This window comes from Rhodococcus sp. 05-340-2 (assembly GCF_002258915.1).
Taxonomy (GTDB): Bacteria; Actinomycetota; Actinomycetes; order Mycobacteriales; family Mycobacteriaceae; genus Rhodococcoides.
Genome location: NZ_NOYU01000032.1, coordinates 54,937 through 111,658 on the forward strand (window position 1 = coordinate 54,937; position 56,722 = coordinate 111,658).

The 56,722-nt window shown below is 61.3% G+C and carries 56 protein-coding genes and 3 pseudogenes (1 of these 59 cut by a window edge); 36 read left to right on the plus strand and 23 right to left on the minus strand.

The genetic code is table 11. The features are described from left to right. A protein-coding gene (locus tag CH271_RS19900; protein WP_032393585.1) for a LysR family transcriptional regulator crosses the window boundary here: on the plus strand, positions 1–12 show its final stretch. It extends 930 nt beyond the left edge of the window; 12 of the gene's 942 nt are visible here — the last part of the coding sequence; its start codon lies beyond the left edge, outside the window; the stop codon is at positions 10–12. Positions 13–190: 178 nt separating this feature from the next. Here CH271_RS19900 and CH271_RS19905 read toward each other — a convergent pair whose 3' ends face one another. Continuing rightward, positions 191–1,645 carry an MFS transporter gene (locus CH271_RS19905; protein ID WP_306437412.1) on the minus strand — a complete coding sequence of 485 codons (1,455 nt, stop codon included), beginning with the start codon at positions 1,643–1,645 and terminating at the stop codon, positions 191–193. A 186-nt stretch (positions 1,646–1,831) separates the two neighbouring features. On the opposite strand from CH271_RS19905, the gene CH271_RS19910 reads away from it, so the two are divergent. From CH271_RS19910 to CH271_RS19950, 9 genes and pseudogenes are all read left to right on the plus strand, one after another. After that, positions 1,832–2,983, plus strand: coding sequence for a hypothetical protein (locus CH271_RS19910; RefSeq protein WP_052049186.1), 1,152 nt, complete (start codon positions 1,832–1,834; stop codon positions 2,981–2,983). A gap of 46 nt (positions 2,984–3,029) precedes the next feature. Continuing rightward, a complete protein-coding gene (locus CH271_RS19915; RefSeq protein ID WP_032393586.1) occupies positions 3,030–4,052 on the plus strand; it encodes an amidohydrolase family protein in 1,023 nt (340 codons plus the stop codon). A gap of 38 nt (positions 4,053–4,090) precedes the next feature. After that, positions 4,091–5,323 carry a cytochrome P450 gene (locus CH271_RS19920; protein WP_032393587.1) on the plus strand — a complete coding sequence of 411 codons (1,233 nt, stop codon included), beginning with the start codon at positions 4,091–4,093 and terminating at the stop codon, positions 5,321–5,323. Beyond that, complete coding sequence (locus tag CH271_RS19925) at positions 5,320–6,255, plus strand: PDR/VanB family oxidoreductase (protein WP_094618274.1); 936 nt, start codon at positions 5,320–5,322, stop codon at positions 6,253–6,255. The genes CH271_RS19920 and CH271_RS19925 overlap by 4 nt, the downstream gene beginning before the upstream one ends. Positions 6,256–6,329: 74 nt before the next feature. Continuing rightward, positions 6,330–7,781: an NAD-dependent succinate-semialdehyde dehydrogenase gene (locus tag CH271_RS19930; protein ID WP_032393589.1), complete on the plus strand. Its 1,452-nt coding sequence runs from the start codon at positions 6,330–6,332 to the stop codon at positions 7,779–7,781. 63 nt (positions 7,782–7,844) lie between these two features. After that, positions 7,845–8,465, plus strand: coding sequence for an FAD-dependent oxidoreductase (locus CH271_RS29510; RefSeq protein WP_052049187.1), 621 nt, complete (start codon positions 7,845–7,847; stop codon positions 8,463–8,465). 237 nt (positions 8,466–8,702) lie between these two features. Beyond that, positions 8,703–9,264: pseudogene (locus CH271_RS19940) on the plus strand (SDR family NAD(P)-dependent oxidoreductase); the annotation flags it as partial. Continuing rightward, the gene (locus CH271_RS19945) at positions 9,216–10,172 is read left to right on the plus strand and encodes an SDR family oxidoreductase (RefSeq protein ID WP_032393590.1); all 957 of its coding nucleotides are present in this window, start codon (positions 9,216–9,218) and stop codon (positions 10,170–10,172) included. The pseudogene CH271_RS19940 and the gene CH271_RS19945, both read left to right, overlap by 49 nt. 14 nt (positions 10,173–10,186) lie before the next feature. Then, positions 10,187–10,381: an SDR family NAD(P)-dependent oxidoreductase gene (locus tag CH271_RS19950; RefSeq protein ID WP_032393591.1), complete on the plus strand. Its 195-nt coding sequence runs from the start codon at positions 10,187–10,189 to the stop codon at positions 10,379–10,381. 557 nt (positions 10,382–10,938) lie between these two features. Here the strand turns inward: CH271_RS19950 and CH271_RS28470 are convergent. After that, a complete protein-coding gene (locus tag CH271_RS28470; RefSeq protein ID WP_143546083.1) occupies positions 10,939–11,151 on the minus strand; it encodes a hypothetical protein in 213 nt (70 codons plus the stop codon). Positions 11,152–12,093: 942 nt separating this feature from the next. On the opposite strand from CH271_RS28470, the gene CH271_RS19960 reads away from it, so the two are divergent. Beyond that, positions 12,094–12,582: a hypothetical protein gene (locus CH271_RS19960; protein WP_094618275.1), complete on the plus strand. Its 489-nt coding sequence runs from the start codon at positions 12,094–12,096 to the stop codon at positions 12,580–12,582. Between the two features lie 118 nt (positions 12,583–12,700). Here the strand turns inward: CH271_RS19960 and CH271_RS19965 are convergent, their stop codons facing one another. Then, the gene (locus CH271_RS19965) at positions 12,701–13,381 is read right to left on the minus strand and encodes a TetR/AcrR family transcriptional regulator C-terminal domain-containing protein (RefSeq protein WP_032393699.1); all 681 of its coding nucleotides are present in this window, start codon (positions 13,379–13,381) and stop codon (positions 12,701–12,703) included. A gap of 500 nt (positions 13,382–13,881) precedes the next feature. Between CH271_RS19965 and CH271_RS19970 the strand changes: the two are divergent. Then, positions 13,882–14,429: pseudogene (locus CH271_RS19970) on the plus strand (ice-binding family protein); the annotation flags it as partial. A gap of 57 nt (positions 14,430–14,486) precedes the next feature. On the opposite strand, the pseudogene CH271_RS19975 reads toward CH271_RS19970, so the two are convergent. Further along, positions 14,487–14,708, minus strand: a pseudogene (locus CH271_RS19975) (AMP-binding protein); the annotation flags it as partial. Positions 14,709–15,498: 790 nt separating this feature from the next. On the opposite strand from CH271_RS19975, the gene CH271_RS19980 reads away from it, so the two are divergent. From CH271_RS19980 to CH271_RS20030, 11 genes are all read left to right on the plus strand, one after another. Further along, positions 15,499–16,293 carry a LamB/YcsF family protein gene (locus CH271_RS19980; protein WP_032393594.1) on the plus strand — a complete coding sequence of 265 codons (795 nt, stop codon included), beginning with the start codon at positions 15,499–15,501 and terminating at the stop codon, positions 16,291–16,293. A gap of 36 nt (positions 16,294–16,329) precedes the next feature. Then, positions 16,330–17,061, plus strand: coding sequence for a 5-oxoprolinase subunit B family protein (locus CH271_RS29120; protein ID WP_052049191.1), 732 nt, complete (start codon positions 16,330–16,332; stop codon positions 17,059–17,061). Continuing rightward, entirely contained in the window at positions 17,058–18,056 is a 999-nt protein-coding gene (locus CH271_RS19990) for a biotin-dependent carboxyltransferase family protein (protein ID WP_032393595.1), read from the plus strand. Before CH271_RS29120 ends, CH271_RS19990 begins: the two co-directional genes overlap by 4 nt. Positions 18,057–18,237: 181 nt before the next feature. After that, positions 18,238–18,879, plus strand: coding sequence for an RraA family protein (locus tag CH271_RS19995; protein WP_032393596.1), 642 nt, complete (start codon positions 18,238–18,240; stop codon positions 18,877–18,879). Positions 18,880–18,987: 108 nt separating this feature from the next. Next, complete coding sequence (locus CH271_RS20000; RefSeq protein ID WP_032393597.1) at positions 18,988–20,301, plus strand: MFS transporter; 1,314 nt, start codon at positions 18,988–18,990, stop codon at positions 20,299–20,301. Positions 20,302–20,335: 34 nt separating this feature from the next. Beyond that, the gene (locus tag CH271_RS20005) at positions 20,336–21,133 is read left to right on the plus strand and encodes an SDR family oxidoreductase (protein ID WP_032393598.1); all 798 of its coding nucleotides are present in this window, start codon (positions 20,336–20,338) and stop codon (positions 21,131–21,133) included. Between the two features lie 91 nt (positions 21,134–21,224). Then, the gene (locus CH271_RS20010; RefSeq protein WP_032393599.1) at positions 21,225–22,370 is read left to right on the plus strand and encodes a pyridoxal phosphate-dependent aminotransferase; all 1,146 of its coding nucleotides are present in this window, start codon (positions 21,225–21,227) and stop codon (positions 22,368–22,370) included. A 72-nt stretch (positions 22,371–22,442) separates the two neighbouring features. After that, positions 22,443–23,081: a TetR/AcrR family transcriptional regulator gene (locus CH271_RS20015; RefSeq protein WP_032393600.1), complete on the plus strand. Its 639-nt coding sequence runs from the start codon at positions 22,443–22,445 to the stop codon at positions 23,079–23,081. Beyond that, positions 23,078–23,851, plus strand: a complete 774-nt coding sequence (locus tag CH271_RS20020) for an SDR family oxidoreductase (protein ID WP_032393601.1) — start codon at positions 23,078–23,080, stop codon at positions 23,849–23,851. Before CH271_RS20015 ends, CH271_RS20020 begins: the two co-directional genes overlap by 4 nt. A 66-nt stretch (positions 23,852–23,917) precedes the next feature. Next, positions 23,918–24,886 carry an L-idonate 5-dehydrogenase gene (locus tag CH271_RS20025; protein WP_230596591.1) on the plus strand — a complete coding sequence of 323 codons (969 nt, stop codon included), beginning with the start codon at positions 23,918–23,920 and terminating at the stop codon, positions 24,884–24,886. A 41-nt stretch (positions 24,887–24,927) separates the two neighbouring features. Next, positions 24,928–25,854 (plus strand): D-isomer specific 2-hydroxyacid dehydrogenase family protein, encoded by a 927-nt coding sequence (locus CH271_RS20030; RefSeq protein WP_032393603.1) that lies wholly within the window; start codon positions 24,928–24,930, stop codon positions 25,852–25,854. A 280-nt stretch (positions 25,855–26,134) separates the two neighbouring features. Here the strand turns inward: CH271_RS20030 and CH271_RS20035 are convergent, their stop codons facing one another. The 4 genes from CH271_RS20035 to CH271_RS20050 all read right to left on the minus strand — a co-directional run bounded on the left by CH271_RS20035 (position 26,135) and on the right by CH271_RS20050 (position 30,450). After that, positions 26,135–26,437: a hypothetical protein gene (locus CH271_RS20035; RefSeq protein WP_141216004.1), complete on the minus strand. Its 303-nt coding sequence runs from the start codon at positions 26,435–26,437 to the stop codon at positions 26,135–26,137. A 519-nt stretch (positions 26,438–26,956) separates the two neighbouring features. Beyond that, positions 26,957–27,853 carry an alpha/beta fold hydrolase gene (locus tag CH271_RS20040; RefSeq protein ID WP_052049193.1) on the minus strand — a complete coding sequence of 299 codons (897 nt, stop codon included), beginning with the start codon at positions 27,851–27,853 and terminating at the stop codon, positions 26,957–26,959. A 471-nt stretch (positions 27,854–28,324) separates the two neighbouring features. Beyond that, on the minus strand, positions 28,325–29,050 hold the full coding sequence (locus CH271_RS20045) for a TetR/AcrR family transcriptional regulator (RefSeq protein ID WP_143546084.1): 726 nt from the start codon (positions 29,048–29,050) through the stop codon (positions 28,325–28,327). Positions 29,051–29,109: 59 nt separating this feature from the next. After that, positions 29,110–30,450 carry an oxidoreductase gene (locus CH271_RS20050; protein WP_230596592.1) on the minus strand — a complete coding sequence of 447 codons (1,341 nt, stop codon included), beginning with the start codon at positions 30,448–30,450 and terminating at the stop codon, positions 29,110–29,112. 85 nt (positions 30,451–30,535) lie between these two features. Between CH271_RS20050 and CH271_RS20055 the strand changes: the two genes are divergently transcribed. Beyond that, a complete protein-coding gene (locus CH271_RS20055) occupies positions 30,536–30,802 on the plus strand; it encodes a hypothetical protein (protein WP_032393607.1) in 267 nt (88 codons plus the stop codon). A gap of 176 nt (positions 30,803–30,978) precedes the next feature. Here CH271_RS20055 and CH271_RS20060 read toward each other — a convergent pair whose 3' ends face one another. After that, on the minus strand, positions 30,979–32,586 hold the full coding sequence (locus tag CH271_RS20060; RefSeq protein ID WP_032393702.1) for an MFS transporter: 1,608 nt from the start codon (positions 32,584–32,586) through the stop codon (positions 30,979–30,981). Between the two features lie 73 nt (positions 32,587–32,659). Here CH271_RS20060 and CH271_RS20065 point away from each other — a divergent pair, with 73 nt between their 5' ends. Further along, a complete protein-coding gene (locus CH271_RS20065) occupies positions 32,660–33,289 on the plus strand; it encodes a TetR/AcrR family transcriptional regulator (protein WP_052049194.1) in 630 nt (209 codons plus the stop codon). Here the strand turns inward: CH271_RS20065 and CH271_RS20070 are convergent, their stop codons facing one another. From CH271_RS20070 to CH271_RS20080, 3 genes are read right to left on the minus strand one after another with little or no spacing between them, the layout of a single operon-like run. Beyond that, entirely contained in the window at positions 33,290–33,697 is a 408-nt protein-coding gene (locus tag CH271_RS20070; protein WP_032393704.1) for a nuclear transport factor 2 family protein, read from the minus strand. A gap of 38 nt (positions 33,698–33,735) precedes the next feature. Further along, a complete protein-coding gene (locus CH271_RS20075; protein ID WP_032393608.1) occupies positions 33,736–35,337 on the minus strand; it encodes a phytoene desaturase family protein in 1,602 nt (533 codons plus the stop codon). 49 nt (positions 35,338–35,386) lie between these two features. Further along, complete coding sequence (locus CH271_RS20080) at positions 35,387–36,238, minus strand: alpha/beta fold hydrolase (protein ID WP_094618277.1); 852 nt, start codon at positions 36,236–36,238, stop codon at positions 35,387–35,389. A gap of 127 nt (positions 36,239–36,365) precedes the next feature. Between CH271_RS20080 and CH271_RS20085 the strand changes: the two genes are divergently transcribed. Both CH271_RS20085 and CH271_RS28930 read left to right on the plus strand, forming a co-directional pair. Continuing rightward, the gene (locus CH271_RS20085; RefSeq protein ID WP_176457419.1) at positions 36,366–37,031 is read left to right on the plus strand and encodes a TetR/AcrR family transcriptional regulator; all 666 of its coding nucleotides are present in this window, start codon (positions 36,366–36,368) and stop codon (positions 37,029–37,031) included. Between the two features lie 79 nt (positions 37,032–37,110). Next, positions 37,111–37,467 carry a DUF2834 domain-containing protein gene (locus CH271_RS28930; RefSeq protein ID WP_052049195.1) on the plus strand — a complete coding sequence of 119 codons (357 nt, stop codon included), beginning with the start codon at positions 37,111–37,113 and terminating at the stop codon, positions 37,465–37,467. A 10-nt stretch (positions 37,468–37,477) separates the two neighbouring features. Here CH271_RS28930 and CH271_RS20095 read toward each other — a convergent pair whose 3' ends face one another. The 3 genes from CH271_RS20095 to CH271_RS20105 form a co-directional block, all read right to left on the minus strand. Further along, a complete protein-coding gene (locus tag CH271_RS20095; RefSeq protein WP_141216006.1) occupies positions 37,478–37,984 on the minus strand; it encodes a YceI family protein in 507 nt (168 codons plus the stop codon). Further along, the gene (locus CH271_RS20100) at positions 37,981–38,958 is read right to left on the minus strand and encodes an SDR family oxidoreductase (RefSeq protein WP_032393610.1); all 978 of its coding nucleotides are present in this window, start codon (positions 38,956–38,958) and stop codon (positions 37,981–37,983) included. Before CH271_RS20100 ends, CH271_RS20095 begins: the two co-directional genes overlap by 4 nt. A gap of 528 nt (positions 38,959–39,486) precedes the next feature. Then, positions 39,487–40,689, minus strand: a complete 1,203-nt coding sequence (locus tag CH271_RS20105; RefSeq protein WP_094618279.1) for an MFS transporter — start codon at positions 40,687–40,689, stop codon at positions 39,487–39,489. 123 nt (positions 40,690–40,812) lie between these two features. On the opposite strand from CH271_RS20105, the gene CH271_RS20110 reads away from it, so the two are divergent. From CH271_RS20110 to CH271_RS20125, 4 genes are read left to right on the plus strand one after another with little or no spacing between them, the layout of a single operon-like run. Then, a complete protein-coding gene (locus CH271_RS20110) occupies positions 40,813–42,180 on the plus strand; it encodes a cytochrome P450 (RefSeq protein WP_094618280.1) in 1,368 nt (455 codons plus the stop codon). After that, a complete protein-coding gene (locus CH271_RS20115) occupies positions 42,177–43,100 on the plus strand; it encodes an alpha/beta fold hydrolase (RefSeq protein WP_230596593.1) in 924 nt (307 codons plus the stop codon). The genes CH271_RS20110 and CH271_RS20115 overlap by 4 nt, the downstream gene beginning before the upstream one ends. 19 nt (positions 43,101–43,119) lie before the next feature. Beyond that, complete coding sequence (locus tag CH271_RS20120) at positions 43,120–43,920, plus strand: SDR family NAD(P)-dependent oxidoreductase (protein ID WP_082322336.1); 801 nt, start codon at positions 43,120–43,122, stop codon at positions 43,918–43,920. 47 nt (positions 43,921–43,967) lie between these two features. Further along, entirely contained in the window at positions 43,968–44,678 is a 711-nt protein-coding gene (locus tag CH271_RS20125; RefSeq protein ID WP_082322337.1) for a TetR/AcrR family transcriptional regulator, read from the plus strand. Here the strand turns inward: CH271_RS20125 and CH271_RS20130 are convergent. Next, the gene (locus CH271_RS20130; RefSeq protein ID WP_441347153.1) at positions 44,632–44,910 is read right to left on the minus strand and encodes a DMT family transporter; all 279 of its coding nucleotides are present in this window, start codon (positions 44,908–44,910) and stop codon (positions 44,632–44,634) included. The two genes, CH271_RS20125 and CH271_RS20130, sit on opposite strands and share 47 nt — an antisense overlap. Before the next feature lie 38 nt (positions 44,911–44,948). Next, positions 44,949–45,296: a DMT family transporter gene (locus tag CH271_RS20135; protein WP_032393615.1), complete on the minus strand. Its 348-nt coding sequence runs from the start codon at positions 45,294–45,296 to the stop codon at positions 44,949–44,951. Positions 45,297–45,532: 236 nt separating this feature from the next. Here CH271_RS20135 and CH271_RS20140 point away from each other — a divergent pair, with 236 nt between their 5' ends. From CH271_RS20140 to CH271_RS20150, 3 genes are read left to right on the plus strand one after another with little or no spacing between them, the layout of a single operon-like run. After that, positions 45,533–47,023: a flavin-containing monooxygenase gene (locus tag CH271_RS20140; protein ID WP_032393710.1), complete on the plus strand. Its 1,491-nt coding sequence runs from the start codon at positions 45,533–45,535 to the stop codon at positions 47,021–47,023. Then, positions 47,014–47,208 carry a ferredoxin gene (locus CH271_RS20145; RefSeq protein ID WP_032393616.1) on the plus strand — a complete coding sequence of 65 codons (195 nt, stop codon included), beginning with the start codon at positions 47,014–47,016 and terminating at the stop codon, positions 47,206–47,208. Before CH271_RS20140 ends, CH271_RS20145 begins: the two co-directional genes overlap by 10 nt. Continuing rightward, positions 47,205–48,569 carry an FAD-dependent oxidoreductase gene (locus CH271_RS20150; RefSeq protein ID WP_032393617.1) on the plus strand — a complete coding sequence of 455 codons (1,365 nt, stop codon included), beginning with the start codon at positions 47,205–47,207 and terminating at the stop codon, positions 48,567–48,569. The genes CH271_RS20145 and CH271_RS20150 overlap by 4 nt, the downstream gene beginning before the upstream one ends. Before the next feature lie 195 nt (positions 48,570–48,764). Here CH271_RS20150 and CH271_RS20155 read toward each other — a convergent pair whose 3' ends face one another. The 6 genes from CH271_RS20155 to CH271_RS20180 form a co-directional block, all read right to left on the minus strand. Next, positions 48,765–50,108, minus strand: a complete 1,344-nt coding sequence (locus CH271_RS20155) for an NAD(P)/FAD-dependent oxidoreductase (RefSeq protein WP_032393618.1) — start codon at positions 50,106–50,108, stop codon at positions 48,765–48,767. Next, positions 50,105–50,425 carry a 2Fe-2S iron-sulfur cluster-binding protein gene (locus tag CH271_RS20160; RefSeq protein ID WP_032393619.1) on the minus strand — a complete coding sequence of 107 codons (321 nt, stop codon included), beginning with the start codon at positions 50,423–50,425 and terminating at the stop codon, positions 50,105–50,107. Before CH271_RS20160 ends, CH271_RS20155 begins: the two co-directional genes overlap by 4 nt. 10 nt (positions 50,426–50,435) lie before the next feature. Further along, on the minus strand, positions 50,436–51,668 hold the full coding sequence (locus tag CH271_RS20165) for a cytochrome P450 (RefSeq protein WP_032393620.1): 1,233 nt from the start codon (positions 51,666–51,668) through the stop codon (positions 50,436–50,438). Between the two features lie 37 nt (positions 51,669–51,705). Continuing rightward, entirely contained in the window at positions 51,706–52,611 is a 906-nt protein-coding gene (locus CH271_RS20170; RefSeq protein ID WP_032393621.1) for an SDR family NAD(P)-dependent oxidoreductase, read from the minus strand. A gap of 48 nt (positions 52,612–52,659) precedes the next feature. After that, a complete protein-coding gene (locus tag CH271_RS20175) occupies positions 52,660–53,595 on the minus strand; it encodes an SMP-30/gluconolactonase/LRE family protein (protein ID WP_032393622.1) in 936 nt (311 codons plus the stop codon). Between the two features lie 518 nt (positions 53,596–54,113). Next, positions 54,114–54,581: a MaoC family dehydratase gene (locus CH271_RS20180; RefSeq protein ID WP_032393623.1), complete on the minus strand. Its 468-nt coding sequence runs from the start codon at positions 54,579–54,581 to the stop codon at positions 54,114–54,116. A gap of 156 nt (positions 54,582–54,737) precedes the next feature. Between CH271_RS20180 and CH271_RS20185 the strand changes: the two genes are divergently transcribed. Together CH271_RS20185 and CH271_RS20190 are read left to right on the plus strand one after the other, a co-directional pair. After that, positions 54,738–55,532 carry an enoyl-CoA hydratase-related protein gene (locus CH271_RS20185; RefSeq protein WP_032393624.1) on the plus strand — a complete coding sequence of 265 codons (795 nt, stop codon included), beginning with the start codon at positions 54,738–54,740 and terminating at the stop codon, positions 55,530–55,532. Beyond that, positions 55,529–56,689: a CaiB/BaiF CoA transferase family protein gene (locus tag CH271_RS20190; RefSeq protein WP_052049198.1), complete on the plus strand. Its 1,161-nt coding sequence runs from the start codon at positions 55,529–55,531 to the stop codon at positions 56,687–56,689. Before CH271_RS20185 ends, CH271_RS20190 begins: the two co-directional genes overlap by 4 nt. Positions 56,690–56,722 lie beyond the last annotated feature (33 nt).

Sequence of the window (56,722 nt, forward strand, 5' to 3'; positions counted from 1 at the left end):
TACCAGGAATAGTCTCTGATGGCGGGGACCATACGCCTCCCTCCCTCAGAATGGCCAGAACCGGACCGGACGATTCCAGTTCGCTCGGACTGTTGTTCATTTCCGGCCTGGAGCGGGTCGCCTCGTCGGAGTACAGGAAGTTAGTCTTTCCAGAAGGGAAGAAGTACCCGAAACTCGGCTAAGGGGGGCGCTATCTTGCCGTTTCATACCGGCTCCCCCTGCGTTCGTATGTGAGTGAAATTCCTTTCGTTTCGGGAGTGAAATACATGACCAGCGCGCCGAGGACAGCGGCAACGGAGAGGTAGACCGAGAACGTGTTTGGATGATCATTCTCGGCCAGCCATTGCTGCAGATACGGTGTCGTCCCGGCGAAGACGACCGCTGACAGGGCGTACGGGAGCGCAATGCCCGTCGCGCGTACCTCGGTCGGGAAGAGCTCGGACAATAGCGCCGGCAGGATGGATCCGGCCAACGTGAACAAGCAAAGCATCACTGTCATCGCGACCATGAAGCCGAGGGTCCCCTGGCGAGCAAGGTGATCCATCGGATAGGCAAGTATTCCGACTCCGATACCGAACAGGAAAAAGTTGCCACGGCGTCCGATTCGGTCGGACAGAGCTCCTGCACACGGAAACACGAACATGCTCACCGTCAAGGCGGCGACGCCCGCCCACAACGCCTCGGTAGGACTGAGACCGACCACATTGATTGCCCATGTCGTACTCGCTACGCCCCACGCGTAATAGAGGGCGGACAGCGACGCCATGATCAGGAATACACGGACGCCCGAGGCTCGGTATTTCCACAGAGCCGAAACAATGTTTTGACGCTGCACGGGCTGTTCTTCGAGCAATTGCGTAAATGCCCGCGACTCGGGCATGCGAGCCCGCATCACCAGCGTGAGAATGCCCAGTGCGAACCCGACCACGAACGGAATCCTCCAACCCCAGGTCGTCATCGCGTTAGAAGGCAGCGCGCTGTTCAGCAGCGCGCCCATCAGCGTTGCAGCGATGATAGCGATGGTGAACGACACATAGATGGCCGAAGACCACATGCCCCGGCGTGGAGCGGGCGCAACCTCAGCTACGTAGGTATAGGCGGAGGCGACCTCACCAGTGTGGGCCAGGCCCTGCAGCAATCGCGCGAGCAGCAATATGGCACCTGCCCCGAGGCCAGCCACTTCGTACGTGGGTACAGCGGCAATCAACAACATTCCGGCCGTTGCGCAACCAATCGCCAATAGCAGCGAAGACTTTCGCCCCAACCGATCAGCCAACCATCCGAAGAGGACACCTCCGAACGGTCTGATCAGAAAACCAGCGCCAAAGACGACGAAAGTCGACAGCAAGGCTGACGCCGGGTCGGACGGGTCGAATACCTGGGTGGCAAAAAGGGAGCGAACACGGCATACACCGCCCAGTCGTAACCTTCCAGACCGTTGCCCAGGGAGACACCGATCAACGTTCGGATTGGCGCGGAGGACGAAGGACCCTTCGGCCCGGTGTGCGCCGTAGTCGGCACAGGTTCGGGAAGTGCCTGATGCATGGAGGGGTATCTCGATTCGGTTGTGGAGTCCAGGTCGACGGGAACCAAGAGCGCCCGACTCAAACCCTGTGGTGCAGGTCACGGTAGCTGTTGACGCCACAAGGTGCCCAATACGAATTCCAACATCGAATCATCAACGAATACGTATAAGACGGTATCCAGCACGGATTAAGGAATCTCTTATGCGTCGATGCCTGAATATGTCTTCGACGTTTGTCGGGACGACGCCTAACGTCCATGAAGAAGCGTGCGAATGAGACGCACGCCACCATAGGAGGATCGATCGATGACGGTCACAGACTCAAACGACCGCAGCACTATCTTGAATTCAGGTGTTCGGCTCACCGATGTCAGCGGAACAGACTTGGATCTCCCCACCCCGTGGACGCCGATCAAGGTATCGCGCAACGAGATCGAGGCAGTGGTCGACCAGCTCGCGGCCGGCCCGCAGCCCGCCAATGGACGGCGAGCTGCGCTCATCGTCCATCCAGAATCGACACGCCGCGGGTTCGCACCCGGCATCGATGTAACGGTCGAGGTTCTACTTCCAGGTGAACGGACACTGCGTATTCGCCGAAACTCGACCCAGGTGCACATCGGCATTCGCAGCAACGGCAGCGTGACCGCCGATGGTGTCACCTTCCGGTTCGATGAACTGGATGTGTGCACGATCCCGTCGATGAAGCCGTTCCAATTTCACAACGACGGTGACGACCTCTGGGTGCGGTTGTCTTACTCGAATGCGCCTTTGCTCGCCCAACTGGGTACGCATTACTTTGAGCCGGTCGGAAGCGGCTGGACGGCCACTGCTCCCGTCGAAGGACCAATCGACATGGACGAACCCGTCGCGGTGGCGACCGGAGCGGCCCCCGATCATGTTGTCTCACCGGAGGGCGCCCGACTACGCGGGTACGAATTCCTCGTCGATATCGAACCAATCCCCGACAAACCCCTGCACTGGCCGTACGCCAAGACCTCGAACCTCATGTCCCAGCGACCCGGCGACGGCGAGCGGACGATCATGGCGCTTTACAACCCGTCGACTGAGCGCAAACAAGGTGCCACGAGCAGCTTCTTCGTAACGCTCTCGCAGATCCCAGCCGGCCATAAGCCCCATCCCGAAGGACGAGGACACCGACATAGTTCGGTTGCGATCAACTATCACTTCAAAGGTTCGGGATATTCCATCGTGGACGGGCAACGCATCGATTGGGAACCTGGTGACCTGTTGCTATCCGCGCCGTCATGGCGTGAACACGCCCACTACCCAAGTGAGACTGGCGTCAGTGCCTACACCGTACAGGACCACCCGTTGCATATCGGAATGGAATCTCTTGTCTGGCAGGAGGACCTGAACGGACCGATACTCGCCTTGGGGACCGAAGCAGGGCAGACAGGCTACCTCGCGCCACGGAATTGGGACGACGACAACACGTAGTCGACAGCGGCAACCGCCCCACCGCCCACCGTAGGACAGGAACGTCATGACCTTCGAACCCGAAACGCCCATCGACCCCGACATTGCTATCATCGACGCTCACCATCATCTCTTCGACCGGCCGAATGCCATCGTGGAGATGGTGATGCGGCGCAAACGTTTTCTCATCGAGGACTACGTCGACTACGTCTCCGACGGACACAACGTCGTCGCCTCCGTCGTCGTCGAGTCCCAGTCGATGTACCGCATGGACGGGCCTGACAAATTCCGAACTGTCGGACAGACCGAATTCCACAACGGCCAAGCAGCTATGGGCGCAAGCGGCGCCTACCGTGGGATACGCGTAGCGGATGGCATCGTCGGAACGATCGACCTACGACGGTCGACCGCACGCGAGACGCTGGCAGCGCATACCGAAGCAGCACCCACCAGATTCAAAGGAATCAGACAAGAGGCGCTCTGGGACGAGGACCCATCCATACTTGCTGGCGTCTTCGACCTCGGACCAGGGCTGTATCGCGACGAAGACTTCAGGCGCGGTTTCGCGTATTTGGCACCGATGGGATTGACGTTCGACGCATTCGTTCTCGCCCCCCAGCTCTCCGACGTAGCGGATCTCGCTCGCGCTTTCCCCGAGACGTCCATCGTCCTCGACCACATGGGACATCCGCTCGGCATCGGACGCCACGCAGGGCGCATGGAACAGGAACGTCCACAGTGGGAGAGAGATATGCGCGCGATTTCAGAGTGTGAGAACGTGACCGTCAAGATGGGCGGCCTCGGGTCGTTCATGTCAGGGTCCCCTACCTTCTTGGCCGACCCACCCGCAAACTCGGAAACACTTGCTGCCGAGTGGCGTCCGTACGTCGAGACCACAGTGGATTTATTCGGACCCGACCGCACCATGTTCGAGAGCAACGTCCCCACCGACGGGTCCGGCCCCTTCGCGAACGTATGCAATGCGTACCAACGGTTGACGGCTCAGTACTCGAAACCGGAGCGCGAATCGATCTTCGCCGGCACTGCCGCGCGCATCTACCAGTTGACCAATGTTCTTTCCCCTGCGTGACACGCCCCGACCACAGACTCGCCTCCGGAGGTACCCCGATGAGCACCAATTCACCAGCCTTCCCAATCGACTTCCGCGATGAAAGTTTCCTCGCGGGCGATAGGGCGCAGGCTTACGCGAAGCTCCGGGAACTCGGCACAGTTCCGTGGCCCAACATGAAGTCGACCTGGATAGTCAGTCGCCACCAAGATATTCGCGACATCACACGGTCTACGACCACGCGGGTTCAGCCAGCAGGAACAACCGCGCCTGCGTGGCTCGATGACAGCCCCGCTCGTGACCGCCTCCGGGCTAACCTTGTACAGATCGACGAGCCAGATCACAGCAGGCTACGCAACGTAGTCGGCCCATTGTTTATTCCGCGGCGGGTAGCGCAGTTTAGAGACTTCGCCACCGAATCTGTCGCCAGCGCGCTGTCGCAAATAACGGACGGTGAGACAATCGATGCCGTCCGGCAGATTGCTGTCGACATCCCTCGCGGTGTCATCTGCCGATTTCTCGGTATACCCGAGGAGGATTGGGGTTGTCTGACGGAAAGCCAACACGACTTTCTGATGATCTTCTCTCCGGTTCCGCTCGACGAACTGCAAACGACTGCGTTGAACGCGATTACTACCTTTTACCTCGACTACTTCGAAGACTTTCTGAGTACTCGAACCGCCGACGAGCACAGCCCGTACGTACGACTTCTACTTGAGGCCGAAGCGCGTGGCGAGCTCTCCCACATCGAGGTCCTGTCACTCATCCACACGGTTCTCGATGCAGGGTATGAGACCACCCGGACGTCCATCTCCAACATTTTCGAGATCTTCGCGCTACATCCCGAGATTTTCGCCGAGCTGAAGTCAAACCCAGCGCTCGTGGAGACGGCGACGGAGGAGCTGCTTCGGTTTCGTTCACCGCTGCATGTTCGCGAGCGTTACCTGGTCGAGCCGTTCGCCGCCTCCGATGGCACCGTCCTTCCGGCCGGTGCACACGTAATCCTGATGCTTGCAGCAGCCAACCGTGACGACACGGTGTTCGATAACCCGAATTCCATCGATTTCCGCCGGAGCAATGCCAATCAACACCTGGCGTTCGGCGGCGGACTCCACCACTGCCTCGGCGCGCCCATAGCGCGCCTTCAAATCCAGGAGACCCTCAAAGGATTGATAACCGGCTTTGATCGTATCGAACCCGCCGGAGCAGGATCAAGATTTCCTGACCTGATCTTTCCTGCCTTGACCTCACTTCCGGTCGCAATGCGCACCTCGGACGTGGTCCGACCGTGACTGCGGATCTGACACTCACCGTCACAGGTAAGACCGCGTTAACTGAAGACGTAGTTCAGCTCGAGCTGTCCTCAACAGAGCGCAAACTGCCCACATGGGACGCCGGGGCACACATCGATCTACAGTGCGGTTCGCATCTGCGAACCTATTCGTTGTGCGGCGACCCAGACGACCACAAGCACTACCGAATTGCGGTACTGCGCGAACCATCAGGACGTGGTGGATCGGCCCACGTTCACGACGTGCTCGCGATCGGCGACACAGTTGATGTATCGCTGCCGCGCAATCACTTTCGGTTAGCCGACGCACAAGAGTACGTCTTCATCGCAGGCGGCATCGGCATCACCCCTATCATCCCAATGATCGCTGCTGCACGCTCCCGTGGAATACCATGGTCGCTGTACTACGGTGGTAGATCCAGAGCCGCAATGGCTTACGTCGACGAGCTCAGCGCCCTCGGTGAGATGGTCGAACTGTTCCCGCAAGACGAATGCGGACCGTTGCCTCTGTCGGCAATACTGGGGGCAGTCGTTCACGATGCCAAAATATTCTGCTGCGGACCACCTGCCCTTCTCGACGCGGCGACCAAAGCGAGCAGTCATTGGCCCACGAACTCCCTTCACATCGAGAGGTTCATACCCAAGGATATCGAAGAGGCGACCGACTACCCCTTCGATGTGCACCTGGCTCGGCGCGGAACAACACACCATGTTCCAGCCGACCGCAGCATCCTCGATGTGCTCAACGACGCCGGTGTCAATGTACCTACATCGTGTGGTGTCGGCACATGCGGTACCTGTGAGCTCGCGGTCGTCGCCGGAACACCCGAACACCGCGACTCGGTCCTGACATTGGACGAACAGGCGGAGGGACAATACATGATGCCATGCGTCTCTCGTTCAGCAACAACGACTCTCACTCTGGACCTGTGACAGTCAGGACTTAATGAATCCTCGAACCTACGAGATGCGTACGTTCACCGACACACACGACCAGAGGATTAGTTTTGACAGCACCGCGCAATACCGTCGCGCAGTTACACACAGACCTATGGATTGGCGGCTACCAGACTGAATCCTCCTCCGGAGCGCGATTCAGCGTCATAAACCCTGCCACCGGAGCCGTCATCGCCGCGGTTGCCGACGCGACAGCCGCCGACGGACTGTCCGCGTTGGAGATCGCCGATTCAGTCCAAACGGATTGGGCTACAACAGCACCGAGTGACCGAGCCGGTGTGTTGCGTCGCGCCTATGAACTCCTTCACACGCGGGCGGAGGAGTTCGCGTCGTTGATCACGCTCGAAATGGGAAAACCATTGTCGGAGAGTCGAAACGAGGTAATCTATGGCGCGGAGTTCCTACGGTGGTTCAGCGAAGAAGCGGTGCGTATAGCGGGCCGATATGCTGCGGCTCCAACTGGAACGGGTCGTATCTTGGTGACCAAGAGTCCCGTTGGGCCCGTGCTGGCCATCACCCCCTGGAACTTTCCGCTCGCGATGGGCACACGCAAGATCGGCCCCGCGCTGGCCGCAGGATGCACGGTGATCGTAAAACCGGCTGAGGACACCCCCCTCACCATGCTTCTACTAGCGCAAATATTCAATGATGCAGGACTACCTCGAGGTGTACTGTCAGTGTTGCCGACATCCGACGCTGCGGGTGTCTCTGGGCCGATGATGGCCGATTCGCGACTACGCAAGATCACCTTCACCGGTTCGACTGCAACCGGGAAGCTGTTGATCCGCAGCTCGGCGGATCGTGTGCTCCGAACGTCTATGGAACTTGGAGGTAACTCCCCGTTTATTGTATTTGCCGACGCCGATGTCGACGCGGCAGTGGACGGAGCGATCCTCGCCAAGATGCGCAACGGTGGGGAGGCCTGCACAGCAGCAAACAGGCTCTTTGTGGCCAACTCAATACGTGAGGAATTCACAGACAAGCTGGTTGCGCGCGTGACCGCTCTGACGGTCGGCGCTGGTGACCAGCCGGGCACCGAAATCGGGCCCATGGTAAACCTGAAGCAACAGATTGCTGTGGGATCGCTTGTCGAGGACGCCGTCGCCAAAGGTGCGCGCGTGCGAACGGGGGGCTCCGCACCTGACTGCGACGGCTTTTACTTCACCCCAACCGTTCTGGATAATATTCCAACCGATGCACGGTTACTTGAGGAAGAGATATTCGGGCCGGTGGCTGCCGTGATCGGATTCGATACCGACGACGAGGCACTCACGGCGGCCAACGCGACCGCGTACGGATTGGCTGCATATCTGTTCACCACAAATCTCGATCGCGCGATCAACGTGTCAGCTGCCTTGGACGTTGGTATGGTTGGAATCAACAGGGGCGTAATTTCCGACGCCGCTGCACCATTCGGTGGCGTGAAGGAGTCGGGATTCGGTCGAGAAGGCGGCTCCGAGGGGATAGGCGAGTATCTCGAGACAAAGTACATTGCTCTCTAAAATATGCACGACACGCACCTCTGACGACAAGGGCAAGAGTTCGCCTAGGAATAGGGCGATACCGTGCAAAATTTGCGGGAGTATGCAGACTCGTTTCGTAACAGCGACAAGACCGGCGAACCGCAGGGGTTTTTCGCCTTACGCGCCATTGGAGACAACCTGAACGTGATGGCTCGACGTAACGGCGACGGAAGTATTCGCGTCTCTGTCTCGATCCGCGGCGACGAGAACTGGTTTGTCCAAAACCGTATCGATGCGGCGGATCCCGTCGGATCAAAAGCGCGCCTTCGGCAACTTTTTTCAGCCTGGGACCCGTCTTTGATCGCGATGCTTGATGCCACTGACGACCGGGTTGTTCCCCGCCCGATTCTGGCTACCCCACTGGATGTCCGTTGGAAGACACAACCAGACGTGACGCTACTGGGGGATGCTGCACATCTGATGGCACCTACTGGTGACGGCGCAAATCAAGCGATGCTGGACGGCGCAATCCTCGGAACCTCGATCGCCGAGACCCTGGAGGCGCGCAAGCCGCTCAGTGAGGCAGTCTGCGCATACGAGGCAGAGATGTTTCCTCGAGCCTCCGCGATCGCGGCAGAGTCCCGAAGGATGGAAGAACTAGGGATAGCGTCTGACGCAGCAAGGAATCTGGTAGCGATGCTCGCTTCTGTGGATTCACCCTGATGACACGGGCGCGCGGTTGTTTTCGAATGACCTGTGGTAGGTCCTTTTCTGTGACCATACCTGGGTCATGGCCGCTAACCGAGCAGTCAACCACCTCGCAGACTTTGCTAGAATTCGAGGCCAATCGTGTTGTGACAGAGACTGAAACACCGATGGTGCAAAATTGCGTCATTGATCGGAGCAGTTCCGATCGATGCGCCCTTGCCCTCAGGTCTTCTTGTCGAAGCGCGAGGCGCGGCCGGAGTGATGAAGATCGAGGACTGGCACAGCACAGAGGGCTTTCTCGCATCGGCCGAATCAACGGTATCCACCAACCTGCTCGGCCCGATCCGGCTGATCGCCGCATTCATCGATCATTTTCAGTTGCAACCAGATTCGATGATCCTCACCGTGTCGTCCGGTGTGGCGTTCACTCCCCTGTCGTTGACGCCCTCCTACAACGCCTCCAAGGCCGCGATCCACCTGCTCAGCGAATCCATGCGCCTGCAGCTGGTCGACACGAGCGTCAAAGTGCTCGAGCTGGTGCCGCCGTCGGTGCGCACCGCGCTCGTTCCCGCAGCAGAACAACCCGCACGCGGTTCCGCTCGATGAATTCATCGCCCAGGTCATGCAGATCATCGAGTCGCAGCCCGAAACGACCGAAATTCACGTCGACGCAGTCAAGCCCCTCCGCTTCGCCGAAGCAGCTGGCCAGTACCCCCCAAGCCGTCGCGCTCCTCAACAGCCTCAACTAAGCAAAGGACCACACTCATGCCCACCCTTGTTTCCATCCCCAACCTCGCTGGAAAACTGGCGCTGATAACCGGTGCAAGTGACGGCATCGGCCTTGAAATCGCATCCCGTCTGGCAAGTGCAGGCGCGGAACTGATTTTGCCGGTTCGCAATACGAGGAAAGGTGAGGCCGCGGCCGACCGCCTCCGCAGAGAATTCCCCGGCGCGCAGATCTCCGTCCGTGCCCTCGACCTCTCGTCCCTGAGCTCCATCGCGAAGCTCGCCGACCATTTGCTGCGCGACGGCAGACCGATCAATCTGTTGATCAATAACGCCGGAGTAATGACCCCGCCGTCGCGGCAGACCACCCAAGACGGTTTCGAGCTCCAACTCGGCACCAACCACCTCGGGCACTTCGCGCTTGTCGCGCAGATCCTCCCGCTGCTGACGGCCGGCAAGGCCCGCGTGACCAGCCAGATCAGTTTCGCAGCGAACTATCACGCGGTCAACTGGGAGGACCCGAACTGGGAACACAGCTACAACGGATCCAAAGCGTACAGCAGCTCGAAGATTGTGCAAGGCCTGTTCGCAATCGAGCTTCAACGTCGCAGCGATACCGCAGGCTGGGGAATCCGCAGCACATTTTCACACCCCGGAATTTCCCCGACCAACCTCCTTGCGGCCCAGCCGACAATGGGTCGAACGAAGGACACCATGACGGTGAAGATGGTGCGCACTTTCTCCCGTCTCGGCATCATCGTCGGCACGCGGGAATCGGCGGCTCAGCCGGCCCTTCTCGCAGCGACCGACCCGCAGGCGGCCGGCGGTTCGTTCTACGGACCTAAGGGCTTCATGCACCTCGGGGGCGCCGCAGCGACTCAGCCCATCTACAGCCGGCTGACCAGCGAAGTCGACGCTTGCCGTGCTTGGGACCTCTCAGAACGTCTGACTCGCATGAGCTTTCCCGTCACTTCCTCTCCCGCAGAATGGCACTAAGGAGCATCACGATTATGACTGACCTGAGCAACAAAACCGCTCTGATCACCGGGTCCGCTCGGGGTATCGGCAAGGCAATTGCCCTGCGGTACGCAACCCTTGGCGCGAACGTCGTCGTCAACTACTCGGGCGATGTCGCGAACGCCGAGCAGACCGTCGCCGAACTCGAAGCCCTCGGTGCGAAGACGATCGCCCATGAATCGCTTTGATTGCCTTCTGACTGAACGTACGTTCAGTCAAGGGTGTCAATCGCAAAACCAGGCTAGACGGCCACAAAGAGTAGACACGGGGTCGAACTTCGCCTGCTCGGTGGGGGCTCGCTGGCTTTGTTGCTCGGCCGCGCTTCATCCGCGGGGCATTCAAGGTCCCGAAGTCGTTCCGACCCTCAAGTGAGGGTCGACAGTCGGTCGGTCCTCTGCCCAGCAATGCGGTTTCGCGTAGCGCCCACCGCCATGATTTAGCCATGTCTATCCACGGCGATGACCTTGCCGTGGATCGCCATGCACTCGTCTCGTCGCCGAGTGATCGAGGATGCGCTACAGCAGTGCTTCGATTCGGTCCTCGACCTCGTTGACCATGCCTGGGCCGGAGTTCCGGCCATTGGCGGCGATGTCGGTGGGTCTGGTATGTCGTGATAGCGCCCTGTGTGCACCTCGGTGCGCACGTTCGCGATCTCGTTTTCCTGTTGATGGGTCCTGACCCACGAAAGGCATCCTTGATCGGCTGCGAAACACTGTGCCGCGGTTCATGCGCTGCTCGAAACGAATTAGGTGGTCTTCTCCGGTGTATCGGCGTCGAGGTAGCCCCACCAGTCGACACCGTTCTTGTCCTGCCGGAGGTTGTTCGCGACGGTCCCCAACGGCTCCCCGATATCGAAGTCGGCCACTTCTCGGCCGAAGCGCCCAGCGTCTGCCGTATCCGCAACAGGAGGCGGCCCCGATTGTGTCATCCGAATTCCCAGAGTCTTCGCGACAGTCATGTACCGGTACACAACGCAGAACGCATCCGGACCGTCCGTCCACGCGTCGGCAACACCGACACCCCACTCTTCGGACAACGAGCTCGTCGACAGGCGACGCAAGCATGAAGCCAAAGCGGATTCCGCCCAGGTCGACGACAGCTCACCGTACTGTTCCAACAGTTCACGGTGCATCGAGGTGTATCGACGGGCCGATGGAGAATAGACCTGGGGCAGCAACGGTTCCGGCCGGAAAGTAGTCTTCGCGGAGTCCGTGCTGCTGTCGATCCATGATCTGCAGCTTAAGACGGGCAGCGGCACCCTCGGAGAACCGTGACAGCGACTGCCCGCACATACCCCACGTCGGGGCGCAGAGCAATACGACCGGTCTTGATATGCAGGGTTTACCAGCAAACCTCTGCATATGCTGTGCCGCAGTGTCTTTGACTTGCGATCGCAGTTCAGCTGTCACCACGCAACTACGCCCCGGTTGATGCGTACTCGAAAACCCGCCGTCGAACGAATCACGGGGCAGCGCTAGCTGGAGTCGGGGCCTGGGCTGGTCAGACGATGCCGGCCAGGTCTCCCATCCGTGCCGTACAACCGTCCCTGTCCCTCCCACATAGCGACTCCGTCGACGAGTCGGGCGCTTGTGAATCCACCGCTGCCACCCCATGGCCATGCGGTATCAAGGTCGGCAACAACGTCCTGGACAAAATCAGGCATGCCCCGCCAGCGCGACGACGCTCGCGAAGACCGGGACACCGTCGATCGCCCAATCGACGTGTTCAATACCGTTGCCGTACTGGCGCACACGCAGGGCGCAGACCAATCAAGCCAGAGCCGATGTCTACGGCTCAGGCAAGTACGAGCGCACCAGCCGAACCCCAGCAAGGGAGCTGGAAGTTGCCCGCTCAGCTGTAGCCGGCCAGCGGGAGGTAAGCACCCCGTACCGTTCACGAGATGCGTCTGATGAAAGCGGCCACCCCGCTCGTCGTCGCGGTGGTGGTAGCTGGCTGCGGCAACCTGATCGACACCGAGGTCATCGGCAAAACGGGGCTCACTCGTAGCGCGGACGGCTCCGTGGTGATTTTGATCAACGTGTGTACCGACAGTGTCGATGACGTCGGCGTCTACGGAAGCCGAAACGGCCTTGCCCAGGACCAGCAGAACACAACCCTCGGTGAGCTGCACGCATCGAAGCCGCAATCGGGGTCCGTTCAAGTATCCCTGACTGCGCCCGAATCTCCCTGGACGGCCGACCCAGTGGTTCGACTACCCGACGATCCCGGTTCGCTGTTCATCGTCGTCGCCTCCACGGACGGTGATACGAGCACGCAAGCTGCTCAAGTCTCGGCAACACGCCATCAGGTCGATGCCTTGCCGCAGGGATTCGTTCTCGTGTCGTCGGCGAAGCAGACTGCCCGATCGGAGTTCGGTAGCTCCTGTTGAGGCCACGAGGCCCGGGGGAATACGACGAGTTTTGAAATGCAGGGTTACCAGTAGACGTCTGCATACGCTGTGCTAGAACAGTTTTGAATCATCGGCCCGTTGTTGATCCGTTGGCCCCTCAGGTGGACATGTAGCGCAGGCCGTTGAACAGGACGTCCAATCCACGGTTCAGTTCGTGGGCACCGTCGTATTCCGTGATGAGCGGGGGGATGACGGACATGATGGGAAAGTCTTCGATCGGCAGTCTGCGCAGCGCGAGGCGCAATCTGTCCCCTGTCTCGTCTGGATGATCCGTTGTCTCCTGGGTCTCGCTGAGCACATGCCCGCGCAGTAAGGACATCAGCAATCGGTAGGCCGAGAGTGCTTCGGGGACGGTGAAACCGCCAGTGGCCAGTACACCGAGGATGCCTTCGAGTGACACCAATGACCTCGTGGTGCCCAGTCCGAGTGGCGTAGCCCGGGGCCGCGTCGCCAGAAGAACTGCCGCCCGCGGGTGTTCGAGGGCGAGCTCGCGGTAATGCCGCGCGAAGATCGTCAGTTGACGTCTCCAGTCGGTGTCGGTCTCGTCGACCGCTACGAGGCCTCCGAGGATCGAATCGGCGATCGCGTCCAGCAGGGCCTCTTTGGTTGGAACGTAACGGTAGATGGTCATCGGGTCGCGATCGATGGACGCGGCCAGACTGCGGATGGTCAGGCTGTCGAGTCCGGTGCCATCGATGATGGCCAAGGCGGCTGATACGACGTCTTCGCGATCGATCTTGTCGCGGGGAAGTTGATTGGATCGGTCCGAGGGCGTCATGAAGTGCTTCACCATTTTCGGTAAATCAAGGTAAGCAGCACGCTAGTCGGCTTTCGGTCCACAAACAAACTTGTTGTTCATCAACGCCCTGCGCTTGACCCGAGACCATACACGTGGTCAGCTGTTGCTCTACACCGTAGAGATACGGGGAAACTCTTTGTTTGCTGAGTGGGCCATGAGCCTCCGCTGGTCTTCCATCTCATTCGCTCGGTTGCAGACAGTCGGCCGGCGATCCACCGATCTACGGACTCTGCGAGACCTCGACGCCCCTGGTGAAATCCAGTGAACATCGTCGACCGTCGCGGAATCTCACAGTCGACTCTCGTCGGGGGAATCGATACCCATAATTCGCTGTGCGACAACACGTTTAACTCGAACCCCCTCCATCAGATCGGTACACACATGTACGCTCCGCAACACCCGTCGCCGTCCACATCCCGACGCAAGGGCTCTGCGTTGATTGCCCTCGCCGGCACGTCGCGCTGGCAACCAGTGCGCTCATGCTGGTCAATGCTTCGGCAGCCGGCGCTCAGCCCACCATCGTCGAACTCGGCACCGCTGAGAGCTACGCCGTACTGGCCGGCTCCAAGATCACCAACACCGGACCGTCGAAAATCAGCGGAAACGTCGGAGTGAGTCCAGGGGTCGGCGTCGAACCGTTCATCACAGGATTCCCGCCGGGAGAGCTCACCAGTGGGGTCATTAACGACCGCAATTCTGTTGCAGCACAGGCGAAAGCGGACCTGAGCACCGGACACGACGACGTGGCCGGACGGCCGGGAGCAACCTCGACCGGAGTCGAACTGGGCGGACCGACTCTGCTGGCAGGGTTGTACGGCTCGGGCTCACCGGAACCCTGGCACTCGATGCGCAGGGCAAATCGGATGCCGTCTTCATCTTCCAGGCGGCATCGACGCTGATCACGGCATCCGACGGCAGTGTCTCGCTGATCAACGGGGCCAACCCGTGCAACGTGTTCTGGCAGGTCGGAAGCTCGGCCACTCTCGGTACCAGTACCGATTTCGTGGGCACGATCATGGCGCGGGCGTCGATCACCGCGACCACGAATGCCGATGTACAGGGACGACTACTGGCTCTGGATGGCGCGCCACGCCGCCATCAGCGTGATCAGCAGCTCTGCCCTGTTCGACAGCATCACCGCGACAACGTCGCCGCGGGTGACACCGCGATCGGCGAGTTGTGCCGCGCATGCGTCCACTCGGGTGGCGAAGTCGTTGTAGGTCAGAGCACCGGAATCGTCTCGAACACAAAGAGACTGACCGCGTTCGGCGGTAGAGTTCCACGGAAAGTATCCGATGGCAGACATGTATCCTCATCCTCCAATGCAGGGTGTGATTCGGAACACTATCGAGAATGGGTGTCTCCAAAACGGCCCGTGGGGCCAGATTTAGGTCGATGATTCGTGCTCACGTAACAACATGACCGCGGTTCGTCCGCTCACACCAGCGACGCCGTTAGACCACCGGTGACCCAGGTCGCGCGATTTGACCCAAGGAACGCAGCCAACTCCGCGATGTCTGCGAGCGACGTCGAAGATCTGCTCTGGCGAAGTGTCCGGAAAGCCGACCACCTGGTGAGTGCCTCGTGTGCGACGACCAGCCCGGTCCTCAAGTCGACGATCGGCTGAAATACTGGGACCAGTGAGCTGAAATAGTCATCGAAGTCACTGTCGACAGCTAACTCTCACCCACGCTCCCGGTTCGACCGCTGAACGTACACAGAGGCTTTAGCTCCCTGCGCCGCGGCGCGCGGGGGCGTTGTCCATATGCGGACTGTTTCACAGCGGGGCCGCCCAGCGTATGCAAAATTTCTACCCAAGCGACGTACAGCCCGGAAGTAGCACTCATCGCGTAGGCGTCTCGAGCTGTATCGGGAGGGAGATCTTGCCTACTGCATAGGCGCGTGGATCATAACTCGCTTCCGGCTCGGTAGACCTCTCGTTCATAGGTAACTTGTTTGTTAACGATCTTCGGACGCTGCATGAACCGTTGACAGCTCGGGTGCCAAATGAGAAGGTATTCGCATATTAGAAGAGTGTCGTAGTTTGACGCTTGACGGTCGGCCCGCCCAAGTCGCCCTGACTTCCAGGAGAATTCATGTCGCACAATTCGGTAGCTCTCGTCGCTGACATCGGCGAAAGCTTCGGCAACTATTCGCTCGGCGACGATAACGCCATCTTGGACCTGATCACCACGGCCAATGTCGCGTGCGGGTTCCATGCGGGCGATCCGCGCGTGATGGAGCAGACCGTTCGCGCCTGTATCGAGCGCGGTGTCGAAATCGGAGCGCATCCCGGATATCCCGACCTGGTCGGCTTCGGTCGTCGTGCGATGGCATGCACGGAAGACGAGATCCGCACCGACACTCTGTACCAAATCGGAGCTCTCAGCGCCTTCGTCAAGGCACAGGGCGGATCGATCTCGCACGTGAACCCGCACGGACGCATGGGAAACCTGACGGTGACGGATGCAACCCACGCACGGGGAGTCGCCGACGCTGTCGCGTCGTTCGATCCGTCGCTCATCGTCGTCACGCAGGAGGGACTGCTCGCCGAGGAATCACGGGCTCGCGGACTGCAGGTCGCACTCGTCTTCCTTGCCGACCGCGGCATGGAGAACGACGGAACCCCGGTTCTCAGAACCGAACCCGGCGCCCTCATCCACGACGTCGACGCCATCGCCGCACGCACGGTGCGCATGATCAGAGAAGGCGTCGTGACATCGGTGCACGGACAGGACGTCCCACAGGTGTGCGATCTGGTTCTGCTGCACGGAGACAACGCGGATGCGATCGACAATGCGCGCTCGATAAATCGCGCACTGCACGAGGCCGGCGTGGACGTTGCACCGTTGCGTACCATTCTGTCCGCACGCCACGCTGTCAACGCCTGACCGGGCGTCGGCACGGAAACCGAGAAAATCAGTCCGATGTCCGATACGCAGGCGGCCGTCCGGGTGGACCACCGGCAGTACGGCGATGCGGCGATCATGCTGACCGTGGTTGCCGCCGACAAGACAGTTCGGGGACGCACAACCCGATCCGTGCGCACACAGGTACTGGCGGCGCGGGTCGACGGCGTGACCGATATCGTCGCAGGGCTCGATTCCATACTTGTGCAATATGATTGCGCGACACACGACGCGGACGGTATCGACGCCGCTCTGTCCGAGGCTGTCGACGCAGCACTGAAAGCCGACGCTACCGGCGTACCGGGCCGCCGCTTTGTGATTCCGACCGTATTCGGCGGAGACTTCGGTCCTGATCTGGACTCTGCAGCAGAAGAATTGAGCATCTCTCCGAGCGAACTCGTCGCCCGGTTCACCGAGTCCGCGCACATGGTCGAGCTTCTCGGATCCGGCACCGCACCCATGATGCGCGCGCCATATCTGGGCGGCCCGCTCGCCCGTCGATCGGCACCACGTTCCGCGGTTCCGGGCGGTGCCGTCATGGCAGCAGGTGAGAACTCGATCATCGGACCCGCGCCAGGTCCGAGCGGATGGCGCATCCTTGGTCGAACACCGCTGGCCCTGTTCGACATTCATCGCGATCCTGTGGTTGCGTACGGCCCCGGAGACCACTTCACGTTCGTCGCGCTCGACGCATCCGAGTGGAACGACCGCCTCGGGCTTCCATTGCAGCCGATCGACGAGCTCTCGTGAGTGCGGGTCTGCGCATCATCGACGCCGGGTGGTTGTCCACCCTGCAGGATCTCGGTCGCACCGGCGTCGAGCAATTGGGAATACCGGTCAGCGGAGCTGCCGATCAATATTCGGCCTGTGCCGCAAACCTTCTGGTCGGAAACAACCGTGCTGCCACCTGCCTCGAGATCATGGGGTCGCACTTCTCGGCAGTCGCCGATGCGGACCTGCTGATCTCGATCACCGGAGCCAATGCGACGGTGCGGGTCGACGGCCTACCGGTCTCGATGTGGCAGCCGGTGTGCGTCGGACGCGGATCCGTCGTCACGGTGACCGACGTGCGGGACGGGATCCGGCTCTACCTCGCGATCAACGGCGACATCGAGACGGACCTCTTCCTCGGCAGTGCTGCTCCGGACGCACGAATGGGCTTTCCCCAGCGCCTCCGATCAGGTGACATCGTCCGTGTGCGAACCGATTACGAGAGTTTCTTCCACCCCTACTCCGACATACCGCTGTTCGATCCGCTCGTCGTCGTGCCGAATCTTCGACGCGAGACCTGGACGATCGACGTGACCGACGGCCCCGAGATCGACGCTGCGGTAGACATGAGGGAGTTGCTGGAGGACTCCATCTACACCGTCGGCCCCCAATCCGACCACGTCGGTTTACGACTGGACGGGCCCGTGCTGCACCCGGTAGGACTACCGGAGATCACCTCGCACGGAATCCCTATCGGTGCAATCGAGATTCCACACTCGGACGAGTTGATCATTCTCGGCCGAGCCAGATCGCTCACTGCCGGCTATCCCATCGTTGCAATCGCAACACGGGTCTCGCTGTCGCTGCTCGGTCAAGCAGGTCCGGGCAGGAAGCTTCAAATTCGATGGACGACAACAGATTCAGCGGTACGTGAGTATCGCTCACAGCAGCAGGATCTGTACACACTCGGGCGGGCCATGGCGTCGATCTTCGGCTCCATCGGTGTTCCCACGGGGATTGCTGCCGCAATCTGACGGCCCTAGCGGGTCCGCGAAAGTCACGCAGCACACGCTGTTCACGCGCCGTAACTCAGTCTTCACACAAACCCATTGACCAATCTCGCGAAAAACGGGAAAGTTCTCCCAAACAAGAATAGATTCTCATTTCAAAGCACTGCGACATCTGCTGTGGCTCCGCTCTCGAAGGGATTTCTCGTTGACCACCACTCCGCTCGTCCGAATAGAACAAGGCTGGACCCGCCCGTCTGCAGAGCTGATCGCCCGGTTCGCTCGGTACCCCGTCGCCAACCTCGGCGACGCCATGGACCGGCTCGGTATCTGTGACGCGGGAATCACCCCGGTGTGGAACGGCGCGCGATTCGTCGGGAGCGCGCTGCCCATTCTCACCGCCGCCGGTGACAACGCCGCGATCATCGACGCACTCGAGTACATTCGCCCCGGCGACGTCGTCGTGGTCAACGGGTTCGGTGACCTCCACCGTGCGGTGATCGGCGACAACCTCACTCAGCGGTTCGCAGCGCACGGTGCGGTCGGTGCCGTCGTCGACGGATGTGTTCGCGACCGCGACATCATCGCCGAACTCCGGTTCCCGATGTTCTCCCGTGGCATCACTCCTGCCGGTCCGTTCAAGAACGGCCCCGGTGTCATCGGTTCTCCCGTCGCACTTGGCGGAATCGTCTGTAACCCAGGCGACATCGTTGCAGGCGACAGTGACGGCGTCATCGTCGTTCCGCCGTCACGGGCCGAGGAAGTACTCGCCGGGGCCGCCAAGATCGCAGAACGCGAGCTTGCCCTCGACGCGGAGGTCGCGGCCATGTACGCGGCAGCTCCCCGCTGACCCCAACACCCTTCTCCACTTCGGTGCCCATCGCTGCAGCTGGGCAACGGCACATCTCTCACGAGCTCGGCCACACCATGACTCCAGCGAATCCGAAAGAGACACATCATGACAGCAACAAAGGACGTACCGACGGCGAACAGCCAGGCGAAAGTGGTCAAGAAGGTCACCGTCGCCGGCACCATCGGATCTTTCGTCGAATGGTACGACTACGGCATCTACGGTCTGCTCGTTCCCACGCTCGCGATCGTCTTTGCGCCCGGTGGTGATTCGTCGGGCGGAATAATGCTCACGTATGTCGGATTCCTCGTCAGCTTCCTCGTCAGGCCGTTCGGTGGCGTGATCTCGGGGTATCTCGGTGACAAGTTCGGCCGTAAATCCCTTCTGGCAGTGCTGATTCTGATGATCTCCGGCTCCACAGCCGCGATCGGACTGATCCCGAGCTTCGAGACCATCGGTTGGGCAGCACCGATTCTCCTCATCGCGATGAGGATGATTCAGGGCTTCTCCGCCGGCGGAGAAGTTTCGGGAGCCATGTCGTTTGTCGGCGAGTACTCGGACGACGACAAGCGTGCGCGGACCACCTCGTGGTTGGCCATGGGTTCATTCACCGCCTTGCTCTTCGGCAGCCTCCTGTCCAGCGCGCTCATCTCGATCCTCGGCCAGAGCGTCCTCGAATCGTGGGCGTGGAGAATCCCGTTCCTGCTTGCAGTGCCCATGGGATTCATCGGGTTCTATATCCGTAAGCGGCTCGAGGACACCCCGCACTTCCAGGCGCTGCGCGAGGCCAACACCGTCGAGCGCAATCCGCTCAAGGTCGCGCTGACATCCAAGCGTCACCTCAAGGCGATCGCCATGACCATTGCGCTCCCCGCTCTGAACGGTCCCGGCTACTACATCTTGTTCGTCTACATGCCGACGTACTTGAAGAAGGAACAGGGCTTCAGTCAGCTGCAGGGCCTCGCCGTCACTGCGATCAGCCTCATCGCCATTCTTCTCGCCATTCCATTTGCGGCCCGGCTGTCGGATCGCATCGGCCGCAAGCCGATTCTGCTGTGGTCGGCCGTCGGCATGGCCGTCACGGCCTACCCCTGCTTCTTCCTGATCTCGCAGGGCCACATGGCGCTTGCGGCGCTCGCAGGGTGCATCCTGGCGTTCCTGTTCGCCGGTCACGCCGCCGTCATCCACGTACAGCTCGTCGAACTGTTCCCCACCAACGTTCGGTACAGCGCATACAGCATCGGTTTCAACATGACCACGGTCATCTTCGGCGGAAGCGCTCCGCTGGTGATGAACTGGCTGATTGGATTGTCCGGCAACAAGAGCATCCCGGCATACGCGGTCATTCTCACCGCGGTGATCACTGCAGTAGCGACGCTCAAGCTGGTCGAAACAGCAGGAAAACCGCTCGCCGACCGGTGACCGCACACGGCTCGACCCACCAGAAGGACCGATCATGACACCCACGTTGTCCAACAAGGTTGCACTCGTCACCGGCGCAGGCACAGGCATCGGCCGAGCCACTGCCGAACACCTCGCACGGGAGGGCGCGACGGTGGTGCTCGTTGGGCGTCGCCGAGACGTGCTCGACGAGGTCGCCGACGCCATCACCGCTGGGGGCGGCAGCGTCGCGGTCCGGCCGACGCACATCGATGACGCGACCGAGGTGAGCGCGCTGGTCGAGTGGGTGCGCAGGGAGATCGGGCCGGTGGACATTCTCGTCAACAATGCCGGTGCCGCGAGCACCATCCTCAACGTCCGCTGGATTCGGGAGGAGGAATGGAATCGGGTCCTCGGGGTCAACCTCACGGCCGTCTATCTGCTCACCCAAGCCGTGCTACCGGACATGATCGAGCGGGGTGCCGGATCGATCATCACAGTGTCGTCGCTTGCCGCGCTGCGACCGAATCTGCTCGGCGGTGCCGCATACGGAGCAGCGAAAGCCGGGGTCCGGAACTTCATGACCTACTTGCACAACACGTTTCGCAACGACGGCATCCGGGCGACATGCATTCTGCCCGGCGAGGTCAGCACCCCCATCATGGACAACCGCGCTCAACCGCCGAGCCAGGAGGTCCGCGACGCCATGGTTCAACCCGACGACGTGGCTCGGGCCGTAGTTCTGTGCGCAACACTGCCGGCCCGAACGGTGATCGAGGAACTGGTCATCGCGCCGACCTACCTTCGCGACACCGCGGGCGACATCGAGGCGAGTCGCTGGAAGGGCGCTCCCGACGGCATGGCCGGGACGTGATCTTGACGGACCCGGCGATAAAATGCGAAACTTCTCTCATATGCGAGAGGCTCAACTCATCTCTTTCGAACAGAAGGGGTCCGGTACTCCCGTGATCACGTTTTCCTCATCCGACGCGGTACGACGGGTCGAAGACGCGTCGTTGCGTGTGCAGCAACCACAGTCGACCGGAGACATGGTGTCACTGGCCATGGGTGAACCGGATTTCGACACTCCCACGGCCATCCGCGCGGCGGCAGCCGACGCATTGAGCGAGGGCTACACCCACTACTCACCCCTACTCGGAGACCCGGAGCTACGCGCCGCCGTCTTCGAGAACGTACTTGCTCGTTCCGCCGCTGCGTCATCGCACAACGAGGTGCTGATCACGCACGGCGGTACGGGAGGCTTGGCCGCGTCGATTCTGTCCATCGTCAGCCCCGGCGACAAGGTCGTCATCCCGGACCCCACGTACTCGCTGTACGCGGACCTCGTGAATCTGGCCGGAGGACACTGCGTTTCGGTACCGCTACAGGACGACCTGCACTGGGACCTCGACGCACTGGCCGAAGCTTTGCAGGGCGCAACGCTGTTCGTGTTCTGCAATCCGTCCAACCCCACCGGCATCGTGCACAGCGCCAAAGAACTCGAGGTCTTGGCCGACACACTGCACAAGAGCGACACCATCGTGATCGCCGACGAGGCCTACAGCGAATTAATATACGGCACAGATCCGTTCGTCTCGGCTCTCGACGTACCAGGCCTCGCCGATCGCACGGTCTACTGCCAGACGTTCTCCAAGAGCTACGCCATGACGGGCTGGCGCGTCGGCTACCTGACAGGCCCGCAAGAGATCATCGCCGCCTGCGCCCGGGTGCACAACACCGTGAATGGGTCGGTCAACAGCGCCGTCCAACGCGCCGCGCTCGTCGCGCTCAACGACTGCTCCGACGAGGTCGCGGCCATGCGCACCATCTATGCGCAGCGACGCGAGCTCATGGCCACCGAGCTGGCGAAGATCCCCGGCCTCGACATCGGTGTATCCGAGGGCGCGTTCTACTTCTTCCCCCGATACTCGGTGGATCTTCCTTCGGTACAGGTCGTCTCGGCGCTCCGCGAGCACGGTGTCGCACTCCGGCCGGGCGGAGAGTTCGGTCGCCATGGTGAAGGACACCTGCGACTGTCCTACGCTGCCAGTGATTACGCGATTACCGAGGGTGTCGCCAGACTCGGCCGAGGCCTCGCATCACTACGGTGACCGAGTCCTGACGCAGTAGGAACCAGCACCGACGAAGACCCGCCCCAACAGGCTCGAACGAGAGGCGCGCGAATGCCAGCAGCGAAGAAGCCGATGCGCAGTGACACCGAGCGCAACAGACGCAACCTCATCGCTGCGGCCGTCCGGCTCGCAGAACTGCCCAACAGTTCCGTCAACATGACCGACGTCGCCAAGGAGGCCGAGGTGTCCCCCGCCACCGCCTATCGGCAGTTCGGATCGGTCGAGGAAATCCTCGCCGAGTATCGATTCGAAGTCGGTTGCCGCATGCGTGATTACGGGCGAACACTCGACGAAACCGGGCTCGAGCGCGTGGAACTGCTGTGTCGGTGCTGGGTCGATCTCGTCGTCGAGCACGGCGAGGCGATGGTCTCGAGTCGGTCGAGGCGCGGCTACCTCGACCGTCTACGCCAGGAGACGTACTACCTGACAGTGCAGGCCGAGGCTCTGGAGGCCGGATTGGCCGAAGCCGCTGCCGAACTCGGTGTTCCCGACGTCGGTGACGAAGCATTGTTCCTGTGGAACCTGTTGTTCGATCCACGTGAGATCTTCGATCTCATCGAGACGGTCGGCCTGGGTGCTGAGCAGGGATCGCGTCAGCTGTTCGCGGCGTTGCGCGGAGCACTCGTCGGCTGGGCGACCGAACGCGGATCGATCGATCTCGGTCAGTCGTGGAGCGGAGTACGCGTATGACCAGTCACCCAACATTCGACATCTCCGGACGCGTCGCGCTCGTGACCGGGTCCAGCCGAGGTATCGGTCGTGCTTTGGCGACCGGTCTCGCGGAAGCCGGAGCCCTCGTCGTCCTCAACGGACGAGATCCAGAAGCTCTAGAGCGCGCGCGAGCCGACATTGCCGACCGGACCGGAGCGGATGTCCGGGCTTATGCCTTCAACGTCATCGATTCGGCAGCGGTCACCGACGCCGCTCAACGCGTCGAGAGGGAAGTCGGACCAGTGCACATAGTTGTCAACAACACCGGTGTCCAGCATCGTGCCCCATTGCTAGAGTTCTCCGACAACGATTTTCACCGCGTGATCGACACAAACCTGACAAGTGCTTTTCTGGTCGGGCGCGAGTTCGCTCGCGCGATGGTCTTGCGCGGTGCTGGCAAGATTGTCAATATCTGCTCGGTACAGAGTGAACTTGGCAGGGCGGGCATTGCACCCTATGCGGCTAGCAAGGGTGCACTCAAGATGCTCACCCGCGGCATGTGCGCTGACTGGGCGAAATACGGATTGACCGTCAACGCCTTGGCCCCAGGCTATTTCGATACCGAGCTCACGTCCGCTCTGGTGAACGATCCGACCTTCACCGAGTGGCTCGAAGGGCGCACACCCGCCCAGCGGTGGGGCAAGCCGGAGGAGCTCGTCGGCACCCTGCTGTTCCTCGTCTCGCCCGCATCGGATTTCGTCAATGGGCAGATCGTCTACGTAGACGGCGGCATGACCGCCGTCGTTTGACCCGAAAGGCTCGCTGCTGTGCTTGCTTGCGTTGTACATGGGGCTGGGGACGTCCGCGTCGACGACGTGGCACCCCGAACGCCCGGCCCCGGTCAGATCGCGGTGTCGATTGCCTTCGGCGGCATCTGCGGATCAGATCTGCACTACGCCCAGCGCGGCGGCGTCGGCGACTTTCTCGTCGAAGAGCCTCTCGTACTCGGCCACGAGGTGGTCGGGACTGTCGCGGAGTTGGGTCCTGGCACCAACGGGCCCGCTATTGGTGCGCCGGTCGCCGTGCACCCGGCAACTCCGTGCGGAGTCTGCCCCGAGTGCGTGGACGGCCGCCAGAATGTCTGTCGCGACACTCGCTACCTCGGTAGCGCCGCACGGATGCCGCACGTGCAAGGCGGATTTGCCCAGCAGATCGTCGTTCCTGCCGACCAGCTTCGCGAGCTGCCGCAGGGTCTCGGTCTCGAACTCGCCGTCTTAGCCGAGCCACTTTCGGTTGCACTGCATGCGGTTTCGCGCGCGGGTGAAGTTCGCGGTCGGCGTGTGCTCGTCACCGGCGCAGGCCCGATCGGCTGCCTCACCGTCGCCGTTCTCGTGCACGCCGGAGCAGCGGAGATCGTCGTCTCCGACCTCGTGCCGGAGGCACTTACCATCGCCGCCGCAGTCGGAGCCACCGCCACGGTGATCGCGACGAATACCGACGATCTACCCACGGACGTGGACATCGCCATCGAAGCCTCGGGTGCCCCACAGGCTTTGGCCACATGCGTGACCAGCGTGCGACGCGGCGGACGCGTCGTACAGCTCGGATTGCTGCCCCCCGGCACGATCCCGCTGTTGGGAAACTTGCTTGTGACGCGCGAGATCGAACTCGTCGGAGCCTTCAGGTTCGGTTCCGAATTCGATACCGCGCTTGCACTGCTGGCCGAAGGATTGTATGTGAAACCCGTTCTCACTCAATCCTATCCGCTGTCGCGGTCGGTCGAGGCCATCGCCATCGCCGGCGACAGGACCAGGGCGAGCAAGGTAGTACTCGATCTTCGCTGATCGACGTCGACCACTCCCACTACAGCAAGGACTCCACACCCATGGCACCGCTCACGACCGTTCACCTCGGCCCGACGCAGCCCCAGCACCTGCGAGTCGCGATCGAACGGGCAGGTGCGGTCGTCGTCGACGACCCGGACGCCGACGCTGTCGTGTGGACTGGCTCACCCGATCAGTTCCCGTCGACCCTTCCCGATTCCGTTCGCTGGGTGCAGCTGCCGTCGGCAGGCGTCGAGTCATGGCTCGCCTCAGGGCGATTGGCCGGCGAAGCGTCACGAGTGTGGACGTCGGCAGCGGGCGCGTACTCGTCGAGCGTCGCCGAGCATGCGCTCGGCCTGCTGATCGCCGCTACACGGCACTTTCCGGCTCAGTTCGCCGCCACAAGTTGGGACCAAGAAGGGTTCGGCCGTCTCTCGCGGTCGCTCCACGGCTCTATGGTTGCCATTGTCGGCTGCGGTGGGATCGGTCGTGCTCTGATCTCGATGTTGTCCTCGGTCGGTGCGCAGACCATCGCCGTCACCCGCTCGGGCAGGCCCGTCGATGGCGCTGTGCACACGGTGGGCGGGGACGGTCTTGCCGACGTGTGGCCGGTGGCCGATCATGTGGTGCTCGGCGCGCCCGCCACGTCGAACACTCGGTACCTGCTGAGCACCCGGGAGTTCGAGGCCATGAAGTCCGACGCATGGCTGGTCAACATCGCCCGTGGGTCCCTCGTCGACACCGACGCTCTGGTCAATGCATTGCAGAACAGTGAAATCGCCGGTGCCGCACTCGATGTGACCGAGCCGGAACCGCTACCCGACAGCCATCCACTGTGGACTCTCCCGAATGCCATAGTCACCCCCCACGTAGCGAACCCACCTGCTGCCCTTGAACCCGCATTCGCACGTCACGTCGAAGAAAACGTGCGTAGGTTCATCGTTGGGTCATCGCTTCAAGCAGTCATTGATCTCAATGCCGGGTACTAGCGCCCAGAACATTCGATCCAGGCTGCTCGGATACCCACGTCCCTACGACGGAGAGCAGCGATGGAGTTGAAAGCCCGGTCAGTGCAGGCGTTCGTCAACGACTCCGCGTGGGGTCACCTCCTCGATTCCGGAAATCATCGGCCGATGAATGAACGACGTCGTCGCTGTCGAGTGCTTTGCTGACCCGAAAGGCTGCACAGGTCCATTGCAGCGCGGACGCTGTGACGGCGCTGCTTCTTGATCTACAACGCAGCCATGACAGAGATGAAGTCGCCGACCATTAGGTCAATGCAGCGCTTCCGTCGGAAATCGCGAGCATCGAATCCCATACAGCGCGGACTTCGACCGGAATCAAGATCAACGCCAGACCACGGACTTGGGCGACGTGGCTGAGCCGGGGGTGCCGAACAGGTAAATGACGCCCGCTCAGAACAATGTGAATGAAAAACGGATGGGAAGCGACGTCGGAGAATCTGCGCGTGGCTACTGACCTGACCAGTCCATCGGTCTGATACGCACCGGATCCTGCGTTTCCGGTGCCGATTCCCTTGTGGTCGATCGGCACGCTGTCGGTGCCCAACACCAAGGTCTCGCTCCATCTTCTCGCGGGGTCCGGCCTTCAATATTGCAGACTGTCAGCCGTTCTGGGGGTCACTTGGGATTGGCGGATCAAAAACATTCTGGGTCGCAGGTTGACTTTCGCACACCCGAAAATAATCACGCGCCCGGCAGCTTAGCCCGCCCGCCGGTCAATGCAATTCATGTAGAATTGCTCTACGTGATCAATGCTCCACCAAATCCGTCAGTTGCCAATCCTGCCGGAGTAGTAGACCAAACTGCCAGGATGGGCAAAAGCAGGTCGCCGATGTGAGCCTTCGGTCGTGGTGATTCAGTGTGTCGTTGGTTGAGTTGCACCACCGTGAGCGCTAGTCGGACCAAGTCGTCCATTCGTGCGACGGGCAGCGCCCGTGTACGGGACTACCCGCGCGACAAATTGTCTTCAGACGTGACTGAGGGATGGGGGTGATACCAGAGCTCCGCTCAATGACGATGTTACGCAGGGGTGCGAGCGGCCGAGCTTCTGCGAGCGAGAGTATTAGATCTATTGAGCGAGGAACGGAAGGGCGTGGAGCAAGAATTCATCAGGATGCTCAAGATGTGGCCAGTGACCAGCGCTGTCGATCGTCACTGCTGAAGCGTCGGGTACGGTTGCCAAGAATCGTTTGAGGTCGGAATTAGGTGCCAGCGGGTCTTTGTCTCCTCGTATCACGAGGGTGTTGCTTTTGATGCTGTCGAGCCTGAGGTTTGGGTCGTCTCTGAAGACGGATATGAGGACCGGAAACGATCCGCGTGCGCCAAGCCCCGCCATCACTTGCAACAATATTTCCGGTGCAAGGTCTTCGGGATGGTGAACGAATAGTCCGAGCGTAACTCGTCGCAAGACGGCGGAATTGGCTACGATATTGGCAACCCCTCGGGGAACGCGCACGGCGATAATTGCCGACTCGAACAGAAGAGAGAAAACCGAGCGGGGTTGCTGACGGAGAGTAGTCAAAGGTTCGCGGGGTAGGTCGGCGAGTCCAAGAATGGGACCACCGGTCACGAGAAGCTTCCCAACCCTATCGGGAAAGTCCGCCGCTATTCGAGTTGCCACAATCGATCCCATCGAGTGACCGATCAAGTGGACTACGCCCAGTCCGAGCGTTCGGCTAAAGGACTCCACTGATCGCGCCATCGCGCTGAACCCAAGGCGCTCTCGTGGTAGGTCGGAACCGCCGAAGCCAGGTAGATCGATTCCGATCACGCGATGCGATTCAGCAAGGATGGGGATGATCTGAACGAACCATCGCCAACTCGCAGCAATGCCGTGTAGGAGCAAGATCGTTGAATCATGTTCTACATGACCGTAATCGACGTACCCGATAAGGTTCCCATCGACCTCTACGTAGTGGTAGTGGTCATCCCATGAGATATCGCGCCATTCATCGAGCATTCCCATTCCCCACCCCTTGGTTGACTTCTAGTCAAGAGTATGGCGTAGACTGGTACGCAAGCAACTTCTACGCTGGGACGGCTCCAGTCCTCGCCCGAAGTTCTGGAACTGACATAGAAGGGCTGCGGTTCTGGTTCAAGAGTCGAAACGGATCGCGCGTATCGGTGGATCCTTGCGAATCGATCGACCTCCGGCGCAAGTGGCCGCCCGTGATGCCGCTGCTTCCGCAGGCGCGGAAGATGTAGCCACTACGACCGCGCGGCCAGCAGGCGGCATCCTTCCTGTCGTGTCTGCTCGGGTACCTCCTCGTCCGTGGTGAGATCTACCCATTCGCTGTGGTGCTAAGAGCCAGCAGTGCACCGTCGGGTTTCGCGCACCGTCGCCGCAGCTATTGGACACGACTCCGACCGCGATCACCGCCTCACTCGCGTACGCCCGCCTTCGATCCAGGCAACTCTGTCGGCACACACCTCTCGTTCATTCCGGCAGGGACTTGGAACCTTCCGGCATTGTGCGTCGCATTGACCGATCGTCGGCGGACAGTTGGCGTGGTGGCTTCGCCAGCGTGTCAAGTGAGTCCCCGACTTCAAGGCTGGGATCCAGAATTGACGCGGTCCGGACGCACGCGACAGCGACAGCGATTAACCACTCGACGATTAACTCAGTGGATACGTCGACGTCGAGTTCGAGCCATTGCGCAGTTCCCTCGTCGACCGCGCGGACGGCCGCCTTGCTCGCGAACCTGAGGGCCATGTTGTCGGGGTCGAGGCCCAGACGCACCGCAATAGCTCGCACTACCTGATCGCGAGCTTGCTCGAAGACAGCCCACGCTTCGGGATCTGCTCCACGCCCGCCCAGGACCAACCGCAAAGCAAGACCGCGGTGTTCGGCGAGATACTCCACGTGAGTTGTCAGTGCTGCCCGGATACTGACCGCCGGTTCCAGGTCAGGATCTAACTCGAACGCCGAGATCATATGCGCGGCAGTACTGCTCATTGCTTCGAGATAGATTCCACGCTTGTTGCCGAAGTGGTGAAAGAGCAATCCGTGCGCCACACCCGCGTTCGCGGCAATGTCGGCGACGGCGACCTTCTCGTAATCCAGGCTCGCGAACAGCTCAACTGCGGCTGACATCAGACGCCGACGAGACTCTGTCGACCGCGCCGCACGAGTTGACGTTCGCGGTGCGCGCGGATCAGCCACACGTCCCCCTCTCAGCGAGTCGATTCGAGTACTCGAACAGACTAACTTGGGACTGCCGATCAGATGATGGGTGTGATGTGCTCGTGGAGCGGTGCCCCCAACAGCGCCTTTCCGTACGTCTCAATGCTCACCCTGGGCATCGTCACGGCATGACGGGCAGCAACATTCGAGTCCCGCCAAATTCGCTGTAGTGCGTTTGCTTCCGCGAACCCACCCGATCCCATCGCATCGAGTAGCAGGGTCAGAGCCTCGTTGATGCTACGGAGAGCGACTGCGGCATCGCCACGGATACGTGCGCGAGAAAGTAAATCCGGATACTCTCCGTGCTCCGCCCACTCCTCGACGTCATCGGCGGCCCGATATGCGTGCAGATGTGCTGTGTCGATCTTGATCGCGGCTTCGGCGACGAGCATCTGAAAACCGACGGAGTCCGCTTGTCGATCGAATGTGGTGTAGGCCAGGGACTTCTCGGTTGCTTTCGTGCGCACGATTTCAAGTGCGGCACGCCCCATGCCTAGTTGTGGACCCACGAGCACCGTAATCAACATAGGTCCAAATGCGGAACGTGCGAACTCCGAATCAACGCGCTCCGCGACGTACGAGCCGGACATGATCGTCAGCATTGACAGCATTCGGTGCTCGGGAACGAACGTGTCGTCGACCACTACCGTGTTGCTGCCCGATGCACGCATGCCCGTGACGTACCAGGTGTCTTCGATGACGTAGTCGGAGCGTGGGAGCAACACCATGCCCTGGTCGATCATGGTGTCGTCGTCATCGAGGAGAAGAACGCCACCGGCACACCAATCGGAGTGAAGACTTCCAGAGGAGTACGGCCATTTGCCGGTTACTCGGTAGCCGCCTGGAACCGCTCGGGCGTTGACTGTCGGTGCCAACACCCCCGCCACCACTGCGTCTGGGCTGTCGCAGAAGACATCGTCTCGTGCCTGCTCGTTGAACAGGCCCACCGCCCAGGCATTCACATTGGACAGAGTGGTCACCCAGGACGCGCCAGCGTCTCCCTCGGCGATAATCGACGACACATCGAGCATGGTCCGAAGGTTGGACTCCAGCCCGCCGAACTGGCGTGGGGTAGCGACACGAAATGCGCCGGCACGGCGTAAGTCTTCGATGATGTCATCGGACACTCGCCTGTCACGTTCGTTGTCCGCTGCCCGCTCCTTCAGCGCTGGTACAAGTGCACGAAGGTTTTCACGCACCTGATTCGTGTTGGAAATCGATGGAGTTGTTGCTGGCGACATTTCCCTACCTCGTTTCAGTTGACGGGGATCGCACTGAAATGTGTCCGCGGTCTCAGAAAAATTAGAGCATCGTTGACTTCGGGTCAATAGTGTGGCGCAAGAGTATGGACCGACTACTGAACCGAGAGAGGACGTCACGCGTTTGAATCTCCATGATCCGAGATATCGAAGCCGAGCAAGTGATTGTCTGGAAGGTGACTTCGGATGCGACGACCTTCGAGAAATGGAACACCCTGCACGCAGCTGGGACACACCGCCGCCTGCCCAGATTGCCGTTGGAACCGAGCTGACGCACAAGCTCGAGATCGCGAACATTGCCGATGCCATCGTCTTTCGGACCGAACGACTCGAACCTCCCCGCAGCCTTGGTGTGTTGGGTTCAGGTCGGCGGGGCCATGTTCTGGAGCGGGTTCTCTCAGAGGGAAGATTCGTCGGCTTCGCGGATTCCGCAGCGGTGGTTCGCCTCGGAGGATTGCGTGAGGTGTCGTGAGGTGCAGCTAATAGTTCGGGGCGGGTGTCGCATTGACCGGTCGCTCTCGCTGCTGTTGCTGTGAAGCGAGGAGTCCGGTGACCGGGTGGGTGATTAGCAGTGCTTTCGCTGACACTTGGTCGCCGACTTCGGTCGCGACTGTGTTGATGTGGTCGGCGATGGGAATCAGCGTGTCGCTATTTTTGGTTGTGCCCGCTGTCGGCGGAGTCCAGGCGACGACCAGGCAGGACTGCGGCGACAACAGCTGTTCCCATGACCAGAACGGCACCGCCGACCCAGCTCGCGGATTCGATCGCAGCAGTGAAGGACGTCCGAGCCACGTCTGTGATCACGTCCGCGAAGGGTGCAGTCGCACCGTTGTCTGCGAGTGCGTGTGCGACGACGGTGGCTGATCCCACTGATTCGCTCGCCGCGCCTGCGGCATTGGTTGCATCGGCACGGAGGGGCTCGGGAATACTGCCGATGTCGAACGACTCGACGCGTTCGCCGAACGTCGACGTGTAAGTGTTTGCCAGCACTGATCCGAGCAGGGCGATGCCCAATGCGCCGCCGTATTCGATTGCGGTGTCGTTGATCCCGCCCGCCGAGCCGAGTTCGGACTCGTCGAATCCCCCCATGATTGCATCGGTGGCCGGAGGCTCGGCCACACCCATTCCGACGCCGAGAATCACGAGCGAGACCAGGAACCACTCGTACCCGGAACCCGCGTCGAGTTGCGTGAGAACCAAAACACCTGCGGCCGCGATCGCCATTCCGGCACTGATCAACACCCGTTCTCCGAGCACAGGGAGCAGTCGACCGGACACGATGGAGCCGACACTCACCGCGAGTGCGAGGGGCAGTAGTCGTATCCCGGCTTCCAGCGGACCGTAACCGAAGATGAACTGGAACTGTTGAGAGACGAAATAGATGGATCCAAACGCCGCGAGGAACAGTAGGCCCACGGACAATAGCGATCCGCTGATCTTGCGGTTGCTGAGCCTCCGAACGGAAAGCAATGGCCGCGGATGTCGCATCTCCCACAGCACGAATACGGCGAGGGCAACAACAGAGGCGGCCGCGGCGACGAGCGGTCCGACCGTCCATCCGCCGTGTAGGCCATCGATGATCGCGTAGACCGACGCGCCGACCAAAACGATAGAAAGGATGCCGCCTAGCCAGTCTATCGATCCGGTGGCCGGAACTCGGCTCGGCGGTACGAGTGCCAATGCAGCCACGGTTCCGACTATCACCACGGGGACGTTCACCAGGAACGTCGCACCCCAGAACCAATGCCGCAGTACGCTTCCCGCAAGCAGTGGACCCAGTGCGATGCCAAGTCCAGATGTGGCGGCCCAGATGGCGATCGCTCTTGCACGCTCGGCCCGCGGAAATGTGACAACAAGCAGCGACAGAGTCGCAGGCATAATTGAGGCCGCACCGATGCCCATCACCATGCGCCACGCGATCACTTCTTCGGTCGAGTTGGCGACGCTACCGAGGACGGAACCGACACCGAAGACGAGCATGCCGAGTACTAGGGCACGGCGTCGACCGAATCGGTCCCCCAACGCTCCGAACAGCAACATCAATGCTGCGTACGGGACGGTGTATCCGTCGATGACCCACTGCAGCTGCGCGCTGGTCAACTTCAGATCCTCGGACATCGAAGGGATCGCCACGATCAGTGAGGTATTTGCCATCACCACTACGAGTAGGCACGCGCACAACACGGTGAGTGCCGCCCACCGGCGTCGGTAGGGTCCCGTCATGGAAGAAACGGGTGTATCGAGCACTAGGGACATTCGATCCTCCAAGATTTGCACATTGATGCGCAAATCTTAGACCGATTGCACATCAATGTGCAATCATGCAGTCATGGACGGACGGCGTGGTACCAAGCAGACCAATCGTGACAAGATCATCGGGGCGGCCATCTCCGCCTACGAGTCAGACCCGGATGCAACGATCGGCGACATTGCGGATGCCGCGGGTGTGGTCCGGCGGACGGTGTACGGGCACTTTCCCTCACGCCGGGATCTGATTATCGGCATCGCGGATCAGGCGTCCGACGATCTTATCCGCCGGCTCAGCGGGGTCGCGGACATCGTCGACGACCCCATTCTCGCGCTCGCGACGTTGGAGTTGGCGACCTGGCCGGTCGGAAACCGGTACCGCACGCTGTTGGGTGTCGGTCGCCGTGAGCTGGGCGAAGGACGTATCCGGGAACTGTTGGATCCTGCACGACGAACCACGGTGACCGTCGTCGAGCAGGGCCAATTGTCCGGAAGGTTCAGCACCGAGTTGACGCCGGCCACATTTGTTGTCGTAGCCGAGGCGGCAACACTGGCACTGCTCGATCGGATGAACGTCGGCGACGACCAGATCGACGGCTACACCGCCGCGACCGTCACGCTGACCCTGGCTGGGGTCGACGCTTCGACGCGTCAGAAGTCGATAGAACTCGCGCAACGGAGACTCGACGGCATCGGCAGCGAGACAATGTGATCAGGGTAGGTCGGGCTCGTGTTCACCGACCTCGCGCAGAACTTGCTCGAACTCGACGGCCATGGCTTCGGACAATGCCCGAGCGGCGGAGAGCGGTCGGACCATCACCGTGAACTCGTCGATCAGACCGTCCTCGTCGACGTGCAGAAAGTCGCACCCGTTGATCGCCAGTCCGGATACCTTCGCCTCGAACACCAACGCATGATCACGACCGTCCGAACTCGTAATCTGCCGGACGTATCTGAAGTCGTCGAACACCCGCAGTACGCCCCGCAGGATAGCTGAAGTTACCGGTTTGCCTGGGTACGGCTTGAACGCAACCGGACTCGTGAACACGACTGCCTCGGACAGAGCGGCCTCCATGGCCACCGCGTCCTTGGCCAACACTGCGTCCTGAAATGCCTTCATCCGTCGGTCCTTCCGAACGTTGTCGTAATGCTGAGAACTCACGTTGTCGTCGTGTGCGCGAGATCGTCCAGAACGTTGCGCCCTAGCACTGCGGACGCCGCGATGACTCCGCCCTGCACCGCACCGACGACGCCGGAGGCCGACACGTCCTGTCCTCCGAAGAACAGGTTGGGAATCGAACTGTGGGCTCGGAGACCCTGGACCGCGTATCGCTCCGGGCTCGGTGCCAACGACATGAAGTCTCCGAACTCACGCCCAAGAAAATGGTTGAAGGACAAGGGTGTGGCCATCTCGGCGTGATCGATCTTTCCCCGCAGTTGCGGACAGAAGCGGTACACCTGCGCGAGAAGCTCCGACTTTAGTCGGTCCTTGAGCAGGTCGTACTCCTCGCTACGGTTCATCCACTGTGTGTTCAGAAATGGTTTCCAGAGTTCCCAACTCGTGACGCCCGCGATGTCGATCGTGGCTCGGTCGGGATGGCGTGCCGACCACGAGGGGTCCTTGGCCGACGGAAAGGTGAGAAAGTACAGCGGCATCGACCTATCACTCGGATGGGTCTGGAACTCCGAGATCGAGCCGTCGATGTCAGAGCTTCCATGGATCCAGAAGTTGCCGCGTGGTAAGCCGAGTGCCTGATCCGGCTCGGCGACTCCAAGATTCAGGACCACCCACGGCAGGGACGGACCGACGTCTCGCAGCGATTCGAGCAGCTCGTGATCGACCGCGTGCTCAGGAATCAGGCGGGTCAGCGTCGGCACGACCCCGGCGTCGCTGATGACCGCCGGGGCGAGGAAACGTCGGCCGTCCGTCATCTCGACACCGCACGCGGCACCCGAGCCGTCCAGACTCACCGACTCCACCTCGGCCGAGATGAGGACCGCTCCTCCGGCGGCTTCGATCACCGGGACGATGGTCTCGGCCAGACGACCCGAACCACCGACCGGAAAGCTCGCTCCACCGATGTAGTGGCGGATCAGCATGGCGTGCACTCCGAATGACGCATCACCGGGAGGTAGACTGTAATCGCCGAAGTGACCGCACAGGACGGTGCGAAGTTCGGCGTTTCCGGTCAGTTCGGTCAGCACATCGGTGACCGAACGGTCCGCATACTCCCTGAACGGCTCACACAGGTCCGTATACATCGAGTTCCCGATATCGATCGGCAACGCTCGATGCGCGAAATATCCACGTGCAGAGCGATTCACCTGCATCACCAGTTCCACGTACCGATCGATCGCACCGGCTTCATCTGGGAAGTACTGCTTCATCCTGGCCGTGAACTCGTCCACACCCGAGGGATAGTCGTAAGACCGACCATCGACGACGACGGTGTTGTAGACGTCGGGCATCTGTGCCCATTCCAGCTGACCGTCGCTGATGTGGTCGAAGATTCGACTCAGGCTCGTCCTCGAATTGTGCACCTGTCCTACGTAGTGCAGCCCGGCATCCCATTCGTACCCCGCGCGGCGAAACGTTTGAGTCGCACCACCAGCGGTCGTGTGTCTCTCGAGGACCAGCACCTTTTGCCCGGCACGCGCCAACATCGCTGCCGACGTCAGGCCGCCGATGCCCGATCCGATCACGATGGAGTCCCATTCCTGGTCCACGGTAGTGCGCTTGTAACTTCGACCTACTGACATGCAGCTTGCTCGCTTTCGAATAGAGTGTCTCGCATCGAGATCGCGCTGGTCACCTGCGTCCTCGCACGCGACTGACGATCGCCTCGGCGAGCGGGCCGGGCAGTTCGTCCGGAACCCAGTGCGTGGCGTCCACGATCTCGAGTTGGTACGGGGCTTTCACGAAGCGCTCACACAGCTCGGCACCTGTGCGCGACAACGCCTCGTCCCTCGTCGACCACACATGTGTGGTGGGGACCGTGACCGGGCGGAGATGGCGCGGAGAGACGTACAACGCGGCGCGGTAGTAATTCAGGGCGCCAGAAAGTCCCGTCGACGGCACCAACTCCGCGAGAACGCGATCCACTTCGGATGGTGGCATACCGGTCGCTCGGAGTAAGGCCCCGAAGCGCTCGGGACGACGGCGGATCGACACCTCGGGAAGCCAGGGAATCGAGAATGCCCCCATGTAACCCGACCGACGAGCTTGGTCGCTCGAGACGAGAGACCGAAGGAACGCGGACGGATGCGGCACCGAAACCGTAACCAGACTGTCAAGTAGGTCCGGACGTTCCGCGGCAGCACACCACGCCACCCATGCACCCCAGTCGTGGCCGACGAGGTGCACCTTCGGCGAACCCAGCTCACGTACGAGAGCGGCCACGTCCGCGACGAGTTGACTCGGACGGTAGGCGAATCGACCTCGCGGGCGTGCGCCGGGCGCATAGCCCCGCTGGTCGAATCTCACCGTCCGCAGGCCAGCGGCGTTGAGGTACGCGGCCACCCCGCTCCAACTGGACGCATTCTGGGGGAACCCGTGCAGGAGGACGACGAGGTCACCGCGCAAGGGACCTTCGTCGACGACGTCGAACACGTGCGGACCGTGCTCAAATATCGTCACGCGTTCGGGACTTCCGATGCTCATGTCGCATCCTTCCGGTCCGATTCTGTCCCACACCTCGCGAGGCGCTCGCAAATACGATAACACCCGAAATAGCATGCGATATACAGATGTCGGGATTCGGGAGGAATGCCGTGCGATACTCGAAGCCATGGCTCGAATTGCGGACCCGGACGTTGGACAACGTCTTCTCGACGCCGCCCTTCGATTATTGGTCAGAGATGGTTCCGGATCCCTCAGTACACGTCGAATTGCCACTGAGGCAGGTACATCCGCGATGGCCGTCTACACCCACTACGGATCGATCGGCGGGCTGATCGGCGCGGTGATCGAACGAGGATTCGCCGACCTTGCGTCGGACATGTCCGCCGTCGGTACCACCGCGGATCCGGTACGCGATCTCGTGGCGTTGCTGCTCTCGTCGGTCCGGTTCGCTCGCGAACAGCCGAACATTTACGAGATCCTGTTCGTTACATCCAATCTCGGGCAGTATCGCAGGACTGCGCCCGCCGAACTGACCGCCGGCCGCGACAGCACGCTGCAGCTGGTAGTCGATTGCTGCGAACGAGCTCGGGCAGCCGGGCGTTTCCGCTCGAGGAGCAACGGTGTCGCGCTCGCGTACCAATGGTGGAGTGTCTCCCACGGGTATATTCTGCTCGAACTCGCCGGCTATGCAGAGCGCGAATCCGGAACGCGCAAGGTGCTTGCGCCGCTGTTGGAGGCGGTCGCCGTCGGGTTGGGTGACGATCCCGTACGCACTCAGTCCTCGCTCGACGCGGTCTTGGTACTCGCCGGATCCGACTCGCGCCATGATTGACTTCCAATCAACACTGTGGCGAACTATATCTCTCGAGACCGTATCCGGTCCGCGAACCTGCAACCCACTGGAGGACCCGATGACGAACACGCCGCGCCGGTCGACACGCATACGGCTGCTTCTACTTCTCACCGTCGTCGGCTTCGTCACGCCGAACACATACGTGAACAGATATTTTCGCGCGAACGGTGTTTCGGCGAAGTCCGCTCGCGAGTTTTTCGCAGCGTGGACGGCAACGATGCCCACAGCGTCGTTGACAGCCGACCTGGGCATCACGTCGCTGACGTTCGGGTTGTGGTCGTTCTGGGACTCTCGGGACAGCGGGACGAAGCATTGGTGGCTGGTACCGGTGGGCACGGCCACAGTCGGCATCTGCTTCTCGGCCCCGCTGTACCTCCTGATGAGAGAACTCGCCACCTCGGTAGACGCTCACTGACGGCGCGCCGTCACACCCGGATCAGCCTGGCGGCGAGCTCCACCGCGACGGTGGGGCGCAACATTCCCAACGGTGCTTGTATCTTGTAGTCGGACAGACTGATCACTGACGACGTCGACGCCTGCAGTGCCTCGCCGTCCAGCGTCGAGGCCACGTCCAGACCGTGACCACGCGTGGTCCCTTTGATGGCCAACGTCCCTTCGACGTGCATTCCTGATTCCCAGTGGTGAACCGCGGTGCCGCCGAAGCCGATCGTCGGATACGTCGTCGCATCCAGCAGGTCAGCGCCGACGAGGTGATGGTCGCGAACGGAGATTCCGGTCTCGATGCTGTCCACGTCGATCTCCATCACACAATCGGTTCGGCCGTCGGGCCCGATGTTGACCGAACCGCGCGCGTTGCGAAACGCTCCCTCTACTCCGATCGAACCCCAGAATCCCCGTGCCTTGAAGTGAATTCGCGTGAACTCGCCGCTGTCGAACATCCACGTTCCCTCGCGGTCATTCGACGCAGTCACCGTGAAGCAACCCGTCGCGTGGCCTCCCGGCGCGCAAACTGTTCGTAAGTCGTGGCATTGCGCCCCAGCAGCCTGGGCAGAACCGCCATGTCACCGGCCGGCAAGCCGTGCCCGTCGTAGTATTCCATCATTCGTCGGTAGCACTCTCTCGACTCGGGGCTCCACTTCCGCACTCCTCGCGCATTGGACGAGTCCTGCATTCCGCGTAGGACGTGTGGGAGGCCACCGAGTTTTGTTGACAACAGTGACCGAGCGAGGATCGGGGCTACTGCACTCACCGCGTGTAAAGGGTTCTGCACCACGGACGGCGGCAACCGCACCGCGCTGACCGGATGCCCAAGCACCCGACTCCAGACCACGGCCATCTCGCGGCGTGTCAATTCGTGCGCGGACAGATCGTAGGTCTGGGCCCGGTGACCCTCGGGTGCTGTGAGCACGAGTGCACTCGCCTCCGCGACGTCTTCGACGTCGACCACGCCCATGAGCTGATCGGGAGATGTGGGATAGGGCAGCGTTCCAGCGAGCAAGAATTCCCAGAAATCGAGATAGTTCTGCATGAAATGCGACGCACGCAGGAAGGTGAACGGAATGCCAGACTCGCGAATGATTCCTTCGACACGGAGCTTTTCCTGGTGGTGGAACATCTCCGTGATCTCCGGATGAATCACCGAGTGATATACGACGTGCTCGACGTCCGAGGCGCGGGTGGCCTCCACGAGCGAACGCGCCAGTGCCAACTCGTTGACGATGCTGGTGGGTGTGGCATGGAAGACCACGCGTACGCCGGATGCGGCGCGCGCAAGATCTGTGCACGACTCGATGTCGCCGACGACGACTTCTGTCGCGCCGTCTCCGCGGGACAGCTCTGCTTGGGAGTCGTTCTTGACGAACGCGCGTACCTGTGCGCCGCGCGCGTGAAGATCCTTGACGAGCGCGCGCCCAACGCCTCCCGCTGCGGAAGTCACCAGAATCATGAGAATTCACCCACCCCATCGACATACGTAGTTGCGGCGTGTTCGGTTGTGCGGATGAACGCTGTGGTCCACCGGTACCGGCGCGTCGACGCCGAAACCGGACTCTTATTTCCGTCGTCCACGTGGGGACGCTAGCAAAGATATTGACTCGAAGTCAACAATGGTCGTGTGACGCGAGAGGGCCCGACCACCGACCCCACCGATCCCTGCGGGCCGCGCCGGCCACGAGTGATGACGTGCCAGGGTTCGGTCCGCGCGATCTGGCATGGTCGTTTCTGGTTGATCGTCAAACGGTCGAACCCGCGGTCGATGAACCACACTGATGTTCGCTGAAGCCACATGCTCGACATGCGCATCGCCTCTACCGAAATGCAGCACTTCCTACGGCCGATAAGCATTGGCAGAGAACAGAATTCGGACCCATTCCTGCCCGCGCCGTCGATATGACTCGCTCAACCGGAAACCGTATGTACAGGTAATTCGCCCACCCCGGGCAGGCAGTAGTCCGATCGTAGGCCGCTTAAGAGTTCACGGTATTCCGATAGGGGCATCCACCCTTTGCGCTCTTGCCAACGCAGGCCATGGCAGGACCAACACGGCCAACACCGCGATTGCGACGGCAGGATCATCCACGAAAAATTGCAGGGTCACGGTATACAACGATCCACCGAGGTTCGCTACGACCAGGATGAATGCCGCTGCGGCACCCGCGTGCTCGCGCCCGACCATTGCCTCCGACCAGTCCAGTGCAATGGGCAAGCCCGATATCAGCAGCATGCCGATGACCGCGATGATCACCATCGAGCCGACCGGGTCGCGGACGACGAGCAGCAGCGGAGTGCCGAATGTGCAACCCAGACCGATAAAGACGAGGGTTCGTCGCCTGCGGCCGAACCGCGCGGCCACGGAGGGGAGTACAGCGGCCCCCCCTATCCCCGCGGCCGTCATCACCGTGACCATCGGTCCGCCCAAGCCCGGGTTGCCGAGGTCGGTCTCGATACTGTCGAGCCAGGTGGCGAGCGCGTTGAACAACCCGAGCCCGACAAAAGCCTGCCCGGCCAGCAGCCAAAGCTGTCGATGTCGACGGAGCCGGACAGGGCCGGAAGTCGTCTCGTGTTCGGCGAACCTCGGTTTGACCGTCAATGCTGCGAGCATGAGAACGCCGCAGAGAACGGCGAGTACTGCGTGCGTCCGAACGAGTGAGTTCAACCCACCGAAGGAGTGCAGCCACGCACCGGTGGATGAAGCCAAGAGAATGCCGAACACCTGAGCCGCAGTGAGTAGCGATATGGCTCGAACTCGTTGCTCGGACGGGAAGTACTGCGCTGGAAGCTTGGTAATCGCATTCAGTACCAGCGGCTGCCCAGCCGCCAAAAGTAACTGGCCGATGATCGCGAAGGTGTAGTCGTCGGAGTCCAGTGCCCGGACCGCCGCGCCAAGAAGAATCAGCAATGTCCCGGCCGCCATTGTGGTGGTGAAGTAGCGGTCGAGCCACCGACCCGACGGCAAACCCAGAAGGACGAACATGATCGGGACCACCACGGCCAGATCACCCACCGCACTCTCCGGCACACCGAAGTCGATACTGGCCCTCGCCGTAATGGGTGCGTAGGTCAACCACAGCAGCTGCGTGCAGACAAGCAACAAACCGTAGGCGACCGCAACTGCGATGGCTTGTTTGGCTGAAGTGGCAACGCCGCGAGGCGTTCTCGACCGAACACGTTCGTTCATGATGCTCCCGGTCTCGAGGTCCCACCCGCCACCGAATGTGTTGCACAGGCATTGTGATTGGACTCACATCGAAGTAATCTCCTCGAAGGGTACTTCTCAGTACCCAATTTGGAAAGGAAAAATATGACATCGATCACAGACGTATCTCGTGTTCATCTACCCCCCGCGACCGCTCTGCCAGGACCCGTGCTGCTCGGTGGGTGGGCGTTCGGCAGGCGTCGCCTGCTGGGGAGCTTGCGGCGTCGCCATGGTTCGGCGTTCACGATGACGATGGCACCGTTCGGCCGTTGCGTGGTGTTGACATCGGCTGATCTGACCAAAGAACTGTTCACTGCCAAGACCGGCGTGACCGGAAATGGGACACCCAACCTCGGCAATGTGCTCGGACCCGGTTCGACCTTCGCGCTGGACGGAGAACCGCACCGCCGTCGTCGCAAGCTCTTGGTGCCTCCGTTTCACGGGCGGCAGATGAGGGCGCACGAACAACTGATGGTCGATGAGACCAGGCGGGAAGCGTCCACATGGCACCTCGGCGTTGAAATGGAGTCAACGGCGCCGTTCATGCACCTCACTCTCAACATCATTCTGCGCGCAGTCCTCGGTGCCGAAGGCACCCACCTTCAGCGGTTGCGGACGATCATGCCGCCGATGGCAGAGCTTGGGGCCAAGATCACGGTGTCCCCGTTCGCGAACCCCGACCGCGCCTGGGGCGCGTGGGCGCGCTTTCGTTCCATGAGGAAGCAATACGACGAAGTGGTGCTCGATCTGATCTCCACCACGCGCCGAGACCCGAACTTGGCAGAGCGAAACGACATGCTGGCCATGATGATTCAGAGCCGCTACGAAGACGGTGGGTCGATGGCCGACCTCGAGATCGCGGACGAGCTGTTCACCTTGTTGGGTGCGGGCCACGAAACGACGGCTAACACTCTGTCGTGGGCGGTAGAGCGGCTCCGTCGCCATCCAGCGTTGCTCGATCGTCTGGTCGAGGAGGTCGATTCCGGCGGCACGGAGCTGCTGGCTGCCACCGTGCTCGAGGTACAACGTCTGCGGCCGGTCATCACGGACGTCACACGCCTGGTCACCGCGGAGACCATGCAGTTGGGACAGTGGGTTATTCCGCGAGGGTACCAAGTGCTCGTCGCGATCGACCAGGTGCAGCTCGATGAGAATGTATTCGCCGAACCGCATGCATTCGATCCGGATCGCTTCGTCGGTGCCAAAGCGGGGATGTACTCGTGGATCCCGTTCGGGGGCGGTACGAGACGTTGCATCGGTGCCGCGTTCGCAGACATGGAAATGAACGTCGTGCTGCGAACTCTGTTGCAGGATTACGAGCTGTCGCCGACTACGGCGCGCAGCGAGAAGTGGCGATCGCGAGGAGTGTCGTGGACGCCGGCCGACGGTGGCCGAGCTGTATGGCATCGACGATCACCCTCGTTCGTGACGACAGGGGCCGAGGCCCGTTCAGTAGGGGAAACACGATCGTGATCGAGCCGCGCACCGAAGAGTTCGCCGACGTCGGTCGCGACGTGCGGTTGTGTTTCGAACGGCTCGGAGACCCTGCTGGCTCGCCCCTATTGCTCGTCGCCGGCTTGGGTCAGCAGCTGGTTTCGTGGCCAACTCCTCTCTGCGACGCCCTCGGCGAAGGGGGCTTTCAGATCATCCGGTTCGACAACCGCGACACCGGCAGATCTACCCACTCGGCTGCCGCACCCCCTGGCCTGCGGGCACTGCTGACCGGACGCTACCCCAGCGACACCTACGGTCTGCATGACATGGCTCGCGACACCGTCGGGCTGCTCGACGCATTGCAGATCGAGCGAGCCCACGTCGTCGGTGCGTCGATGGGCGGGATGATCGCACAGACCGTCGCGAGCAGATGGCCCAGCCGTGTGGAGAGTTTGACGTCGATCTTCTCGACTACTGGAGCCGCTCGAATCGGTCGACCAGCCTGGTCTACCTGGATCCGCATGATGAGTCCAGGCCCCACTTCGGCGGGCGAAGCCGCCGATTCCGATGTGGCGATCTTCGCCCACATCGGCTCGCATGGATACGAGCAGGACACGGCGTGGGTGCGAGAGCAAGCGACCGTCGCCTGGGCTCGGGACCCGAGGACCGATGGGATCGCACGCCAGCTGGCCGCCATTCTAGCGACAGGCGACCGTACGTCCGAGCTGTCCCGAATCACGGCACCGACGCTTGTGATCCATGGTGATCGTGACCGCATGGTGGCACCGTCGGGCGGGCTCGCAACCCACCACGCGATCGCGGGTTCACACTTACGCATCATCGCCGGGATGGGGCACGACTATCCCCGTGCGCTGTGGCCCGAGCTCTCATCCCTCATCGTCGACCACGCACGGTCGGCCGACCTACAGGAGTACACCGATGTTTCGTCGACAACCTGAACCACTCGCGGAGCGGACAATGGTGATTACCGGGGCAGCCTCTGGAATCGGCCGGGCGCTCGCGCGTCGACTTTCCGCGCACGGATGCCCGATTGCCCTTGCCGATGTAGACGAACACGGGCTCGCGGAGACGGCTCGGTCCATCGGTACGCCAACCCTGATCCGCAGACTCGATGTCCGTAGCGCCTCCGATGTCGATGCGTTCGCCGGCGACGTCCGCGACTGGAGTCCTCGGCCTATCGGTGCGGTGTTCAACAATGCGGGCGTCGCGGTGCAGGCTTCCGTCGCTGACGGGAACCCCGAGGACGACAGGTGGCTGTGGGACATCAACTTTCACGGTGTCGTGAACGGCACCCGTGCCTTTCTGCCCCTGTTTATCGGCCAAGGCAACGGCGTGATCGTGAACACCTCGAGCGTCTACGGTTTGCTGGCGGTCCCCCACCACAGTGCTTACTGCGCATCGAAATTCGCCGTCCGCGGGTACACCGAGTCACTGCGTCAAGAGTTGGCAGGAACTGGTGTCCGATCGGTAACCGTACATCCGGGAGGCATCAAGACCAACATCGCCCGCGATGCACGTGTGGCCGTCGATCCCGAGGGGCGCGGCCGGACCGCCGAGCAGATCGCCGAGGCGTTCGATGCGGCTGCCATGACCAGTCCCGAACGGGCCGCCGAGACGATTCACAGGGGCGTCGATCGTGGCCGATCGCGCATTCTCGTAGGACCAGACGCGGTGGCCGTCGACCTCGCGTCTCGATTGGCCCCGTCGCATGCGGCGCGTGCGTTGCGCTTCGTGGAAGCGAGGCTCAGCGGAACGTGAGCTCGCCAGCCCGAGTGGGATCGGCGGCTATCGATATTGTTCGTTCCATGACGGATTCGGCATCTTCACCACCTCGTAGCGATGACGCGGTGCCGCGCTCGGTTGCCTCGGTCCCCGCAGATGCGCGCGAGCGACTGATCCGCGCCCTGGAGGAGTCCATCGAGTCGAACGGCTATCGGAACACGACGGTCGCGGACATCGTCAAGCTGGGAAGGGCCTCCCGGCGGACGTTCTACCGGGTGTTCGCCACCAAGGACGACGTCTTCGTTGCCCTCATGGACGATCTCAACAACACTCTGATGGTCGCCATGCAGGAGGCTGTGGATCCTCATTCGCGCTGGCGTGACCAGGTCGACGCTGCTATCACCACCTATTTCGACTACATCGATCGACGGCCGGCGGTGTACCTGTGTTCGTTGCAGGAATTCCCTTATCTCGGAGACATTGCCGAACCCGTGATCAGACGAGGCAGTGATGCCTTCGCCGAGCTCATTCACCGCATGACCGACAACGAGGAATTTCGCCGGGCAGGGCTCGCTCCGGCGACGCGATTGCAATCCATGATGGTAATGGGAGCCCTCGACCAACTAGTGGCCGAGATCCTTCAGACATCCGGCCACATTCGCGACGGCTTGGCACTGGCAATCGCAAGCACTACGGCACTTCTCGCTGTCGAGGCCGGATCGACCGATAGCCCGAACCTTCCAGCGATCAATGACCAACCTCGACCAGCCACACGCCGGCGACGATCAACATGATTCCTGCCGCCATCACCCGTGTCAGCGGCTCACGCAACAGAACTCGGGCCAGTACCGCAGTCAATGCGACCCCCGACGCGGCCCAGATGCCGTACACGACGCCGATCGCCAGGCCCAAGGACAGTGTCCATGCGAGACTGGAAAAGGCAACGATGTAGCCACATACGACTCCGATGTACCACGAGCGTCGGCCTCGGTCGACGGCCACCTTGAGACTCAAAGTGGCCGTCACCTCGCACACAATCGCGAACGACAGAATCCACCACACCATCACGCTCCAGCCTGCCGAGGCTTGCCTGCGGCCTGCGAACCCCATTCGACGATGACGACCCCTGCGGCGATAAGGGCCAGCCCGAGGGTGGATGTCGTTGTCAACCGTTGGCCGAAGATCAGCGCGGCCAACAGCGCAGTCAACGCGACCCCGCTCGCGCCCCAGATTCCGTACGCGACACCTATCGCCATGCCCAACTTCAGGATTCGAACGAGAAGCAAGAACCCAGCGGTGTATCCGAGCACTACGAGGACGTACCATGCAGGCTCGTTGATCGCAGCTTGCATAGCGAGTGATGCGCCCACCTCCACGACGATGGCGCAACACAGCAACTTCCACACGTTCATAGGTTCACCTGTCGGGACGTGGTGTGAATCACAAAAAATCTTGACTGCTGGCCGTGCGTCTGCGTACGGTACCACCGAGGGTACTCAAGAGTACCCAATATCGAAGGTTTCGTGATCGGGTTGGACACCATCGCGGCTCACGTGGAACTTCGCAGGAAAGGACATTTCATGAATGCGCAATTTGGATACGAAAACCGAAGGTGCAGTTGCGGATTCGGGACGAATCGGATGACGCCGTGACGACCATCGAGCGCGTCGACGTTTTGATCGTCGGAGCTGGGCTGTCGGGGATCGGTGCCGCACACCACCTCTGTACGTCGTCAGCGAACCGCAGCTTCGCGGTGCTCGAATCGCGAGACGCCGTCGGTGGAACGTGGGATCTCTTTAGGTACCCGGGGGTGCGGTCCGACTCGGACATGCATACTCTCGGGTACCGATTCCGGCCGTGGACCTCTGCGAAGGCGATCGCAGACGGACCGTCGATCCTCGACTACATCGCCTCGACCGCCGCTCGCACCGAGATTGCCTCCCGCACGCGTCTGGGACACCGTGTGGTTGCAGCACGGTGGTCATCGACCTCGGCGGTGTGGCGCGTGGAGGTTCGAGTTTCCGAGCAGACTGTATGGTTCGAGTGTTCTGCTCTGATGCTGTGCTCCGGCTACTACTCCTACGACAAGGGCTACACCCCGACGTTTCCGGGCATCGATTCCTTCGAGGGTACGGTCGTTCATCCGCAGCACTGGCCCGCTGACCTCGACTACTCGAACAAGCATGTCACCGTAATAGGTAGCGGTGCAACCGCTGTCACCCTCGTACCGGCTCTGGCAAAGAGCGGCGCACAGGTGACCATGCTCCAACGGTCACCTACTTACATCATGTCCGTACCGTCCGTGGACAAGTTCGCGAACGCAGTACGGCGCATGCTCGGATCCAGACTCGGCTATCGCGTGACGCGATGGAAGAACGTGGCAACTGCATGGGGGGTCTACGAGCTCAGTCGTCGTAGACCGGACATGGTGAAGGCAATGGTGCGCAAGAATGTCGTGGAGCGACTGCCCGCGGGCTTCGATGTCGACACCCATTTCTCTCCCGACTATCAGCCGTGGGATCAGCGTCTGTGCGCTGCACCGGACGGTGACTTCTTCGCAGCCTTGAGTTCGGGTCACGCATCCGTGGCGACCGACACGATCCGCACCTTCGATCCCGAAGGAATCCAACTGGCCTCGGGCCGTCGGATCGACACCGACATCGTCGTGACGGCAACGGGACTCGACCTTCTGTTCTTCGGTGGGATCGATCTCATCGTAGACGGCCGGCGCGTCGTTCCTGCCGATGCCTTCTCGTACAAAGGTCTGATGCTCAGCGGCGTGCCCAACCTCGTCTACACCCTTGGATACACAAACTCGTCGTGGACTCTCAAGGCCGATTTGGTCAGCCAGTATCTCTGCCGCCTCCTCGCACACATGGACAAGCACTCGTATCGCAGCGTCGTTGCGGTGCCCACAGACCCTGAGATGGATCGCCGACCGTTGTTCGATTTCGACGCCGGGTACGTCACTCGTGCGATCGATCGTATGCCGAGCAGTGGTCCACGCGCCCCCTGGCGCCAGAGCATGAACTACTACCGCGACGTCGTGGTGTTACGGCACCGGCCGATCGATGACGGAGTCCTTCACTTCGAGGTCGCCACCCGCCAGCGCTCCGAGGAGGAGATGACATGCTCGTGAAGGCAGACAAGGTCGCTTGTGCCGGAGCCGGTATCTGTGCCGTGACCGCCCCGGACGTCTTCGGAATAGGTGAGGATTTTCAGGTCATTGTGTTGAATGCGCACCCGGACTCCAGCCTGAGTGCGGAAGTCGAAGCGGCCGTTCTCTATTGCCCGCACCAGGCTTTGACTGCGAGTACCGAATGACCACTCGGGGCGGGGTGCTTCGGGTCGCCATCGTGGGCGCGGGTCCAGCCGGGATGTACGCCGCGAACGCCCTGATGGACTCCGGTCGAGACGTCTCCATCGATCTGCTCGAACGCCTGCCCGCACCCTTCGGACTCATTCGGTACGGTGTTGCTCCTGACCATCCGAGAATCAAGGGAATTGTCTCGGCACTGCATCGTGTACTCGACCGACCACAGGTTCGTTTGTTCGGAAATATTACTTACGGAAAAGATGTCGACCTCGAGACCCTGCGTCGTCACTACGATGCCGTTGTCTTCGCCACGGGAGCCGATACAGACCAAGAACTGGCCATGCCGGGAGTCGATCTCTCTGGGTCGCACGGAGCTGCGGACTTCGTCGCCTGGTACGACGGCCATCCCGACGCACCGCCGAACTGGGACCTCGACGCCGAGCGGGTAGCCGTCCTCGGCGTCGGGAATGTCGCTCTCGATGTCGCACGCGTACTGGCCAAGTCTCTCGACGAGCTGCTGGGCACCGACATCCCCGACAATGTTGCCGCCTGCATGCGTTTGAGTCGTGCCCGTGAGGTGCATGTGTTCGGTCGACGCGGACCGGCTCAGGCGAAGTTCAGCCCGCTTGAGTTACGAGAGCTGGATCACAGCAACAATTTTCAGGTCGTAGTCGATCCGGCAGACATGGTTCTGGACACTCATTCGATCGCAGCGCTTGAGCAGTCGAAACAGCTCCAGCTTGTGGTGTCCACTCTTCGGACGTGGTCCGAACGTCAGTCTGTTGACGTGGCACGCACCATCTTCCTGCACTTCTTCGAGGACCCGGTCGAGGTGCTCGGTCGCGATGGACGTGTGATCGGTTTACGTACCGAGCGAACCACGCTCGATGGACTGGGCGGAGCGACAGGTACCGGCCGGTTTACCGACTGGCCGATTGAGTCCGTGTATCGGGCGGTTGGGTACCGGTCGCGAGAACTCCGGGATCTGCCGTTCGATCCGATTCGCGCGGTGGTTCCGAACGTCGGCGGGCGTGTGATCGACCGACACGGAGTGATCGTCGACAAGGTGTATGTCACCGGGTGGATCAAGCGTGGACCGGTTGGTCTGATCGGGCATACCAAGAGCGACGCGAACGAAACTGTTACCAACCTCCTTGCCGACGTGGAAGAGTCGACCGACGTGGCCGAACACCTGGACGACGCGTTCCTGAAATTCGTGCGTGAGAATGTAGTCGACGTGACTTCCCGCGAGGGGTGGTATCGACTGGATGCGTACGAACGTCGGCTCGGTGCCGCTCGTGGTCGCGAGCGGATCAAGGTCGTCGACCGCGAGCGGATGGTAAGTATTTGCGTGGCAAATCGCGTGTAGTGAACGGGCCGTTCATGATCGTGATCACCATCGACGACGGGTTAAGCGCTCATCGCGCCAACGGGTCCTCAGCGGAAGAAGATCTTGTCCGAAGGTGGTTCTACCAGCCGGTCAAGCCCGGCCTGGCCTGACCGGCAACCTCACCACACGTGGGAGTTGGGATTGTGCATTGCCGAGAATCGGTCACCGTGTGTGCTAAGCGGGTGTGTGTGCCTTGGGTGCCGGAGACCTCAGAAGTTGCTTGAGAGGTACGGAGGTATCTGCGAACGCCTCGGCTGTCACGAGTGTCCCGTTGTTCAGTGCACCTCGTAGAGCGAGGAAGTCGGCTGGTGAGTTCACGCATTCGGTTGCGCTGAGCCGTCCGTTCGCGAAGAACCCGACGACCAGACGTCGGGGACGGTTCGGTTCGGAGCGGATCACGACCGTATCGTCAGAGCCTGTCAGTCCTGCGATTTGCAGCTTCCAGTCACCCTGATCGGACCAGAACCACGGTATGTTGCGGACTGAATCTGGTTGGCCCACAATGACTCGCGCCGCTGACGCGGCTTGCTCTGCGGCATTGTCGACTGATTCCAGACGAACAGGTCGGGACTTGTCGGGTGCTGGCCCAGGATGGGGTTGAATCGTGCAGTCGCCGATGGCCAAGACGTTTCTCTGCGAGGACACCCCGCGATGATCGACGACTATTCCGCCTGCACACGACAATCCGAGTTGCTCCGCGAGAGAGATGTTCGGCTCGACGCCGATGCCGACGAGTACGGTCGCGGCCGGAATGAAGGTATCTTGTGCAACCTGTACGCCCGTGACCGAGCCGCCGTCATCTGTGAGGATTGCTTCGGGTGCGGTGGACAGGCGAACGTCCACACCCATCCCCTGGTGCGCCGCCAGCAAGAATGAGGCGGTAGCGTCACCTATCGCGCGGCCCATCAGACGCGGTCCCGCTTCCAGTACCGTGACTGTGCCTCCCAGTCCGCGTATGGTCGCAGCGGCCTCGAGTCCGATAAATCCACCGCCGATCACTACGACCGGGCCCAGGTTCACCCGTTGGCGAAGGCCGAGGGCATCGTCGACTGAGCGAAGTTCGATCACGCCCTCAGCGTCGGCACCGGCGATGTGCAGCTTGCGTGGGCGGGCACCTGTCGCCAGGACCAGCCGATCGTACGGATATGTCGACGCTTCGTATGTATCCGAGCCAACTTTGGTGGTGTGGACGCGACCGGTCCCGTTCCCCGCTTGCTCGATCCGTAGAACTCGCTCGCCGAGCGTAAGGTCGATCGAATTGTCTGCGTACCAATGTGGTCCGCGCAGTCCCAACGACTCCGCGGCCACCTCGCCTTTCAGGTACGCCTTCGACAATGACGGACGGTAGTACGGGTGATGGGGCTCTTCGCCGATCAATCGCACAGTTCCGTCGAAGCCGGCCGATCGTAGAGACTCGGCGAACTGGACGGCGGCATGCGAAGCACCGACGACAACAACCGTTCGCGGTGCAGATGGGAGGTTCTCAGTTCTCGTGGAGTCGAGTTCTGACTTGGTCATAGCTGGCTCGAGGGGATTGTCACGTGTATGTCCGATCCTTCTCGTAGAAGCAGCTGACACGACAGGCGGGAGTTGCCTTCGCGGTCCGCCGCCGCGCAGTCGAGCATGTCATCCTCGTCTTCGTTCGGTGCTTGGAAGTCATCGAGCTCGTCCTCTGCGAGGAATACGTGGCAGGTGGCGCAGGACAACACGCCTCCGCACTGCCCGACGATTCCGCTCACCCCGTTCTTCACGGCGGTCGTCATGACCGATTCGCCGGCGTCTCCTTCGACGACTTTCTCGACACCGTCGGGCTGCATGTAGAACACTTTCGGCATTTCTGCTCTCCTACCAAGCAACCGGCAATGATGTGATGGGTTGGGTGAGGTTGTCGTAGTTGATGACGACGGGTCCGTCCTGATGGAGCCCCGGGAGCCGTCGGAAGAGTTCGGCTATCGCCACTTGAAGTTCCATTCTCGCCAGGGGGGCACCGAGACAGTGGTGTAGTCCGAAACTCAGCGTCAGATGTGGGTTGTCGGTGCGCCGAACATCGAATCGCGCAGGTTCGGCGATGGCGATCCCATCGTGGTTGGCCCCGTTAGGGTCGGCCAAGACTGCTTCCCCCTTCGCTACGAGCTGACCTTCGAGGTCCACGTCTTCCGTAGCGACGAAGGGTACGAGTGCACCTGCTCCGACGACCGGATTACCTATCTCCCATGCCGCGTGACGCAGAATTTCCTCGACCGCGGTCGGTGCGACAGCGTCCACATCTTCGAGCAAGACAGCCAGTTGATCTCTATTGTTGAACAGTGAGAACACTCCCTGTCCGATGAAGTTTGCGGTGTTGTCGAAACCACCGAGTATGAGAATCAGCGCGATGGGAAGGATTTCCGCGTCGGTGAGGGTGTCGTCCTTGTCCCGCGCGTTAGCGAGGTCGCTGATCAGGTCTTCGCGCGGCTCGCGACGCCGCTCTTCGATGAGGTCGGTCATGTACTGCACGAGTTCGCTCATGTTCGCCGCGATCTGCTCGGGTGGCATGTTCGCTACAGACAGCGTCGACGCGCTCCACGACTCGAACTTCGGCCTATCCTCGGGAGGCACTCCGAGTAAATTGGCCAGCATCTGAATCGGCAAGGCAATCGAATAGTCTTCGACCAAGTTCGATGGTGACCCTTTGGCGACCATTCTGTCGATCAATTCGTTGGCGAATGACACTGCCGAATCGCGCATTCCGCGTACACGTCTCGGTGAGATCGACTTCTGAACCAGTCTGCGTAGCTTGGTGTGGTGTGGTGGATCCTCGAATTGGATGGTCGACTTGAGAAACTCGGGAAACTCCATGAAGTACGGCACCGTCCGCTCGCCGTTACGGAACGGCTCTCGCACGAAACGTGGATCGCCGAGCATTGCCCGGGCGGTGGAGTTGCGGTGGATGATCCACGCTTCGCCGCCGACCGGCATTGTCATCTTGGTCATGGGGCGGTCCGCGCAGATGGCCGCGTAGCGCCGCGCTGCTTCGCTGGGCTCGACCGCGGGGAACGGGTACGCGGTGTCTGCAAGGTGCTCGTCGATGGTAGTCATGGTTCTCCGGTGGTAGTGATCGTCAGGGGATCGGTGGTCAGGAGACGGGAGTAGGTGCCGGGGGAATCACCTGGGGGATGGCCTCGGATGTGATGGCCATGATCTCGTCGAATCGGTCGGAGACGGATTCGATGGTGAGGTTCGGGTCGGTAATGCCGGTTGTGTTGAGAATGGCCAGCCGGTTCACCGCGCCACCGGCGACGTTGAACACTTCGCCGGTGACGGTGTTGCTCGGATGCAAGAGGTAGGCCGCCACGGGGGCAACGTGTTCTGGGGTCAGTGAGGTGCGCATGTAATGGAGAATCTCGTCGCTCAGGCCATCCGCTCCGGCTTCTGCCATGCGAGTGCCGGCACCCGGGGCGAGAGCGTTGACCAGAATGCCGTGTTCGAGTCCTTCGACAGCGAGGTTGCGAGTGAGACCGAACACTGCGCCTTTGGAGCTTCCGTAGTGCGTCATCATGGCGTTGCCGAGCATCGCTTGCGAGATGGTGTTGACGATGCGTCCGGATCCCGATGCCTGCAAGTGGGGCCAGGCTGCGCGGCACAGGCGTAGCGCGCCGAAGTAGTGCACATCGAGGTGACGTTGGTATTCCTCGTCCGGAACGTCCGTGAATGCCGCCGTGCGGATGATCCCGGCGTTGTTCACGAGTCCGTCCAGACGTCCGAAGTTCGAGATCGCCGCTTCGACAAGAGCAACGGCACCGCTGTCGGTTGAGACGTCGGCGGTACATGCCACGGCACGTCCGCCGGCTTCTTTGATCTCGGCGACTACTGCGTCAGCCGGATTCTCGGCTTCGACGCCGGAGCCGTCCGTTCGTGCGCCCAGATCACCGACGATGACCGCGGCACCGCGTTGGGCGAGAAGTCGGGCATGAGCGCGGCCGATACCGCGGCCGGCGCCGGTGATGACGACGACTCTGTCGTCGAAACGTAGTTCTGTCATGAGAAGGTCCTTCAGGTTTCGGAGGTGGGATTGAGGGCGTGCTCGCTGTCAGGGTCTCGAGTTGCCGCCCGAGTGCGAGACATCTGCAATCCATATCGATGCTCGAGCCTCTCGGGCGGACTTCTCGAAGTCGAAGACCTCGACGCCTACGGTGATGTAGAGCGTCTTTCGGTCCGGTCCACCGAGCATGCATGCCGATCCTGTTCCTGATTCCAACGGAACGAAGACGGCGTCGGTCATCGCTCCGTCGGGTCCGAACCGGGCGACGTAGCCGCTGCCCGGCATCGCGGCCCACACTCCCCCGTCATCATCGAGGGCAATGCCGTCGGGAAGGGACGGTGTCACTGCAAACACCTTGTGATCGGACAGTGTCCCGTCCTCGCTGCGGTTCATGACCAGGATCTTGTCGAGGAAGGCTTCGGCTGTGTACGCGGACTTCTCGTCTGCTGACAGAGCGATTCCGTTGGCACCCATGAGCGGCCCGACCTTGTCGGCGACGGACACAGCGCCATCGGGGTCGACGACGACGATTGGTGATGGCGCTGGGTCGGCTCCGTGATATAGATCGAAGCCGAGCTGCGTCACATACGCCCGCCCGGTGGAATCGACCACCATGTCGTTGATCGGCCCCGGTGCGTGCGCCGCGACATCGGCGTATTCGGTGAGCGCGTCAGGTGCTGATCCGTCGTGCACGAGGACGAGCTTTTCGTGCATGGAGGTGACAATCAATCGGCCATCGGGCAGCCAGCCGAAGCCACCGAGCACGATGGGTACCTGCGAACTTGCCGATCGGGCGTTCGCGTCTACGACAACGGCGACCTGTCCTGCGGAATCGATCGTTTTGAGCGTGCCGGTGTACATGTCCGAAAACCAGAAGGTTCCATCGTGCCATCTCGGACATTCCGGCCAGGAGAACCCGCGGGCAATCTCGCGCGCGGTGGTGGTGGGGACTCCAGCGAATGCGTTAGTGACTGCGTTGGTCATGAATGCGCTCTTTCTGACGGGGTCGGGGTGGGCGGCTGGGGTTGCCGGAGGAGTTCAGGGTGGCTACGGAGATGTGGGAATCGATCCGTGATCACGCCAGCTTGCTTTAGTGATGTGGTTCACACTATTCAATTCATCCATAATGTCAACTAATTTGGTTCGGGTGGAGCCGTGAGGCGAGCTGTTGACGCCGTTTTGGCGTCGGGTCGACAGTGGCTGGGTGGCTACCGCAGCAGCCAACGCTCAGCGGAAAGATCATGTTGTAGGCACTTTTTGTCGAGAAAGGCGTCCTAGTGGCGAGATTGCGGGCGAGTGGGGCTCCCTGCAGTCGAGGCGCGGACGCCATCTATGGTTCCGCGCACAGGCGCGGCGAACCCCAGCGGGTCGCTTCCTGGCGCGGACGTGTCAGTTGGTGTCACATGAACCTTTCACTCAACGTGGCGCATACAGAATTGGATCCGATATAGAAGCGTATAGGTGGATCTCGATTGTGTGAAGTGATTCACAAAACTAGATGTTCATGTCTCGGGCACGAACAGCTGCAGCTTGCGCGCTACCAGCGCCGGTTTCGATCCGTAGTCGACGTGAACGGAGAACTTCCAGGAACACAGCAATGCCGATGGTCTTTCTTCGACGTTGAGAAGCTCGGCAGATAGTCGGATGGAAGATCCGACCCGTACGGGTGTCAGGAAGCGGATCTTGTCGTATCCGTAATTTATTACCTGTTCGCACGGGGTGACGATCACGAGTGAGTCGAACATAGGCGTGATCAGGGCGAGGGTCAGGTTGCCGTGTGCGATAGTTCCGCCCAGTGCGCCGCGCCGGGCACGTTGGGGGTCGATGTGGATCCACTGCCGATCCCCTGTCGCCTCTGCAAACCTATCAACGCGGCCCTGATCGATCGCCATCCAATCGGACGGTCCATAAACGGCACCCACCATCTGCGGAAGATCGGTTGGATTCACCTCGGGTATCGACCGCTTCATGGCACTCCTCTTCCGGTGTGGTGCAGCTTCTTGTCGCAACCAGTGGCCGCAATCCAATTTTGTACTCTAGTATTGGATCCAATGCCAGGTTCCGACCGACTTCCTGTGGTCGGACGCATACACAAGTAGCTCGCCTGAACGAAGGACCCTCAACTCGTGCCCGAAGCAACCGTGAACTTCACCAGCGACAACGGCGTCGCATACATCACCCTCGACAACCCGACGCGGAAGAACGCCATAACCCTCGACATGGCAGCAGCGATCGAAAGCATCTGCGCCGACATCGACCGCGACACATCGATCGGGGCTGTGATCGTTCGGGCCGAAGGCCTCTACTTCTGCAGTGGAGCCGATACTCGAGACCTCGCGGCATCCTCGACGGACGCAGCGTCCGACGATTCGGTTCGACGAACCTCGGCCATCTATCGCAGCTTCGTCCGAATCGGTCAACTGACCCCCCCGACGATCTCGTCGGTCGTCGGAGGCGCGGTAGGAGCCGGACTCAATCTCGCCCTCGCTGCCGACGTCATGCTGGTCACCCCCGACGCCGTCTTGGACAGCGGGTTTCTCGCACGCAGGATCCATCCTGGCGGTGGCCACCTCACCCTGGTCGGACGGGCCCTCGGTCCAGCAGGGACCATGGCAATGGCGGGGCTTGGCAGAGCGATGTCGGGAACCGAGGCTGTCCGACGCGGACTTGCCTACGTATGCGTCGAGGCCGACGAGATGTCCAGCGAGATAGCAAAACTCACCCTCCATGCTGCCGCAGACCCGGATCTCGCACGAGCAATCAAGAACAGCGTCCGACTGGAGTTGGGGCCGCCTGGAGTCTCACTCGCATCCGCGCTCGAGATCGAACGTGGCGTCCAGATGTGGTCACTCGGCCGCAAGGGAGGAGCGGGATGGAACAACAAACCCAGCAAGCCGGTCGTCGAGCAGGTCACCCCATGACAGCGGCAGGGCCACTCACCGGAATACGTGTCCTGGACTTCACGACTACGTTTTCGGGGCCGTACTGCACACAATCACTGTCAGATCTCGGTGCAGACGTCATCAAGGTCGAAGCGCCATCCGGCGACATCACCCGTCGACTCGGAACGATTCGCGAGGGCATGGGTAGTGTGTATGCCGCGTGCAATCGTGACAAGGCCAGCATCGAGATCGACATGGCTGGTCCCGAGCACGCAAAGGTGATCGAACTGGTCGACAGCGCTGACTGCCTTGTACATAACATGCGTCCGGCCGCAGCGCGGAAACTCGGAATCGACGCAGTGACGACCCTCGAACGCAACCCTCGGCTCATTCACGCGTCGATCACAGGCTACGGGACCAACGGTCTGTACGCCGGCCGGCCGGCCTACGACGACTGCATCCAGGCCGCCAGCGGTCTTGCCGCGCTGCAGAGCGACTACGCCGGTCAACCGCAGTACATGGCGACGTCAATCGCAGACAAGGTCGCTGGAATGACTGCGGCACAGGCTATCTTGGCCGCACTGTTCGCACGTGAGAGAACGGGTCGCGGTCAAGCCGTGGAGATCCCGATGTACGAGACACTGGTCGGATTCACCTTGATGGAGCAGTGGGGCGGGCAGGTTTTCGACCCGCCGACAGGACCTCCAGGGTATGCACGAATGCAGTCGCGATTCCGCAAGCCCTACCGCACTGCGGACTCGTCGGTGGCGGTGGTGGTGTACCACCAAGGTCATTGGGAGCGCTTCCTCGAAGCAGTCGGACGCAGCGAAGTCCTTGCCGATCCACGCTTCAGCAGCGTCGAGGCGCGCAACCGCAATATCGATTCGCTCTACGCAATCCTCGAAGCCATATTGACCGAAAGAACCACCGAGCAATGGCTCGATTTGTTCTCCCGCATCGATGTTCCCGCAGCTCCGGTGCTCGACCTGAACGACGTACTTTCCGACCCGCACCTCGAGTCGGTCGACTTCTTTCAGACGGTGACTTCCGAGAGCGGATCTTTCGTAGCCAATCGGTCCTCGATGTTGTTCTCGGACACCCCGCTCGCCGACCCACGCAATCGTCCTGGTCCGTCCAGGCTCGACAGCGGACGAGATGCCGCCGAGCGCTGGTCGCAGGCCACGACTCCGGTGTGATCAAGTCGCGCCGCCCACCTGTTATCAGATGGG

What these genes read in the sequence shown, in the direction of transcription:
- CH271_RS20030 (WP_032393603.1), top strand. Translation starts at nt 24,928, where the DNA reads ATGGCACCGCTCACGACCGTTCACCTCGGCCCGACGCAGCCCCAGCAC.
- CH271_RS19965 (WP_032393699.1), bottom strand. Translation starts at nt 13,381, where the DNA reads ATGACGCCCTCGGACCGATCCAATCAACTTCCCCGCGACAAGATCGAT.
- CH271_RS20160 (WP_032393619.1), bottom strand. Translation starts at nt 50,425, where the DNA reads ATGCCGAAAGTGTTCTACATGCAGCCCGACGGTGTCGAGAAAGTCGTC.
- CH271_RS20165 (WP_032393620.1), bottom strand. Translation starts at nt 51,668, where the DNA reads ATGACTACCATCGACGAGCACCTTGCAGACACCGCGTACCCGTTCCCC.
- CH271_RS28470 (WP_143546083.1), bottom strand. Translation starts at nt 11,151, where the DNA reads ATGACTGTCGCGAAGACTCTGGGAATTCGGATGACACAATCGGGGCCG.
- CH271_RS19920 (WP_032393587.1), top strand. Translation starts at nt 4,091, where the DNA reads ATGAGCACCAATTCACCAGCCTTCCCAATCGACTTCCGCGATGAAAGT.
- CH271_RS19945 (WP_032393590.1), top strand. Translation starts at nt 9,216, where the DNA reads ATGCCCACCCTTGTTTCCATCCCCAACCTCGCTGGAAAACTGGCGCTG.
- CH271_RS20145 (WP_032393616.1), top strand. Translation starts at nt 47,014, where the DNA reads ATGCTCGTGAAGGCAGACAAGGTCGCTTGTGCCGGAGCCGGTATCTGT.
- CH271_RS20120 (WP_082322336.1), top strand. Translation starts at nt 43,120, where the DNA reads ATGGTGATTACCGGGGCAGCCTCTGGAATCGGCCGGGCGCTCGCGCGT.
- CH271_RS20155 (WP_032393618.1), bottom strand. Translation starts at nt 50,108, where the DNA reads ATGACCAAGTCAGAACTCGACTCCACGAGAACTGAGAACCTCCCATCT.
- CH271_RS20020 (WP_032393601.1), top strand. Translation starts at nt 23,078, where the DNA reads ATGACCAGTCACCCAACATTCGACATCTCCGGACGCGTCGCGCTCGTG.
- CH271_RS19960 (WP_094618275.1), top strand. Translation starts at nt 12,094, where the DNA reads ATGCGTCTGATGAAAGCGGCCACCCCGCTCGTCGTCGCGGTGGTGGTA.
- CH271_RS20015 (WP_032393600.1), top strand. Translation starts at nt 22,443, where the DNA reads ATGCCAGCAGCGAAGAAGCCGATGCGCAGTGACACCGAGCGCAACAGA.
- CH271_RS20005 (WP_032393598.1), top strand. Translation starts at nt 20,336, where the DNA reads ATGACACCCACGTTGTCCAACAAGGTTGCACTCGTCACCGGCGCAGGC.
- CH271_RS20075 (WP_032393608.1), bottom strand. Translation starts at nt 35,337, where the DNA reads ATGTCAGTAGGTCGAAGTTACAAGCGCACTACCGTGGACCAGGAATGG.
- CH271_RS19915 (WP_032393586.1), top strand. Translation starts at nt 3,030, where the DNA reads ATGACCTTCGAACCCGAAACGCCCATCGACCCCGACATTGCTATCATC.
- CH271_RS20190 (WP_052049198.1), top strand. Translation starts at nt 55,529, where the DNA reads ATGACAGCGGCAGGGCCACTCACCGGAATACGTGTCCTGGACTTCACG.
- CH271_RS29120 (WP_052049191.1), top strand. Translation starts at nt 16,330, where the DNA reads ATGTCCGATACGCAGGCGGCCGTCCGGGTGGACCACCGGCAGTACGGC.
- CH271_RS20100 (WP_032393610.1), bottom strand. Translation starts at nt 38,958, where the DNA reads ATGATTCTGGTGACTTCCGCAGCGGGAGGCGTTGGGCGCGCGCTCGTC.
- CH271_RS20110 (WP_094618280.1), top strand. Translation starts at nt 40,813, where the DNA reads ATGACATCGATCACAGACGTATCTCGTGTTCATCTACCCCCCGCGACC.
- CH271_RS20105 (WP_094618279.1), bottom strand. Translation starts at nt 40,689, where the DNA reads ATGAACGAACGTGTTCGGTCGAGAACGCCTCGCGGCGTTGCCACTTCA.
- CH271_RS19980 (WP_032393594.1), top strand. Translation starts at nt 15,499, where the DNA reads ATGTCGCACAATTCGGTAGCTCTCGTCGCTGACATCGGCGAAAGCTTC.
- CH271_RS20150 (WP_032393617.1), top strand. Translation starts at nt 47,205, where the DNA reads ATGACCACTCGGGGCGGGGTGCTTCGGGTCGCCATCGTGGGCGCGGGT.
- CH271_RS20000 (WP_032393597.1), top strand. Translation starts at nt 18,988, where the DNA reads ATGACAGCAACAAAGGACGTACCGACGGCGAACAGCCAGGCGAAAGTG.
- CH271_RS20065 (WP_052049194.1), top strand. Translation starts at nt 32,660, where the DNA reads ATGGACGGACGGCGTGGTACCAAGCAGACCAATCGTGACAAGATCATC.
- CH271_RS19910 (WP_052049186.1), top strand. Translation starts at nt 1,832, where the DNA reads ATGACGGTCACAGACTCAAACGACCGCAGCACTATCTTGAATTCAGGT.
- CH271_RS20040 (WP_052049193.1), bottom strand. Translation starts at nt 27,853, where the DNA reads ATGGGAATGCTCGATGAATGGCGCGATATCTCATGGGATGACCACTAC.
- CH271_RS28930 (WP_052049195.1), top strand. Translation starts at nt 37,111, where the DNA reads ATGACGAACACGCCGCGCCGGTCGACACGCATACGGCTGCTTCTACTT.
- CH271_RS20125 (WP_082322337.1), top strand. Translation starts at nt 43,968, where the DNA reads ATGACGGATTCGGCATCTTCACCACCTCGTAGCGATGACGCGGTGCCG.
- CH271_RS20080 (WP_094618277.1), bottom strand. Translation starts at nt 36,238, where the DNA reads ATGAGCATCGGAAGTCCCGAACGCGTGACGATATTTGAGCACGGTCCG.
- CH271_RS20180 (WP_032393623.1), bottom strand. Translation starts at nt 54,581, where the DNA reads ATGAAGCGGTCGATACCCGAGGTGAATCCAACCGATCTTCCGCAGATG.
- CH271_RS20070 (WP_032393704.1), bottom strand. Translation starts at nt 33,697, where the DNA reads ATGAAGGCATTTCAGGACGCAGTGTTGGCCAAGGACGCGGTGGCCATG.
- CH271_RS20055 (WP_032393607.1), top strand. Translation starts at nt 30,536, where the DNA reads ATGGAACACCCTGCACGCAGCTGGGACACACCGCCGCCTGCCCAGATT.
- CH271_RS20175 (WP_032393622.1), bottom strand. Translation starts at nt 53,595, where the DNA reads ATGACCAACGCAGTCACTAACGCATTCGCTGGAGTCCCCACCACCACC.
- CH271_RS20170 (WP_032393621.1), bottom strand. Translation starts at nt 52,611, where the DNA reads ATGACAGAACTACGTTTCGACGACAGAGTCGTCGTCATCACCGGCGCC.
- CH271_RS20060 (WP_032393702.1), bottom strand. Translation starts at nt 32,586, where the DNA reads ATGTCCCTAGTGCTCGATACACCCGTTTCTTCCATGACGGGACCCTAC.
- CH271_RS19950 (WP_032393591.1), top strand. Translation starts at nt 10,187, where the DNA reads ATGACTGACCTGAGCAACAAAACCGCTCTGATCACCGGGTCCGCTCGG.
- CH271_RS20135 (WP_032393615.1), bottom strand. Translation starts at nt 45,296, where the DNA reads ATGAACGTGTGGAAGTTGCTGTGTTGCGCCATCGTCGTGGAGGTGGGC.
- CH271_RS20085 (WP_176457419.1), top strand. Translation starts at nt 36,366, where the DNA reads ATGGCTCGAATTGCGGACCCGGACGTTGGACAACGTCTTCTCGACGCC.